Source organism: Luteimonas padinae (assembly GCF_014652935.1).
Taxonomy (GTDB): Bacteria; Pseudomonadota; Gammaproteobacteria; order Xanthomonadales; family Xanthomonadaceae; genus Luteimonas; species Luteimonas padinae.
On sequence record NZ_BMZT01000007.1, the window covers coordinates 113,115 to 168,939 of the forward strand.

Consider the following 55,825-nt stretch of genomic DNA (forward strand, 5'->3'; position numbering starts at 1 on the left):
AAGGGCGGCGCTGCGGTGCTCATCGTGGATCCCGGGCTCAGTCGCTGTCCTCGTCCGGCGCGAACACCAGCCCGCGCTCCTCGCGCACCAGGCCTTCGAGCTCGAACGCCGGCGCCGTATCGGCGCCGGGCAACGGCGGCGGCGCGGGCCTGGCCGGCGCCTCGGTCGCGCCTTCCGGCCGGAACTTCGTGATCTGCTTCCAGGAGCGCGCCAGCGCGTCGGCGAACACCAGCAGCAGGTCGCCGGGCCGGCCCATGCGCAGCGCGGCGTCGATCGCCGCCTGCTCGTCGGGGATGACCGAGATCGCCCCGTCCGGCACGCCGGCCGCGCGCAGGGCTCGGGCGATGATGTTGGGCACCTCGTCGCCGTCGCGGCCGCGCAGGCCGTCGTCGCGGCGGCAGATGTAGTGGTCGAAGCGGCCGGCCACCGCGTCGGCGATCGCGACGATGTCGTCGTCGCGGCGGTCACCCGGTCCGGCCACCACCACGATGCGGCGGCCGTCCACGTCCAGGCGCTGCGCCAGGTCGGCCATGACGCCGACCGCGTGCGCGTTGTGCGCATAGTCGAACAGCACCTTGAAGGGGTGTTCGCTGAAGACGTTCATGCGCCCCGGCGCCTGGAAGAAGGTGGTGTCGAAGGTGCGCAGGCCCTGGCGGATGTCGTCGAGCCGGATGCCCATCGCGAACGCCATCGACGCGGCGAACATCGCGTTCTGCACGTTGTGCAGCGCGCGGCCCTCGAGCGTCGCCGGCACCAGGTGGGTCCACAGCAGCGGGATCTGGGTGCCCTTGTCGTACAGCGTGATCATGTGGCCGTTGACGCCTTCCTCCAGCGCACAGGCGCGGCCGCCGGCGCGCACGTGCTCGCGCACCAGCGGGTGGCCGGGGTTCATGGTCACGTAGCAGATGGTGCGCGCGCGGGTGTAGCCGGACATGCGCAGCACGTTGGGGTCGTCGGCGTTGAGCACTGCGCATTCCGTGGCGACCTCGACCACGATGCGCTTGATTTCCGCCAGCTGCTCCAGGGTGTCGATGCCCTTGAGCCCGAGGTGGTCGGACTGGACGTTGATCACCGCGCCCACGTCGACCTTGGTCACGCCCATGCCCGCGCGCAGCAGGCCGCCGCGGGCGGTCTCGAGCACCGCGAAGTCGATCGTGGGGTCGCGCAGCACCATGCGCGCCGACACCGGGCCGGTCATGTCGCCCTCGACGGTGCGGTTGCCGTCGATGTACACGCCGTCGGTGGTGGTGAGGCCGGGCGTGTGGCCCGACATCTTGGCGATGTGGGCGAGCATGCGCGCAGTGGTGGTCTTGCCGTTGGTGCCGGTGACCGCGGCGATCGGCACGCGCTTGGGCGAGCCGGGCGGGAACAGCATGTCGATCACCGGCCCGGCGGCGTCGCGCGGCGTGCCCTCGCTGGGCGCGACGTGCATGCGGAAGCCGGGGGCGGCGTTGACCTCGCAGATCGCGCCGCCGATGGCGCGGTGGCTTTCCGAGATGTCCGGGGTGATGAAGTCCACGCCGCCGACGTCGAGGCCGATCGCGCGCACCGCGCGCACCGCCATCTCGCGGTTGTCGGGGTGGATCAGGTCGGTGACGTCGGTGGCGGTGCCGCCGGTGGACAGGTTGGCGGTGGAGCGCAGGTAGACGACCTCGCCGTCGGCGGGCACCGAGTCTCCGTCGTAGCCCGCGCGCGCCATCATCAGTCCGGCCTCGCGGTCGAGCTCGATGCGGGTGAGGACCTTCTCGTGGCCGACGCCGCGGCGCGGGTCGCGGTTCACCGCATCGACCAGCGCGGCGATGGTGCTGCGGCCGTCGCCGACAACGTGGCCGGGCGTGCGCCGCGTGGCTGCCACCAGCTGGCCGTCGACCACCAGCAGGCGGTGGTCGTCGCCGGGCTGGAAGGTCTCGACGATCACCGAGCGCGAATGCTCCTGCGCGGCCGCGAAGGCGGCGCGGATCTCGTCGTCCTCCCTGATGTCGATGGTGATGCCGCGGCCGTGGTTGCCGTTCCAGGGCTTCAGCACCACGGAGCCGCCGAGCCTGCGCGCGGCCTTGATCGCGTCGGTCTGGCTGGACACCAGCACCTGGCGCGGCACCGGCAGCCCGAGCGCGCCGAGGATCCGGTTGGTCTCCTCCTTGTCGCTGGCCAGCTCCACCGCGATGTGCGGCGTGCGCCCGGTGACCGTGGCCTGGATGCGCTGCTGGTAGCGGCCGTGGCCGAACTGCACCAGCGAGCGGTCGTTGAGCCGAAGCCACGGCACCCCGCGCTCTTCGGCCGCACGCACCAGCGACGCGGTCGATGGACCCAGCGCGCGGCGCTGGGCATAGCGGATGAAGCCGTCGCGCGCCTCGTCCCAGGCCCAGTCGGCGGGCACGCTGCCGGCCGGATGCAGCGCGTCGGGCAGCAGCGAGGCGACCAGGCGCAGCGCCAGCTCGCCGGCGGCGATGCCCTCCTCGCGCTGCACGTACTCGTAGACGACGGTGTACACGCCGGGGCGGCCATCGACGCTGCGGGTCTTGCCGAAGGTGACGTCCTCGCCGGCGATGTTCTGGAGTTCGATCGCGACGTGCTCGAGCACGTGTCCCAGCCACGTGCCGTCGTCCTCGCGCATGCGGCGCACGAAGCCGCCGGGCTGGCGGTAGGAGCAGCCGTGCTCGGCCAGGCCGGGCAGGGCGGCCACCAGGCCGTCGATGAAGCCGGCACCCAGGCGCGCGGTCGGCCACTGTTCAAGTTCGCCCAGGTCCAGCAGCAGCCGGATCACCGGGAAGTGCGCATGCAGGGACGGGCCAACGTAGACGGAGCGTTCGAGGATGCGCATGGGTGTCTGCCTTGTCAGGTCTTGCGGGTGGCGAGTCGTCCGGCGGACGCGCGCCGCGTGTGCAGGTTGAACGTGGCGCCGGCGATGAGGATGTGGACGCCCAGGCCGAGCATGCAGACCGGATCGTCCTCGTCGGCGTGCGCCATCGAGGAGAACTGCAGGTCGTGGGCGTCGACCACGGTCACCGCGCCGCTGCCCTCGACCTCGAGCGTGTCGTCGGGCGAAATGAAGGCCGCGGTGTCCTCGTCCAGGCCGATGCCGATGGCGAACGGGTTGTAGGCCAGCGCGGCGGTCAGGCGGCCGAGGCGGTCGCGCTGGCGGAAGTGCTGGTCGATGACGAAGCGGTTGGTCAGGCCGAGCCCGGGCGCCAGGCGCACGCTGCTGGCGCGCGGCGACGAGCCTTCCTTGCCGAAGGCGATCATGTGCTCGCTCAGGAAGCCCGCGCCGGCGCTGGTGCCGGCCACGGTGACCCCGCGCGCGTTGCACAGGCGCAGCGTGCGCGCGACGTCGGTGCCGCCGAGGATGGTGGACAGCCGCAGCTGGTTGCCGCCGGTCAGGAAGATGCCGCTGGCCTCGGACAGGCGCTGGATGCGGCCGGGCTCCTGGCAGTCGCGGCGGGTGTCGAAATCCATCACGTCGACGCGCTCCACGCCCATCCCGCGGAACAGCGCCTGGTAGTTCAGGCCGCTGTCCTTCAGGCGGCTCGCCGTCGGGATGACCACGATGTCGGCGTCGCCGCCGCCGCTGAGCTCGACGAAGCGCGCGAGGATGCGCGGGTTCGTGTCCTTGTCCTCCGCACCGCCGATCGGGATGATCCAGCCGCGTTGTTCCCCGTTGACGGGCTTGCTTGGCATCGATGGCTCCGCTGCTTCAGGTGTGTTGCGTTTCGAACGTACCACGGCGCACCACGGCGCCCCCGCGCACGTGCACGCGTCCCCGCGCGATCACGTCGGTGACCTCGCCGGCGTCGTCCAGCGCCACCAGGTCGGCGTCGCCGCCGACCGCGATCCGGCCCTTGCCGGGCAGGCGCAGCAGGTCGGCGACGTTGCTGGTGAACGCCGGCAGCGCGACCTCCAGCGACACCCCGCGCGCGAGCAGCTCGCGCAGGGTCTCGATGAGCACGCCCGAGTGGCCGACGTCCATGCTGCACACGCGGCCCTGGTCGTCGAAGCAGGGCAGGCAGCCGCCGGCGTCCGAGCTGACCGTCACCCGTTCGCGCGGCGCGCCGCTGGCGAAGTAGCGGACCAGGGCGTCGGCGGCGCTCCACGCGTCTTCGCCGTCGGCCACCGGGAAGGCGGTGATGTCGATGCAGCAGCCGCGGCGCGCGAGCTCGATGGCTTCGTCGAACAGGGCGCGGCGGCGGTTGACGTGGGTGGGGTTGAAGACGCGCGGCGGCAGCTCGCTCGCGTCGAGCGCGCGGCGCACCAGGTCGAGGCCGCGCGGCCCGTCGCCCAGGTGCAGGTGGACGATGCCGGCCTTGCCGGTCATCAGCCCGGCCACGTGGGTCTCGGAGGCGATGCGCAGCAGCTCGTCGAGCGTCGGCTGGCTTGAGCGGTGGTCGCTGATGGCCAGCTCGCCGACGCCGATGAGGCAGTCGATGAAGGCAAGATCCGCGCGCAGGCTGCCGGTGAGCGTGGCCGGCGGCACGTGGTAGCCGCCGGCATGGCCCCAGGCCGAGAGGCCTTCCTCACGCAGCGCGTTGATCCCGGCGACGAGCTCGCGCGTGCCGCGCGCGACGTCGTCGGTGCCGAGCAGCCCGACCACGGTGGTTACGCCGCCGCGGGTGTAGCGCGAGAGCATCGGCGCCGGCACGCGGCTGGCGAAGCCGGCCTCGCCGCCGCCGCCGGTCACGTGCACGTGGCCGTCGATGAAGCCCGGCAGCAGGCGCCGTCCTTCGAGGTCCAGGGTGGCGGCGACAAGCGCCTCCGGCAGCGCCGGCGCCTCCGCGCCCATCCACAGCACCTTGCCGCCGCCGACCAGCAGGTCGTGCCGTCCGAGCGCCGCGGGCGCATACACGTCCGCGTTGCGGACCAGCATCATCGTCATCGCCGAAGGTTGGACAGCGCCGCGCGCGACGTCAAGCGAGGGCCGCGGAAGGCGGTGGTATCGTCGGGTCCCCCTCCAAACCCGGTCGTCCACGAATGGGTACCTACGCGCTCGGATCCGTGTTCTCGCCGGCCTCGGTGGCGCTGGTGGGCGGGAGTCCGCGCGAACGGTCGCTGGGCCGGCTGGTGCTGCGCCAGATCATCGATGGCGGCTTCCGCGGCCGCATCGGCGTGGTCAACAAGCGCTATCCCGAGCTGGAAGGCGTGGCGGCCGCGCCGCGCCTGGACGCGCTCGGCTTCGCGCCGGAACTGGTGCTGGTGGCGACGCCGCCGGCCACGGTGGCGCGGGTGGCGATGCGCGCCGCCGACGCCGGCGCGCGCGCGCTGATCGTGCTGACCCGCGACATGGGCGAGGGGCCAGGCTCGCACAACGAGGCGCTGCAGGCGATCGCGCGCGAGCGCGGCCTGCGCGTGGTCGGGCCGAACTGCCTGGGCGTGATCGCGCCGCACTCGAAGTTGTTCGCGAGCTTCGCCGCGCACCGGCCGCCGGCGGGCGACCTGGCGCTGGTGTCGCAGTCGGGCGCGATCGGCGCGGCGATGATCGAATGGGCGAGCACGCGCGGGCTGGGCTTCTCCGCCGTGGTCTCGCTGGGCGACGGCATCGACGTCGACTTCGGCGACCTGCTGGACTGGTTCGCCACCGACCGCCACACCCGCGCGATCCTGCTCTACCTCGAGCGCGTGCGCGACGCGCGCAAGTTCCTGTCGGCGGCGCGCGCCGCGGCCCGCGGCAAACCGGTGGTGGTGGTGCGTCCCGGGCGCCACGCGCGGCGCCCGGGTCCGCTGTCGAGCCACGCCGCCACGCTGGCCACGCCGGACGCCGTCTACGACGCCGCCTTCCGCCGCGCCGGCCTGCTGCGCGTGCATGCGCTGGACGAGCTGTTCGCCGCGGCGGAGACCCTGTCGCACCTGGGCAGCGTGCCCGGCAAGCGCCTGGCGGTGCTGACCAACGGCGCCGGCACCGGCCTGCTCGCGCTCGACCGCCTGCAGGACCTGGGCGGCCGGCCGGCGAAGCTTGCCGACGCCACGGTGGCGCGGCTGGACGGCGAACTGGTCCGTGGCTGGTCGCGCGCCAATCCGGTCGACCTGCTCGGCGACGCCGACGGTGCACGCTATGCCGCCGGCCTGCAGGCCCTGCTCGACGATCCCGGCAACGACGCCGTGCTGGCGGTGAACGTGCCGACCGTGCTGTCCGATCCACGCGAGACCGCGGAAGCCACGGTGCGCGTGCTGCAGCAGCGTCCGCGCGGTGCGCCGAAGAAGCCGGTGCTGGCGCTGTGGCTGGGCGACGATGGCGGCGCATCGGGACTGCTCGGGGCCGCCGGCGTGCCGACCTATGCCAGCGAAGCCGAGGCCGTGCGCGGCTTCATGTACCTGGTGCGGCACCGCGAGGCGCAGGCGGCGCTGATGGAGACGCCGCCGAGCCTGCCGGAGGACTTCGCGGTGGACCGCGCGGCCGCGCAGGCGCTGGTGGCCGCGGCGCTGGCCGAAGGCCGCGAATGGCTGGACCCCGTCGCCACCGCGCGCCTGCTTGGCGCCTACGGCATCGCCATCGCCGCGCCGGTGCTGGCCGCCGACGCCGATGCCGCGGTCGAGGCGGCGCGGCCCCTGCTGGACGCCGGGCACACTGTGGCGGTCAAGGTGCTGTCGCCGGACATCGCGCACAAGAGCGACGTCGACGGCGTGCGCCTGCACCTGGCCAGCGCGGCGGCGGTGCGCGAGGCGGCCGGCGAGATCATCGCGCGCGCGCGCCGGCTGCGGCCGGACGCCCGCATCGACGGCGTCAGCGTGCATCCGATGGTGCTGCGGGCGAAGGCGCGCGAGGTCATCGCCGGCATCGCCGACGACCCGGTGTTCGGCCCGGTGGTGGTGTTCGGCCGCGGCGGCACCGCGGTCGAGGTGATCGACGACAAGGCACTGGCGCTGCCGCCGCTGGACCTGCGCCTGGCGCACGAGCTGATCGGCCGCACGCGGGTCTCGCGCATCCTGCGCGCCTACCGCGATGTGCCCGCCGCCGACGAGCGCGCGCTGGCGCTGGTGCTGGTGAAGCTGGCGCAGCTGGCCGCCGACATCCCCGAGGTGCGCGAGGTCGATATCAACCCGCTGCTGGCCGACGCCGACGGTGCCGTGGCGCTGGACGCCCGCATCGCGGTGGCGCCCTCGACGCGGCTGCACCGCGGCCGCGGCCATCCGCGCTTCGCGGTGTTCCCGTATCCGACCGAGCTGGAGCGCACGCTGCTGCTGTCCAGCGGCCGCGAGGCCTTCGTGCGCCCGGTGCGCCCGGAGGACGACGCCATGTTCCGGCGCTTCTTCGAACAGGTCAGCGCCGACGACCTGCGCCTGCGCTTCTTCCGCGCCGTGCGCGACTTCAGCCACGACTTCATCGCCCGCCTGGTGCAGCTGGACTACGCGCGCTCGATGGCGCTGGTGGCGATCGACTCGGTCAGCGGCGAGATGCTCGGCGCGGTGCGCCTGCTGGCCGACTCCGATTTCGAGCGCGGCGAATACGGAATCATGGTGCGCTCCGACCTCAAGGGCGCCGGCCTGGGCTGGCGGCTGATGCAGGAGATGATCGAAGTCGCGCGCTGGATGGGCCTGTCCACCATCGAGGGCCAGGTGCTGCGCGAGAACAGCACCATGCTCGCCATGTGCCGGCGCCTCGGCTTCCAGGTGGTTCCGGACCCGGACGACGCCACCCTGATGCTGGTCACCCTCCCCGTCGAAGCCGCCCCCCTGTAGGAGCAGCTACAGCTGCGACCCTGCGGATGTAGGAGCAGCTACAGCTGCGACCCCGGCACGCCACAAGGACGGTCGCAGCTTCAGCTGCTCCTACAGGCGGGCGTCGGGAGGCGCCGGTGGGCGTCGGTGGGCGATAATCGCGCGGCCATGCGCAAGATCCTCCACATCGACATGGACGCCTTCTACGCGTCGGTGGAGCAGCGCGACGATCCCGGCCTGCGCGGCCGCCCGGTGGTGGTGGCCTGGCGCGGCGCGCGCTCGGTGGTGTGCGCGGCGTCGTACGAGGCGCGGGTGTTCGGCGTGCGCTCGGCGATGCCGGCCGCGCGCGCCGAGCGGCTGTGCCCGGAGGCGGTGTTCGTGCCGCCGGACTTCGCGCGCTACAAGGCGGTGTCGAAGCAGGTGCGGGAGATCTTCCTGCGCCACACCGACCTGGTGCAACCGCTGTCGCTGGACGAGGCCTACCTCGACGTGACCGCGCCGAAGGTCGCCTCGCCCAGCGCCACCGAGTCCGCGCGCATGATCCGCGCCGAGATCCGCGAGGCGACCTCGCTTACCGCGTCGGCGGGCGTCGCGCCGAACAAGTTCCTCGCCAAGATCGCCTCCGACTGGAACAAGCCCGACGGGCTGTTCGTGGTGAAGCCGTCGCAGGTCGAGGCCTTCCTGACGCCACTGCCGGTGTCGAAGATCCCCGGCGTGGGCAAGGTGATGGAGAAGAAGCTGGCCGACATCGGCGTGGCCACCGTCGGCGAACTGCGCGGCTTCGCGCTGGAGGAGCTGCAGGCGCGCTTCGGCCGCTTCGGCGCCGGCCTGTACCGGCGCGCCCGCGGCATCGACGAGCGCCCGGTCGAACCCGACCAGCCGGTGCAGTCGATTTCCACCGAGGACACCTTCGCCAGCGACCTGCGCCTGGACGAGCTGGGTCCGGCGATCGAGGCGCTGGCCGCCAAGGCCTGGGCCGCGACCCGGAAGACCGAGCGCGTTGGCCGCACGGTGGTGCTGAAGCTCAAGACGTCGGACTTCCGCATCCTGACCCGCAGCTTCACGCCCGACGCGCCGCCCGCGTCGGAGGCGGAGTTCGTCGCCATCGCGCTGGCGCTGCGCGAGCGCGTGCAGCTGCCGGCCTCGACCCGCTACCGGCTGGCCGGCGTCGGCCTGGCCGGATTCCGCGACGCCGACGAAGTGCCGGTCCAGGCGCCGCTGTTCGCATCCGCCTGAGCGGGCGCGGCGCGCGTCGGGCGCAGCTCCAGCCACAGGCTGTAGGCCGCGGTGAGCGCCGGCAGCAGGTTCTGCAGCACGCCCACGGCGTCCTGCTTGTCCGAGAACAGGAAGTACGACAGCGTCATCGCGCTGCCGCAGAGGCTGATGATCCAGAAGCTGCGTGGCACCACCGCGCGCCCGGCGCGGCGCGAGGCGCCGAACTGCACCAGCCAGCGCGCGCCGAACAGCAGGGCGCCGGCCAGGCCGACCAGCTTCCACGGTGTCAGCGCGATGCCGGTCCATGCGAGTGCTTCGATGGTCCCGTTCATGACAGCAGCTCCGTGCTGCGGATGATGCGTTCGTCGGCGACTGCGCAGGGGTTGCGCCGCAGCAGCCACAGCACGCCGCGCAGGTCGCTGATGCCGACCAGTGCGCGGCCGAGGTTGTCGTACTTGCTCTGGCCGTGGCGGCGCGGGCGGTGGTTCACCGGCACGCTGAGCGTGCGCCAGCCCGCGCGCTGCATCAGCGCCGGCAGGAAGCGGTGCATGTGGTCGAAGGCGGGCAGGTCGAGGAAGGCGTCGCGCGCGAACAGTTTGATCCCGCAGCCGGTGTCCGGGGTGGCGTCGTGCAGCAGCCGGGTGCGGATCGCGTTGGCGATGCGCGAGGCCCAGCGCTTGCTGGCGGAATCCTCGCGCCGCACGCGCCAGCCGGCGAACAGGCGCACGCTGTCGTCGGCGTCCGCGCGTGCCTGCAACAGCCGCGGCAGGTCGGCGGGATCGTTCTGGCCGTCGCCGTCGAGGGTCGCGACCCAGTCCGCCCGCGCGGCCTTGACCCCGGTGCGCAGCGCGGCGCTCTGGCCGCTGCGCGCGCGGTGGCGGAGCACGCGCAGCTGCGGGCGGTTCGCGGCACAGGCGGCCAGCGCCGCGGCGGTGTCGTCGTCGGAGGCGTCGTCAACGCAGACGATCTCGTAGCGGGTGACGTGGCGCAGGGCGGCGTCGATCTCGTCGAGCAGGGCGGGCAGGTTGTCGGCTTCGTTGTAGGCGGGCACGACGACGCTGAGCGCCGGCGGCAGCGGACGCCGCGAGGAGGGGAGGTTCATGGTCATGTGCTGCATCCCGAAAAGAGATCGTCGTCACTGTGGTAGAGCGAGGTGCGTACCCCGAACAAACCAAGCACCGAGTGGAAGAGCTGGTCGTGGCTCGCCGGCGCGGTGGCGCTCGCTCGCAGGCAGGACAGGTCGGCATGGCGGGCCGCGACCAGCCCCGGCGACAGCCAGGCCACCATCGGCACCTTCTTCTGCGTCTCCGGTGCGATCGCCCAGGGCAGGCCGTGCAGGTACAGGCCGTTCTCGCCGAGCGACTCACCGTGATCGGACACGTAGAGGAGGGCGCTGTCGCGGTCCTGGCGGCGGGCAAGCAGGGTGATCACGTCGGCGAGCAGGTCGTCGGTCGCCAGTACCGCGTTGTCGTAGCTGTTCACCACCTGTTCGCGACTGCAGTGGCCGAGGTCGTCGCTGTCGCAGGTGGGACGGAAGCGTCGCAGGTGCAGCGGCGTGCGGGCGTGGTAGGCCGGACCGTGGTTCCCGAGCTGGTGCAGCACGATCACCTGGTCGCCGGGGACGCGGTCGATCGCGGCATCCAGCCCGTCGAGCAGGATCCCGTCGTAGCACCCGTGCGAGGCGCAGTGGGCACCGGCCGCGGTGGCACGCATGGTGTCGATCTCCAGGCCGGTGCAGACGCCCTTGCAGCCGGACTGGTTGTCGCGCCACAGCACGTGCACGCCGGCATGCTCGAGTACATGCAGCAGCGACTCGGAGTTGTCGAGGAGCGCCTTGTCGTATCCCGCCCGGCCATCGGGAGAGAACATGCACGGCAGCGACACTTCGGTACTGGTGCCGCAGGCGGTGACGTCGCCGAAGTTGATCACGTTGGACATGGCGAGGCGCGGCGTGGTCTGGCGTGCGTAACCGTTCAGGCCCCAGTTCTGCGCGCGCGTGGTCTCGCCGACCACCAGCACCAGCAGGCGGGGCCTGGCGTGGAGCGGGCGGGCGGCGACCACGGCATCGCGGCCGAGGACGCGGCGTGGTCCCTTCGCCGCGCGGTCTCCGTGGATGACGGTGGCGGTGGCCACCACCACGTTGCCGGGCGTGATCAGGTGGCGCAGTTCGCGGTGGTTGCGCATCAGCGCTGACAGGTCCTGGAAGCCGGCAAGCGCACTGCCGGCGGCGAGCAGGGCCAGGGCCGCCATGACGCCCAGCCGTACGACCGCCGCGCGTGCCGGTCGTCGCCGCAGCAGGCGGACGCGCGCCAGCAGCAGCAGCGGCAGGCCGGCGTATGCGACCAAGGCCGGCAGCAGGCTCCACGTCAGCAGCTCGCGGGCCTCGAAAGCGTCGGTATGAAGCACGTTGCGCACCATGTCGGTGTCGAAGTAGACGCCGTACGCAGTCATGTAGTGGTTGGCCGCGGCACCGGCCAGCAGCAGCACCCCCAGCACCGGCCGCGCCATGCGCCCATGCAGCAGGACGCAGAACAGGAAGGCCTGCAGGGCGAAGACGAGCGCAAGGAGGGACGCCGCCGCGAGCGCGCCCGAGACACCGGCGAGCGCGCCGGTTGCGAACACCGCGCGCCAGAACGGCACGTTGCCGGCGAGGACGAAATAGAGGCTGGCCCAAAGCGCCAGGGCTTCGGTGGAAAGGGTGGGCCGCCACGCGAGCATCCGCGCATTGACCTGGTGCGGATGCCACCGCGACAGTGCGACGATGCTCAAGGCGCGCGCTCCGCCGGCGCATGCCGCTGCCATCTATCGCCGATGCACGTGGCGGCCATGACCACCCCCGCCCAGACGGTCCTGCATGCCATCAGGCCGCCTTTTGCGGGGTGCATGGTGGAGATGGTGGTGGGCATCGCAGGCGTCGGCAGCGTGGGGTGGCGGAATGATCCGGGCGCCGCTGTCGGAGAGCCGTTGGAGCGATGTTGGCGCTTCGTTAATCAATGTCCCCGGCGAATGGCGGCGCCTGGCACTGCGGATCGACCGCGGTCCCGGGCACCAGCCACCAGTCCTGCCGGCTGGCATGGCCGATCATCCGCGCGCGGCCGCGGTCGACGCAGGGCCCCAGCGCGGGCTCCGGCATCCAGAGCCAGCGCCGCTCCGGCGCCGCCGCCACCCAGTCCGCGGCTTCGCGCCACTGCAGGTGCAGCGGCTGTTTGAAGCCGAACTCCTGCATCGGGCGCCCGGCCTGCAGCATGTGCTGCTCGCGCCAGGCGATCGCGCCGAGTTCGCCCTGCACGCCGATGCGCGCCGAGACGTCGCGCATCAGCGCCCGCCCCGAGCTCGAATCATCCAGCGCCGGCGCCAGCACCAGCCCGTAGCTGGCCCACAGCAGGGCCGTGAACAGCAGCAGGCCGGAGCCCACGCGCGGCCCGCGGAAGGCCGCGGCCAGCGCCCAGGCCGCGGCACCGAGTGCGCCCAGTGCCCAAAGGAAAGCGCGCATGTCGGCCGGCGCGATGCCCCGGGTTCCACCCAGCCGCGTCGCCCAGTCGGCGTCGGACAGGCCGCTGCCGGCGGCGCCCAGCAGCAGCGCGCCGCACAGCAGCAGCCAGCCCGACAGCAGCCACTGCACGCCGGCGCGCCGCAGCAGCGCCGGCAGCAGCGGCGCCGCGGCCAAGCAGAGCGCGGGCAGCGCGGGAAAGATGTAGACCTCGCGCTTGCCCGGGCTCAGCGAGAAGAACAGCAGCACCAGGGCCGCCCAGCCCAGCAGCAGCGCGTGGCGCGGATCGCCGCGGCGCAGGCGCCGCCACCAGGCCGGCAGCAGCCAGGGCAGCAGCAGGGCGCCCGGCAGCCACAGGGTCGCGATCACCTGCGCGTAGTACCAGGGCGGCTGCACGTGGTGCCAGGCGTTGACGTAGCGGGTGCCGGTCTGGCGGAACAGCAGCTCGTGCGCATAGGCCTGCAGTGCGGGGTCGGGCTGGCGCAGCAGCGCGATGCCCAGCGGTGCCAGCCAGACCGCCGCGCCCGCGGCGAAGGCGGCCAGCCCGAGGGCCGCATCGCCGGCGACGCGCGCACCGGGCCGACGTGGCCACCGCCGTCGCAGCCCCGGCCACAGCCAGGGCAGCAGCACCAGCACCGGCAGGAAGCCCACGCCCTTGGTGACGGTGCCGAGCCCGGCCGCGAACAGGCCCAGCGCCAGCCAGCGCCGCCGGTATCCGTCCAGCAGGTAGCGCAGCAGCGCGCACAGCGACAGCGTGGTCATCAGCACCAGCACCATGTCGATCTGCGCGCGCTTGGCCTGCAGGCCGAACTGCAGGCAGACGAACAGCGCCGCCGCCGCCCACGGCCCGTGCCGCGGCGACCACAGCCGCGCGCCCGTGCGCCGCACCAGCCACAGCGTCGCCAGCGCCGCCAGCAGCGACGGCAGCAGGAACGCCACCCGCCAGTCGCGGACCAGGGTCCAGGCGGCCGCCTGCATCCACATGAAGACCGGGGGCTTTTCGGCATAGAACTCGCGGCCCCGGCGTGGCAGCAGCCAGTCGCCGCTGTCGACCATGGCGCTGGCGGCCAGGACGAAGCGCGGCTCGTCCGGCGGCGAGGGATCGCGCAGGCCGATGCCGGCGGCCAGCGCGAACAGCAGCAGTGCCAGCAGGAGCCAGCGGGGCGGGAGCGGCGTGCGGGCGGGGCGCGGCGGCGGCATCGGCGTCTGCATCGGGGGACCGGGTGTCCGGGCGATGGTGTCCGGCGGCACGTGGGAGAATCGTCGGAGCGCGCCGCCTCCGACATCGTTCCGACGTCGGCGCGCGCAGCCTGTCGGCCCCACCGGAGCCTCCCATGCGCCTGCTGGTCGTGGAAGACAACCAGAGCCTGGTCGCCAATCTCTTCGATTACTTCGAAGCGCGCGGGCACGTGCTCGATGCCGCCCCGGACGGCCCCACCGGCTACCACCTCGCCTCGACCCAGGCCTACGACGCCCTGGTGCTGGACTGGATGCTCCCGCGGCTGGACGGCCGCGAGGTACTGCGGCGGCTGCGCGAGGCCGGCCACGACATGCCGGTGCTGATGCTGACCGCGCGCGACGAGCTTCCCGACAAGATCGCAGGCTTCCGCGCCGGGGCCGACGACTACCTGACCAAGCCCTTCCAGCTGCCGGAGCTCGAGGTCCGCATCGAAGCCCTGGTGGCCCGGGCCAGCGGCCGGGGGCGCGGTCGCGTGCTCGAGGTGGCCGACCTGCGCTACGACCTCACCACCCTCGACGTCACCCGCGCCGGCCGCAGCCTGCACCTGTATCCGGCCTGCCGGAAGCTGCTGGAAGTGCTGATGCGCGCCAGTCCGGCGGCGGTCACGCGCGAACGGCTGGAGCAGGCGCTGTGGGGTGATGACCCGCCGGACGGCGACATGCTGCGCTCGCACGTCTACGAACTCAGGCGCAGCATCGACGGTCCGTGGCCGGTCAAGCTGCTGCACACGCTGCCGCGGATCGGCTACCGCCTGGGCGAACCGGCCAGCGGGGACGACGATGCCGGCTAGGAGCAGTCTGCGGCGGCGGATGGTGCAGGGGCTGCTGGCCTACGCGCTGCTGGTTTCGGTGGCGGTGTACGGCTACGGCTTCCTGGTCAACGAGCGCGCCGAGCAGCTGGTGTGGACGGCGCTGCTGGAGGCCGAGTTCGACCACATCGAAGACCGGCGCGCGCTCTCGCCCGACGAGCGCTGGAGCGATACCGAGACCCTGTTCCTGTACGGCGACGAGGCCGCCAGCCCGCTGCCGGACGCACTGCGCGGCCTGGCGCCCGGGCTGCATGACGAGGTGGTGTTCGGCGGCAAGGAATGGGTGGTGCTGGTGCGCGAGGTGGACGGCCGCCTGTGGGCGCTGGCGCTGGACATCGGCGATTTCGAGCGGCGGGAAATCTTCGTCGCCGCCAGCGTGCTGGCCGCGATGCTGGTGATGGTGGCGCTGCTGGGCCTGGCGATCGGCTGGGGCGTCGACCGGCTGATGCGGCCGATGCGCGAGTTCGCGCAGGACATCGCGGGCCTGAGCCCGGACCGGGCCGGCCAGCGCATCGCGCTGCCCGCGGACGCCAGCACCGAGCTGGCGGTGATCGCCGATGCGCTCAACGACTTCATCGTGCGCAACGAGCAGTACGTCGAGCGCGAGCGGGCCTTCATCGACAGCATGAGCCACGAGCTGCGCACGCCGGTGTCGGTGATCGCCGGCGCGGCCGAGCTGGCGGCCGCGCAGCCCGGCGTCCCGGACGCGGCACGCCAGCAGATCGCGCGCATCCGCCGCACCGGGCACGAAGTCGAGCGGCTGATCGCGCTGCTGCTGGTGCTGGCCAAGGATCCCGGGCGGCTGGCGCGGTCCAGCGACTGGATCGATCTGGCCGAGCTGCTGCCCGAGATCATCGACGACCACCTGCCGATGGCGCGCGAGAAGGGCCTGGCGGTGGTGCTGGCCGCGCCGGCGCGCTGCGACATCCTGGCGCCGCTGCCGGTGGTCCAGGCCGCGATCGGCAACCTGTTGCGCAACGCCATCGAGAACAGCGACAGCGGCACGATCGACATCCGCGTCGACGGTGGCGCCGTGGTCATCGACGATCCCGGCCACGGCATGACGCCCGAAGAGATCAGCGCAATCTATGCGCGCATGGCGCGCGGGGGCGGCGGTCGCGAGCGCGGCGGCATCGGCCTGGACCTGATCTCGCGCCTGTGCGGGCATCTCGGCTGGACCTTGGACATCGCATCGCGGCCGGGGCAGGGCACGACCACGCGCCTGGACCTGTCGGCGGCGCGCGGCACCCGCGGATAGCCCCGCGCCCGCGCCCGGGGCGACAATGGGCGTCCCCGAAGCCGAGGAGGCGCCGCGTGTCCTTTCCGTATGCCCTGGTGCTGTTCGACCTCGACGGCACCCTGGTCGACAGCGCTGCCGACATCGCCGAGGCGGTGAACCGCACCCTCGACGAACTTGGCCACGCCCGCGAGGACGAGGCCACCGTGCGCTCGTGGATCGGCCTGGGCACGCGAGTGCTGCTCGACAGCGCCCTGCGCCATGCCGGCAGCACCGCCGACGTGGATGCGGTGATGCCGCGGCTGATGGTCCACTACGAGGACTGCCTGCTGCTGCACGCGCGCCTCTATCCCGGCACCGTCGAAGCGCTCGAAGCGCTGGCAGACGCCGGCGTGGCGATGTCGATGGCGACCAACAAGCCCGAACGCATGGCGCGGGTGCTGGCCCACGCCATGGGCATCGACCGTTATTTCACGCATGTCGTCGGCGGCGACACGCTTGCCGAACGCAAGCCGCACGCGATGCCGCTGCTGCATCTGGCGGCGCTGCACGGCGTGGCTGCCGCGGACACGCTGATGGTCGGCGATTCCGAGGCCGACGCCGGCGCGGCGAAGGCCGCCGGCATGGACCTGGTGCTGCTGCGCCACGGCTATCCGCGCGACTTCGACCTGGAAAGCGCGGGTGCGGTGGCGGTGCTCGACGACCTGTCGACCCTGCCGTCCCTCAGCTCACCGCCCGACACCGCCCCGTCCGACACCGCCCTGTAGGAGCAGCTACAGCTGCGACTCCGAGGTCACATTCCATGTGACCTTTGGTGATCCGTCGCGAGGTCGGGGTCGCAGCTGTAGCTGCTCCTACAGGGGCGTGGGGCGGCGCCTTGCGGTGCGGGGCAGCGCACCGCGGGGCAGCCCGCGCTTCCGAGGCTCAGTTGGCGGGGGCGTAGCGCAGCGTCAGGCCGTATTCGCGGCCGGGCTGGTTGTACCAGGCGATGGTCTCGTACTCGCGGTCGAACACGTTCGAGGCCCGCGCCTGCAGCGTCCAGTCGGCGTTGATCGCGTACTCCACGCGCAGGTCGAGCGTGCCGTATCCGCCCAGGCGCACCAGGTTGGCGGCGTCGTCATAGCGCTCGCCGCTGCCGAAGCCGGTCACGCCCACGCGGAAGGCGCCGAAGGCGCGGTCCACGTCCACGCGCGCGGTATTGCGCGAACGCCGCGGCAGCCAGTGGTCGTGGTTGGCGCCGGCGCTGCGGTTGCGCGGGTCGATGTGGCTGAGCTCGGCGTTGATGTCCCAGCCGGCCAGCGACACGAAGCCGGTCAGCTCGGCGCCGCGGATGCGCGCCTCTTCGACGTTGAGCAGGGCGAAGTTCGTGTCGTAGCCGATCAGCTCGTCGATGTCGGTCTGGAACACGTTGAAGGTCCAGTTCCAGCCCTGGCCGAACTGCGCGATGCCCAGGTTCAGCGTCGTCGACTCCTCCGGCTCCAGGTCCGGATTGCCGTAGACCGGGTAGTACAGGTCGTTGAAGGTCGGGACCTTGAAGCCGGTGCCGGCGCTGGCGGTGAAGCGGAAGCCGTCGCCGAACTTCAGGCCGTAGCCGAGGCTGCCGGTGGAGTGCCCGCCGAACTGCTCGTTGTCGTCGTGGCGCACGCTGGCGTCCAGGCTGTGCGCGCCGAAGCTGCCCTGGTACGCCAGGAACAGGCCGGTGTTGTCGCGGTCCTTGACGGTGAAGTCGGTGCTGCTGGTGACCTTGTCGCGCAGCCAGTCGACGCCGGCGCTGAGCAGCTGGTCTTCGCCGACGCTGAAGTCGCCCTGCACGGAGGCGGTGTCGCGGCGGGTCTCGAAGTTGCTGGCGAAGGTCCGCGTGCCGGTGGCGTGGTCGTAAAAGTGGTTGTTCGACTTGTCGTCGGCGCGGCCGATGCGGACGTTGACGTCGGTGCCCTGGTTCGGGCGCCAGCCGAGGCGGCCACCGAAGACCTGCTGCCGGGTGTCGGCCTCGTTGCCGCCGAAGATGCTGCCGTCGTATTCGTTGAAGGCGTCGGCCACCAGCGCATGGCCCTCCAGCTCCACGGTGTCGCCGAGCTTGCCGCCGCCGCGCACGCTCACCGAGGTGTTGCGGTAGCCGTCGCGGTCGGGTTCGTCGGCGAAGCAGCCCGCGCCCCAGCCCTCGGCGGTGCCGCGGCAGGAGTCGATGCCGTCGGTGCGCTGCCAGGCGCCCTGGGCCTGGAACCAGCCGCGCTCGCCGGAGCTGCCGATGCCCGCGGCGGCCTGGCGCAGGCTGTTGCTGCCAAGCCCCAGACTGAAGTTGGAGCGCAGGCCTTCGCCGGCCGCGGCGCGGCGGGTGAAGATCTGGATCACGCCGCCGATGGCTTCGGAGCCGTACAGGCTCGAACGCGGGCCGCGCACGATCTCGATGCGCTCGATCTGGTCCAGCGGCAGGTCCTGGAACATCACCATGCCCGAGGTCGCCGAGCCGATGCGCACGCCGTCCACCAGCACCAGCACGTGGTCGGATTCGGTGCCGCGCAGGAACACCGAGGTGAGCTTGCCCGGGCCGCCCTGGTTGGCGAGGTTGATGCCGGCGCGGCCGCGCAGCAGCTCGGGCAGCGAGGTCGCCTGGCTGCGCTCGATCACCGCGCGGTCGATCACCTGCACCGGGACGTTGGCGTCCTCGGCGTTGATCGCGGTGCGGGTGGCGGTGACCACGACGGTGTCGAGGTCGGTGGCCTGGATCGCGCCGGAGGCCATCGCGGCCGGGGAAAGCGCCAGCGCGATGGCGATGGAAAGGAGCGGGAACTGCGGCTTCATCGGTGTCTCCATGCGTCGCGCGCGCCCGCGCGACGGGTCACAGGGCGGCTGCGAGCAGGGGGAGGCGACGGAAGGAGACGTGCGGGGAAGGCCACGGCGCGCTGCCGCCGCGATGCCCTCCGCATCGCAACCAGTCATTACTCCGGGCCGGTCTCCGGGCTTGCGGGAAGGGCGCTGCGATCGGTGGTCCGAGCGCCGCGTCCGGCCCCGGCGCCTTCCCGTGCGATGCACAGTGGCGGTTTGCCGGGGTTGTTCCACGCTTACCGTTGCGGGGGCAGCGCCGGAATGCTTCCGCCGGCCATGGTGGCGGGCGGGAGGTCACCGGCTTCCCGTTTCAACCCTTGGGGGAATCCCCGCAGGTCACCAGAAGTGGCGCGCAGTCTAAGCCATCGCCAGCGGCGACGCCAAAGCCCTCGCACCCTCGTCGCAGGGGGCGACGTGGCGGCAGGCGCCTGGCGGCAGGGATCGCGCGGGAGCGGCGGTTGATTCAGTCGTCGGCGGGTTCGTTGACCGGGCGTGGCTCGGCCATGCCGTCCCCGGCCTGCATCACCGTGGTCCTCACCGGTCCGGCTGGCGGCCGGTTGCGCGGCGGCGGCAGCTCGGCGATCGCCTCCTCGGCCGCGGCCACGAGTTCCGCGCGGCGGTCTTCCGGCACGTCCTGCCAGTGGCAGTCGCGCAGCGCGCCTTCGAGCGAGTACAGCAGGTTCAGGCTGGGCTTGAAGCCGGCGCGCTTGATGCGCATGAAGGCTTCCAGGGGGCCGGCCTCGACCAGGTCCTCGGGCGTCCTCAGGCCCACCTGGCGCAGCCAGGCGGCTGATTTCGGCCCGATGTTGCGCATCTTGAGCGGCGGTGCGCTCATGTCCCCAGCGATTCCAGATACACGCGCGCGATCTCCTCGAGTCCCCGCTGGTCATCAACGTCGAACCGGCCCGGAACCGGACTGTCGAGGTCGAACACGCCGACCAGCGCGCCGTCGCGGAACAGCGGAACCACCAGTTCCGAGCGCGAGGCGGCGTCGCAGGCGATGTGGCCCGGGAAGGCTTCGACATCCTCGACGCGCTGGGTTTCGCCGCTGCTGGCCGCGGCCCCGCAGACGCCGCGGTCGAGCGGGATGCGCACGCAGGCGGGCTGGCCCTGGAAGGGGCCGACCACCAGCTCGGTGCCGTCGAAGAAGTAGAAGCCGACCCAGTTGAGGTCGGGCAGCGCGTGGTAGACCAGCGCCGACAGGTTGGCGGCGTTGGCGATGCGGTCGCGTTCGCCGGCGAGCAGGGCGCGCGCCTGGGCGGCGAGCCCGGCGTACTGTTGCGGCTTGTCGCCGCTTAGACTTTGCGTGGTGAACATGCAGACGAGTCTAACGCGCGGGATCCTGGTCACCGGGACCGACACCGGCGTCGGCAAGAGCCTGGCCAGTGCAGCCCTGCTGCACGCGCTTCGGGCCCGCGGCCTGCGCGCGGTGGGAATGAAGCCGGTCGCGGCCGGCTGCGATGCGACGCCGGCGGGATGGCGCAACGAGGATGCGCTGGCGCTGCAGGCGGCCAGCGATCCGGTGCCGGCCTACGACGACGTCAATCCCTGGGCGCTGCCCGAGCCGACCGCGCCGCAGCTGGCCGCGCGCGCGGCGGAGGTGGAGGTCACGCTGGCGCCCATCCTGGCGGCGCATGCCCGCCTGGCGGCGGCCGCCGACGTGGTGGTGGTCGAAGGGGCGGGGGGCTGGCTGTCGCCGCTGGCCGACGGCATCGAGCACGCCGACCTCGCGCATGCGCTTGAGCTGCCGGTGGTGCTGGTGGTGGGGCTGCGCCTGGGCTGCCTGAGCCACGCCCGGCTGTCGGCGCGCGCCATCCAGGCCGACGGCTGCCGGCTGGCCGGCTGGATCGCCAGCGCAGTGGATCCGGACTTCGGGCGCGGCCACGACTATCTCGCGCTGCTGCGCGACGCGCTGCCCGTCCCCTGCCTGGGCGTCCTGCCCTGGGCGCCGGCGCCGGCCGACCCGGCCGCGCTGGCGTCGACCCTGTCGTCCGCGGCCTGCGCCATCGCCGAAGACGGGTGGACGCGCTCCGCGCAGGCCTAGGAGGGGCGGGCCCTCGTCCCGCCTCGACATCGCCGCACATGCGTCCGTGCCAGCATGGGCGCATGTGCGCGGCCCTGACTTCCTGCACGTTACCGGCCGCGCGCCGATGCTATACTTCCCGGTTCAGAATCTCCCCCGAGGACCCCTCATGCGCCGCATCGCCCTGATCCCGATCCTGCTCGCGGCCCTGGCGGCCTGCGGCGGGGAGGACGCGCCACAGGCGCCGCCGCCGCCCGAGCTGGGCGTGGTGGCGGCGCAGTCCACCGACGCGCCGCTGCGCCTCGATCTCGTCGGCCGGCTGGCCCCCTACCGCAGCGCCGACGTGCGCGCGCGCGTGCCGGGCGTGGTCCAGCGCCGCGTCTATCAGGAGGGCAGCGACGTCAAGGAAGGCCAGGTGCTGTTCGAGATCGATCCGGCGCCGCTGCGTGCCGCCGCCGGCGAGGCCCGGGCGGCGCTGGCCCAGGCCACGGCCAACCAGGCCAACGCCCGCGCCGCCGCGGCGCGCGCGCGCAGCCTGGCGCCGCAGAAGTACATCTCGCAGTCCGACCTCGACAACGCGCTGGCCGCCGAGCGCAGCGCCAACGCCGCGGTGCAGGCCGCGCAGTCGGCGGTGGAGAGCGCGAACATCAACCTCGGCTACGCCACCGTGCGCGCGCCGATCGCCGGCCGCGCCGGCAAGCAGCAGGTGACCGAGGGCGCGCTGGTCGGCCAGGGCACGGCGACGCTGCTGACCACGGTCGACCAGATCGACCCGCTGTACGTGAACTTCAGCATGGCCGCCGGCGACCTCGACCGGATCCGCGGCATGCAGCTGGACCGCGACGGGCCGGTGGCGGTGCAGGTGCTGCTGCCCGACGGCAGCACCTACGCGCATCCCGGCGAAATGGATTTTTCCGGCGACATCGTCGATCCCGACACCGGCGCGGTGTCGCTGCGCGCGACCCTGCCCAACCCCGACCGGCGCCTGCTGCCCGGCACCTACGTGACCCTGGTGGCGACGCTGGGCGTGCAGCACGGCGTGTTCCGGGTGCCGCAGGCCGCGGTGCAGCGCGACGCCACCGGTGCCTACGTGCTGGTGGTCGGCGCCGACGGCAACGTGGCCCGCAAGGACGTCGCCACCGCGCGTGCCGACGGCGGCGACTGGATCGTGACCAGCGGCCTGGCCGCCGGCGACCAGGTGGTGGTGTCGGGCCTGCAGCGCGCGCGCGTGGGAGAGCCGGCGACGGCGGCGCCGTGGCAGCCGACGGCCGCAGCGGCAGCAGGCGCGCAGGGCGCGGCAGGTGCCGCTGGCGCGACGCCGGATGCGGACGAGGGCGCAGCCGATCCGGATGCGGCGGATCCGGCCGCCAGTGCGGCTGACGCCGCCGATGCAGCGCCGGCCGACGGTGCCGCCAGCGGTCGCCGGGACTGACGCCGATGCCTCGCTTCTTCATCGACCATCCGGTCTTCGCCTGGGTCATCTCGATCCTGATCGCGCTCTCGGGCGTGATCGCCCTGCTCAACATGGGCGTCGAGTCGTATCCCAACGTCGCGCCGCCGCAGGTCACCGTGGGCGCGAGCTATCCCGGCGCCGACGCGGCCACCACCGAGCGCGCGGTCACCCAGGTCATCGAGCAGCAGCTCACCGGCATCGACAACCTGCTGTACTTCAGCTCGAGCTCCAGCTCGTCCGGCCGCGCCAGCATCACCCTGACCTTCCAGACCGGCACCGACCCCGACATCGCCCAGGTGCAGGTGCAGAACAAGGTCGCGCTGGCCACCCCGCGACTGCCCAGCGAGGTCACCCAGCAGGGCGTGGTGGTGGCCAAGGCCAACGCCGGCTTCCTGATGGTGGTGGCGCTGCGCTCGTCGAACCCGGCGATCGACCGCAACGCGCTCAACAACCTGATCGGCGCCAGCGTGCTCGAGCAGATCTCGCGCGTGCCCGGCGTCGGCAGCACCCAGCAGTTCGGCTCCGAGTACGCCATGAACATCTGGCTCAACCCGGACCGGATGCAGGGCTACGGCCTGTCCGCCACCCAGGTGCTGGCGGCGGTGCGTGGCCAGAACGTGCAGTTCGCCGCCGGCTCGATCGGCGCCGACCCCGCGCCCGAGGGCCAGGGCTTCACCGCCACGGTCTCGGCCGAGGGCCGCTTCGCGACGCCGGAGCAGTTCGGCGACATCATCCTGCGCGCCGATGCCGACGGCAGCACAGTGCGGCTGAAGGACGTCGCCCGGATCGAGATCGGGGCGTCCGGCTACGGCTTCGACACCCGGTTCAACGGCGTGCCCACGGGCGCCTTCGCGGTGCAGCTGCTGCCCGGTGCCAACGCGCTCACCGTGGCCGAGGGCGTGAGCTCGCGCATGGACGAGCTGCAGGGCAGCTTCCCGCATGGCGTGGAGTGGTTCTCGCCCTTCGACAGCACCACCTTCGTGACCATCTCCATCAAGGAAGTCGTCAAGACCCTGATGGAGGCGATGGTGCTGGTGTTCCTGGTGATGCTGGTGTTCCTGCAGAACCTGCGCGCCACCATCATCCCGACCCTGGTGATCCCGATCGCGCTGCTGGGCACCTTCCTGGGCCTGAGCATCATCGGCTTCACCGTCAACCAGCTGACCCTGTTCGCGATGGTGCTGGCGATCGGCATCGTGGTCGACGACGCGATCGTGGTGATCGAGAACGTCGAGCGCATCATGACCGAGGAGGGCCTGCCGCCGCGCGAGGCCACGATCAAGGCGATGGACCAGATCACCGGCGCGGTGGTCGCGATCACCCTGGTGCTGGCGGCAGTGTTCATCCCCAGCGCGCTGCAGGGTGGCGCCTCGGGCGAGATCTACAAGCAGTTCGCGATCACCATCGCGGTGGCGATGGCGTTCTCGGCGTTCCTGGCGCTGGGCTTCACCCCGGCGCTGTGCGCGAGCTTCCTCAAGGCTTCCGACGTGCACCATGGCGACGGCGAGGGCGGCGGCAAGCGCCAGAACGTGGTCTACCGCACCTTCAACCGGTACTACGACCGGGTGGCGGCGGTCTACGTGCGCCACATCGGCAGCGCGATCGGCCACGCGCCGCGCTGGATGCTGGTGTTCGCGGTACTGGTGGTGGCCACCGGCCTGCTGTTCACGCGCCTGCCGGGCAGCTTCCTGCCCGAGGAGGACCAGGGCTACGCCATGGCGATCGTGCAGCTGCCGCCGGGCTCCACCCTGCAGCGCACCCAGGCCGTGTTCGAGGACGTGCGCGCGACGCTGGAGCAGGTCGACGGCTACGAAAGCATGATGCAGGTGGCCGGCTTCAGCTTCATCGGCCAGGGCGAGAACGTCGGCATGGCCTTCATCAAGCTCAAGGACTGGGGCGAGCGCGAGGGCACGGTGCAGGACTTCCTGCAGGCCGCCAACGGCGCGCTGTACGGCATCCGCGATGCGCAGATCTTCGTCGTGAACCTGCCGACGGTGCAGGGCCTGGGCCAGTTCGGCGGCTTCGACATGTACCTGCAGGACCGTGCCGGCCTCGGCCGCGAGGCGCTCACCTCCGCGCGCAACCAGCTGCTGGGCGCGGCGGCGCAGGATGCGGCGCTGACCGCGGTGCGCCCGAACACGCTCGAGGACGCGCCGCAGCTCAAGCTCACCGTCGACCGCGTGCAGGCGCAGGCGATGGGGCTGTCGGTCAGCGACATCTACAACGCGATCCAGCTGATGCTGGCGCCGGTGTACGTCAACGACTACTTCGCCGATGGCCGCGTGAAGCGCGTCAACATGCGCGCCGACGCGCCCTACCGCACCGATCCCGGCTCGCTGGCGCGCTACTACACGCCCGGCCCGATCGGCGCCGAAGGCGAGCGGAGCATGATCCCGCTGTCCAACGTGGTCGATGCGCAGTGGACCATGAGCACGCCGTCGCTGACCCGCTACAACGGCTACTCGGCGGTGAACATCGTCGGCTCGCAGGCGCCGGGGCACAGTTCGGGCGAGGCCATGGCCGCGATGGAGCGCATCGTCGACGAAGAGCTGCCCGCGGGTTTCGGCTACGACTGGGCCGGCATGTCCTACCAGGAGATCATCGCCGGCAACACCGCAACGCTGCTGCTGGTGCTGTCGGTGGTGGTGGTGTTCCTGTGCCTGGCCGCGCTGTACGAGAGCTGGTCGATCCCGGTGGCGGTGCTGCTGATCGTGCCGCTGGGCATCCTGGGCGCGGTGGTGTTCACCATGCTGCGTCCGGGGCTGTCGAACGACATCTTCTTCAAGATCGGCATGGTCACGGTGATCGGCCTGGCGGCGAAGAACGCGATCCTGATCATCGAGTTCGCGGTGCTGGAGCGCGCCAACGGCAAGCCGCTGCGCGAGGCGGTGGTCGAGGCCGCGCGCATGCGCTTCCGCCCGATCCTGATGACGTCGTTCGCCTTCATCATGGGCGTGCTGCCGATGGCGCTGTCTACCGGCGCCGGCGCCAACGCGCGCCATGCGCTGGGCACGGGCGTGATCGGCGGCATGCTGTTCGCGACCTTCCTCGGCCTGCTGCTGATCCCGGTGTTCTTCGTCAGCGTGCGTCGCGTGCTGGGCGAGCGGCTGGATGATGCCGCGCCGGCCAAGGCGCTGGCGAAGGACTGAGGCACGAAAAAACCCGGCAGCCTTCGCTGCCGGGTCCGGTGTGTGGGGCGACGCGCGGGGAGAGGAGCGCGCGTGCCCCGGTTCCGTTGCCGGAACCCTTGACGCCGTTGCTTACTTGCGGCCCTTGCCGGTGGCCGCCTTGGTGGCGGTCTGCACGGCTTCCTCGGCCTTGGCCTGGGCGGCCTCGACCTGGCCCTTCGCGATCTGCGCGATGGCCTCGTTGGTGGCCACGGCCTGGCCGAAGACTTCCTGGCCGGCGCTGACCGAGCGCTCGAGGCTCTCGCGGGCGGTCTGGACGCCCTTCGGCCACACGGCCTTCAGGCCGTCGAAGTCGCGGACCTCGGCCAGCTCGCCCCAGAAGGCGAAGGCGGCGTTGGTGTTCTGCTCGAGGGTCGACAGCTGCAGGCCGAAGGCCTTCTCGGCACCGGCCAGGGCCAGGCGGTTGACCTGGGCGGCGGTGTCGGCGAACTGGCGCGCGGTGCTGGCGAACTGCTCGTTGATGTTCTGGTACATGGCGGGCTCCTGCTGGTGTCCGGCAGGGATTGCCGGTTTGTGCGGTGCAGCATAACCCGCCCGATGTTGCGGTGCAACAACCGTTCCTCGGTGCGTTCAGCCGGCGCTGCGCCGCGTGTCCGGGCGCCGTGCGCCGTGCGCCCGAATGCCGCGCGCCTGTAGGAGCGGCTACAGCCGCGACCCGGGATTGCGGTCGAGTCGGAGGTCGCGCTCGGGTCGCGGCTGCAGCCGTTCCTACTGGGGGGTGTTTGGCGTCGGGCAGGGCGGCGTTATGGCGTCGGGCCGCGATAGCGGCAGCCCGAAGTGCAGGTCTCATGCACCACCACCTCGGACAGCTGCGGCAACGCCGGCCGCAGCCGCTCCCAGATCCACGCCGCCAGCCGCTCGCTGGTCGGGTTCTCCAGCCCCGGAATGTCGTTGAGGTACTGGTGGTCAAGCTGCTCGTACAGCGGCTTGAACGCGGCCTTGATGTCGGCGAAGTCCATCACCCAGCCGGTGTCGGCGCCGGGCTCGCCGGAGACGTGCAGCTCGATCCGGAACGAATGCCCGTGCAGGCGCGAGCACTTGTGGCCCTTCGGCACGTTCGGCAGCCGGTGCGCGGACTCGATGGTGAAGACCTTGAAGATGTCCATGGCACTCACTCCATCGTTCCGGCGGGCACGCGCACCGCGCCTTCCATCAGCACGCGCGCGCTGCGGCTCATGATCGCCTTGGTGGCGGTCCAGCGGCCGTCGACTTCGGCGGCCTCGGCGCCCACTCGCAGCGTGCCGGACGGGTGCCCGAAGCGCACGGCGTCGCGGGCGCCGCCGCCGGCCGCCAGGTTCACCAGCGTCCCGGGAATCGCCGCCGCGGTGCCGATGGCCACCGCGCAGGTGCCCATCATCGCGTGGTGCAGTTTGCCCATCGACAGCGCGCGCACGTTGAGGTCGATGTCGGCGGCGGCGACGGCCTTGCCGCTGGAGGCGACGTAGCCCTTGGGCGGCGCCACGAACGCGACCTTGGGCGTGTGCTGGCGGGTGGCAGCTTCTTCCGGCGCCTGGATCAGGCCCATGCGCAGCGCGCCGGCAACGCGGATCGCCTCCAGCGTGGCGAGCGCCGCGCGGTCCTCGTTGATCGCCGGCTGCAGCTCGGTGCCGTCGTAGCCGATGTCGGACGCATTGACGAAGACGGTGGGGATGCCGGCGCTGATCATGGTGGCCGGCAGCGTGCCGAGGCCCGGCACGTCGAGTTCGTCGACGAGCTGGCCGGTGGGGAACATCGCGCCGCCGTCGCCATCGTCGTCGGACGGATCCATGAACTCGAGCACGATCTCGGCCGCCGGGAAGGTCACGCCGTCCAGCTCGAAGTCGCCGGTTTCCTGCACCTCGCCGTTCGCCAGCGGCACGTGCACCACGATGGTCTTGCCGATGTTGGCCTGCCACACGCGCACGGCGAAGGTGCCGTCCTGCGGCAGGCGCGCGGGGTCGATGAAACCGTTGGCGATCGCGAACGGACCGACCGCGGTGCTGAGATTGCCGCAGTTGCCCGACCAGTCGACGAACGCGGTGTCGATCGAGACCTGGCCGTAGAGGTAGTCGACGTCGTGGCCGGGCCGCGTGGAGCTGGAGATGATCACGCACTTGCTGGTCGACGAGGTCGCGCCGCCCATGCCGTCGGTGTGCTTGCCGTAGGGGTCGGGCGAGCCGATCACGCGCATCAGCAGGGCATCTCGCGCCGGGCCGGGCACGCGCGCGGCCTCGGGCAGGTCGTCCAGGCGGAAGAACACGCCCTTGGAGGTGCCGCCGCGCATGTAAGTGGCGGGGACGCGCAGTTGGGGAGCGGGGAGGTGGGGATTGGGCTGACGGGACATTGCGCAAACACCGGAGAGTTCAGGCAGGCATTGTTCCATGGAACCGGGCAGCCCCCGGGAGGACGCTGGCGGGCAAGTCTTCGAACGCTATGTTAAAAGTGCAATCATTGCACTATTATCAATGCCAACACTCGCCCGCCTGTCCGGCTGCACCCTCACCATGTACGCAGCAGACCACCAGCCGCCGCATTTCCAGGTCCGCCTGCGCGACGGCCGCGAGGCGCTGGTCGAAATCACTTCGCTTCGGCCGCTGTCCAGCGCGATCGCGCCGCGCGGACTCGCAGCAGCCATCGAGTGGGCGGCAGCCAACAGACCGGTGCTCGAGGCCACCTGGCGGGAGCTGAATCCATGAACCAGCCGCAGTTCCTTATCAGGCGGGTTGCGGTCACCGGCGCCACGCGGTTGAAGCTCGACTTTGCCGACGGTCAGGCGCTCGATGTCGATCTCGCCGGGACGATCGCCCGCCATCCGGTGCTTGCTCCACTGGCCGATCCGTCGGTGTTCACGCGGGTCGCGCTGGACGAGTGGCGTCGCGGGGTCATCTTTGCCGACGACGACAGATTGGCCCTGGCCAGCGACAACCTCCGCGCACTCGGGGTGGAGCAGGCCGGTGGATTCTCTCACCAGCAACTGCTGGTCTGGATGGCGCACCACGGTTTGACGCTCGATGCTGCAGCCGAGGCGTTGGATGTGAGCAGGCGGATGCTCGCGTACTACCGTAGCGGCGCCAGGCCGATTCCACGCACCGTCGGCCTGGCCATGCTCGGCTGGGAGGTCGTGCACGGGCGCGCAGCGGACCCCGCCTTCGAGTACGGAGAGGCTGCCTGAGGCGCGGCGTCGCGCTGTACCCGGCTCAGGCGCCGTCCGTGATCTCCGGTTCCACCAGCTTCGCCAGCAGTTCAAGCGACTCCTGCCAGCCCTGGTAGCAGGCGTCCACCGGGATCGCTTGTTCTCGACCAGCTCGATGTGGCTGCCGCCGGAGACTCCACCTGCGCCAGCAAGCGTTCCGCCAATGGCAGGCCTCCCTGTTGCGCGTACCAGTACGCTGTTTCCGCCACGTCGAGACGGGCCCGGGGCCGCCACTCCACCGGCTTCACGGACCAGGCGCTCCCCCAGTTCCTTGCGCATCCGGGCGAAGGTTTCCTTCGACACCGGCTCCGCCGGCCCGGACGCCAGCCCTCCGGCGATGAGTTGGCGCAGGAATTCCGCCGCCTTTTCACGCTGGCGCTGGCGGATCATGTCGCGCATGCCGTCCGACGTGCTGGCGAAGCCCCCTTCGCGGACTTCCTGCTCGACGAATTCCCTGAGCTGGTCGGGGAGGGAGACGTTCATCGTGGCGATGGCGGGCTCCAATGGCAGAAATTGCCATTGGAGTGTGGCTTTGCGGGACTGTCGGGGAAATGCGGGGGGGGAAGAAGTGGCGTTACGCCGCGTTCGCCGCCAGGAAATCCTGCGCGAAGCGCTGCAGCACGCCGCCGGCCTCGTAGATCAGCACTTCCTCGTCGGAGTCCAGGCGGCAGGTCACCGGCACGCCGGTGCTGCTGCCGTCGGTGCGATGGATGACGAGCGTCAGCCTGGCGCCCGGCGCACGGATGCCGGTGACGTCGAATGTCTCGGTGCCGTCGATGCCGAGGGTTTCGCGGGTGGTGCCGGGCTCGAACTCCAGCGGCAGCACGCCCATGCCGATCAGGTTGGTGCGGTGGATGCGCTCGAAGCCTTCCGCCACGATCGCCTCGACACCGGCCAGGCGCACGCCCTTGGCGGCCCAGTCGCGCGAGCTGCCTTGGCCGTAGTCGGCGCCGGCGATGATGATCAGCGGCTGGCGGCGCTCCATGTAGGTTTCGATCGCCTCCCACATGCGGGTGACGGTGCCTTCCGGCTCGATCCGCGCCAGCGAGCCCTGGCGCACGCTGCCGTCCTCGTTGCGCACCATTTCGTTGAGCAGCTTCGGGTTGGCGAAGGTCGCGCGCTGCGCGGTCAGGTGGTCGCCGCGGTGGGTGGCGTAGGAATTGAAGTCCTCTTCGGGCAGGCCCATCTTCGCCAGGTATTCGCCGGCGGCGCTCGAGGCCATGATCGCGTTGGACGGCGAGAGGTGGTCGGTGGTGATGTTGTCGCCGAGCACCGCCAGCGGGCGCATGCCCTTGAGCGTGCGCTCGCCGGCCAGCGCGCCCTCCCAGTACGGCGGGCGGCGGATGTAGGTCGACATCGGTCGCCAGTCGTACAGCGGCTCCACGCGCGTGCCGTCGTCCACCGCGATGCGGAACATCGGCTCGTACACGCGGCGGAACTGCTCGGGCTTCACGCTGGCCTTGACCACGGCGTCGATCTCTTCGTCCGTCGGCCAGATGTCCTTCAGCGTGACCGGATGGCCGTCGGCATCGACGCCCAGCACGTCCTTCTCGATGTCGAAGCGCACGGTGCCGGCGATCGCATAGGCGATCACCAGCGGCGGCGAGGCGAGGAAGGCCTGCTTGGCATACGGGTGGATGCGGCCGTCGAAGTTGCGGTTGCCCGAGAGCACCGCCACCGCGTACAGGTCGCGGTCGACCACTTCCTGCTGGATCACGGGATCCAGCGCGCCGGACATGCCGTTGCAGGTGGTGCAGGCGAAGCCGACGATGCCGAAGCCCAGCTGCTCCAGCTCGGGCAGGAGCTTCGCTTCCTCGAGGTAGAGCTGCACCGCGCGCGAGCCCGGCGCCAGCGAGGTCTTCACCCACGGCTTGCGCACGAGCCCGCGCGCGTTGGCGTTGCGCGCCAGCAGCGCCGCGGCGATGACGTTGCGCGGATTGGAGGTGTTGGTGCAGCTGGTGATGGCGGCGATGATCACCGCGCCGTCGGGCAGCAGGCCCTCGGCTTCCTGCGCGCGCGCGGCGTCGAGGTTGCCGGCGATGCCGCGCTCCTCCAGCGCCGTGGTCGGCAGGCGGCGATGCGGATTCGACGGCCCGGCCATGTTGCGCACCACGCTCGACAGGTCGAAGTGCAGGGTGCGCTCGTATTCCGCCTTGGCGAGGTCCGACGCCCACAGGCCCGCGGCCTTCGCATAGGTCTCGACCAGCGCCACCTGCTCGTCGCTGCGGCCGGTCAGGCGCAGGTAGTCGAGCGTGTTTTCGTCGATGAAGAACATCGCCGCGGTCGCGCCGTATTCCGGCGCCATGTTGGAAATCGTCGCGCGGTCGCCGATGGTCAGCGCGGCGGCGCCTTCGCCGCGGAATTCGAGGTACGCGCCCACCACCTTCTGCTGGCGCAGGAACTCGGTCAGCGCCAGCACCACGTCGGTGGCGGTGATGCCGGGCTGCGGCTTTCCGGACAGCTCCACGCCGATCATCTCGGGCGTGCGCATCCACGACGCACGGCCCAGCATCACGCTTTCGGCTTCCAGGCCGCCGACGCCGATCGCGATCACGCCCAGCGCGTCGACGTGCGGGGTATGGCTGTCGGTGCCGACGCAGGTATCCGGGAACGCGACGTCATCCTGCGTGTAGATGACCGGCGACATCTTCTCCAGATTGATCTGGTGCATGATCCCGTTGCCCGGGGGAATCACGTCGACGTTGCGGAAGGCCTTCTTCGTCCAGTCGATGAAGTCGAAGCGGTCGGCGTTGCGACGGTCCTCGATCTCGCGGTTGCGGGTGAAAGCCTCCGGGTCGAAGCCGCCGCATTCCACCGCCAGCGAGTGGTCGACGATCAGCTGCACCGGGACCACGGGATTGACCTGGGCCGGGTCGCCGCCGGCGTCGGCGATCGCGTCGCGCAGGCCCGCCAGGTCCACCAGCGCGGTCTGGCCGAGGATGTCGTGGCAGACCACGCGTGCCGGGAACCAGGGGAAATCGAGGTCGCGGCGGCGCTCGACCAGCTGCAGCAGGTAATCGTCGATCCGCTCGGGCTCGGCGCGGCGCACGATGTTCTCGGCATGCACGCGGGCGGTGTAGGGCAGGCCGTCCCAGGCGCCGGGGCGCAGCGCCTCCACCGCCTCACGGGCGTCGAACCAGTCGAGCGAGGTTCCGGGAAGGGGCTTGCGATGCTTGCTGTTGGTCATGGCTGGCACGGGCGTGGGCGGGAAACGCCCATTGTATCGCCGCGCCGGATTCCATGACCTTCGCGGCGGCGATCTGGATAATCCTGGACAAGGTTTCCTGATTGACGATGTTTATCTTTTAGTTGGACGGGCGTTGTATTCGAACATAAGCTGCGTCATTCCCCCGGATAAACACGGAGTGACGACTGGTGGCAAATCTCGCAAGCGTCCTTAAGGCAGAAATCGCCCGCCTGGCCCGCAAGGAAACCAAGGCCCAGCTCGACCCCCTGCGCAAGGCCAATGCCGGCTACCGGCGCGACATCGCCGCGCTCAAGCGCGAGGTGGCGGATCTGTCGCGTCGGCTGAAGGCGACCTCGAAGGCGACTGCAAAGCCGGCGAAAAGTGCAGCGGACGCGCCGGAGAACGGCCGCAAGCTCCGCTTCCAGGCCAAGGGCCTGAAGTCGCACCGCGAGAAGCTGGGCCTGTCGGCCGCCGAATACGGCGCCCTGGCCGGCGTCAGCGCGCAGTCGATCTACAACTGGGAAGCCGGCAAGTCGACCCCGCGCCAGACGCAGGTGGCCGCACTGGCGGAACTGCGCGGCATGGGCAAGCGCGAGGCTGCGAAGCGGCTGGAAGGCGCGGCGGCGGAATAATCCGCAAGGCAAGGCGCGGCCGCCATGCCGGATGCGCGGGCGCTCAGCGCGCCAGCAGGCCGATCACCAGCGCGTTGACCAGGTCGATCACGAAGCCGCAGACCAGCGGCACCACGAGGAAGGCCCGCGGTGCCGCGCCGTATTCGCGCGCCACCGCCGTCATGTTCGCCACTGCGGTGGCGGTGGAGCCGAGCGCGATGCCGCCGAAGCCGGAGCAGATCACCGCCGCCTCGTAGTCGCGGCCCATCGCCCGGAACACCACGAACACGGTGAAGGCGACCACCATCGCGACCTGCAGCGCCATCGCCACCGCGATGAAGCCCAGCATCGGCTGCAGCACCCACAGCTGCAGCCCCATCAGGGCCATGGTCAGGAACAGGCCCAGGCACATGTCCGAGATCAGCGCGATCCCGGGCTGCATCTCGTCGAAGCGCCACATCCGGCCGCCCTTGGGCGCGACCAGGTCGCCCACCGCACGCAGCGCGATGCCGCCGAGCAGGCAGCCGACGAAGGCCGGCAGGGTGATCCCGGCGCCTGCGATCAGGCCGCCGATGGCATGGCCGAGCATCAGCGCCACGTTGAGCCAGAACAGCGCCAGCAGCACGGCGTGGTAGTCGAGCGTGGTACGCGATTCATCGCCGTACAGCAGGCCGACCTCGAGCTCCGCGTCGGCCGACGGCATCACCGGGCGCTGCCGGATCAGCCAGCCGGCGATCGGGCCGCCGATCACGCAGGCGGAGATCAGCCCGATCATGTTCGCGGCCAGGCCCAGCTCGGCCGCGTCCTCGAAGCCGAGCACATCGGTGAAGTGCGGCGCCCAGGCCAGGGTGGTGCCCACGCCGCCGGTCAGCGAGATCGAGCCCACCATCAGTCCCGCGCGCGGATCCATGCCGAACAGGCCGGCCAAGGCCATGCCCAGCCCGTTCTGCATCACGATGAAGACCGTTGCCAGCAGCGCCAGCACCACCAGCAGGCGACCACCGGAGGCCAGTTCGCGCACGTTCGAGTTCAGGCCCAGCGCGGCGAAGAAGTACAGCAGCAGGAGGTCGCGCATGCCCAGGTCGAATTCCACCCCCAGGCCCGCGCCGTAGTACAGCGCGCAGGCCACCGCCGCGCACAGCACGCCTCCGACCACGGGCTCGGGGATGCCGTAGCGGCGCAGCACGCCGACGCGCGCGGCAAGTCCCTTGCCGACGAACAGCAGGAGGATGGCGAGCGTGATGCTGACGAAGGCGTCGAACGGGAGCGTGCCGTCGACGATGGCGTGGGGCATGGCGGGATCCGGCCGGGCAGGGAGGGCCCCGGCGACACCCGGGCCATTGTGCCGGACGACCGCGCGCGGCGAGCGGATTGACGCCTGTCATTGTCCCGTGCGCCCGCAGCCGCGACACTGCCCGGGTCGCGCCACCCGCGCGGCCAAGCCCGCCCACCGCCCAAGGGACACCGATGACCGCAGACGCCCCGGCGCTCGACACCCTCCGCAACCGCACCTTCGACGAGATCGCCGTCGGCGACAGCGCCAGCATCGCGCGCACGCTGACCCGCGAAGACCTGCGCATGTTCGCCTTGCTCGCGGGCAAGGCCGTCGAGGATCCGGCCAACGGCGGCGGCGCGCCCACCGCGCAGGACACCGTGGCCCTGGGCATGTGGGCCGGCGCCTGGCTGGCGGCGCTGCTGGGCACGCGGCTTCCGGGCCCGGGCACGGTCTACCGGCGCCAGGCGCTGCGCTACAGCGGCCCGCTGTCGGCCGGCGACACGCTCACGCTGCGCATCGAGGTGAGCTCGAAGGACGAAGCCAGCCGCGCCGTGGTGCTGGACTGCCGCGGCAGCAACCAGGACGGCGAGACCGTGGTCGAGGGCGAGGTCGAAGTGCTGGCGCAGGACGAGCGCATCGAGCGCGGCCGCCTGGCGCTTCCCGACATCAACACCAGCGACGCCAACGGCAACGATGGCCTCGCCCGCCTGCTGGCGCACGTCGCCGGTCTGGAGCCGGTGCGCGCGGCCATCGTGCATCCCTGCGATGCGCTCAGCCTGTCCGCCGCGCTGGACGTGCGCGACGCGGGCATGGTCGAACCTGTGCTGGTCGCACCGCGCGCGCGCCTCGAAGCCGCGGCGAAAGAAGCGGGCCTCGACATCTCCGGCCTCGCCATCGAAGACGTCGCCCACAGCCACGCCGCCGCCGTCCGCGCCGCCGAACTCGCGCGCAGCGGCGACGTCGAAATCCTGATCAAGGGGAGCCTGCACACCGACGAGCTGATGTCGGCGGTGGTGTCCTCGGCCGGCGGCCTGCGCACCAAGCGCCGCGTCAGCCACTGCTTCGTGATGCAGACGCCGCACTACCCGCGGCCGTTCATCGTCACCGACGCCGCGATAAACCTCGCGCCCGACCTGCTGCAGAAGGCCGACATCGTCCAGAACGCGATCTACCTGTCGCACGTGATCGGCGTGGCGAAGCCGAAGGTGGCGATCCTGGCGGCGGTGGAAACGGTGAACCCCTCGATGCCGGCCACGCTGGACGCCGCCGCGCTGTGCAAGATGGCCGACCGCGGCCAGATCACCGGCGGCGTGCTCGACGGCCCGCTGGCCTTCGACAACGCGGTATCGATGGCGGCCGCGCAGACCAAGGGCATCGAATCGCCGGTGGCCGGCCAGGCCGACATCCTGGTGGTGCCGGATCTGGAAAGCGGCAACATGCTGGCCAAGCAGCTGATGTACATGGGCCAGGCCGCGAGCGCCGGCATCGTGCTGGGCGCGAAGGTGCCGGTGGTGCTGACCAGCCGCGCCGACGCGCGCGACTCGCGCATGGCGTCGTGCGCCATCGCCCTGATGCTGGCCCACCACAACCGCCAGAGCCCGCCGTGAGCGCGCATCCCGCGGCACCGGCGGTGGAATCTTCCGGCGCCGACCTGGTGGTGGTGCTCAACTGCGGCTCGTCGAGCATCAAGTTCGCGGTCTACGACGGCGGCGTCGATCCGCTGCCGCGCAGGGCGCTGTGGAACGGCAAGGTGCAGGGCATCGGCGGTCCCTCGCCCGACTTCGGCGAAAGCGGCGTCGAGCCCTTCGCGATCGAACTCGACGGCGGCACGCCCTACCGCAGCGCGCTGGCGCTGATCCGCGACCGCATCCTCGCGCGCCTGGCCGGTCGGCGCGTGGGCGCGGTCGCGCACCGGGTGGTGCATGGCGGCAGCAAGTACTTCGAACCCGTGCGGGTGGATGCCGGCGTGCTGGAGGACCTGCGCAGCTTCATCCCGCTGGCCCCGCTGCACCAGCCTTTCGCGCTGGAAGCCATCGCCATCCTGCTGCGCGAATACCCGCGCCTGCCGCAGGTGGCCTGCTTCGATACCGGCTTCCACCACACCATCCCGAAGGTCGAGCAGATCCTGCCGCTGCCTTACGATGCCTGGGAGCGCGGCGTGCGCCGCTACGGCTTCCACGGCCTGTCCTACGCCTACATGGCCACGGCGCTGCCCGAGCGCCACGGCGACGCCGCGCGCGGCCGCACCATCGTCGCCCACCTCGGCAGCGGCGCCAGCCTGTGCGCGATGCAGGACCTGGAGAGCGTGGCCACCACGATGGGCTTCTCCGCGCTCGACGGCCTGATGATGGGCACGCGCACCGGAGCGCTCGATCCGGGCGCGGTGATCTACATGATGGAGATAGAGAAGCTGGGCCTGGAGGAGGTGGGGCGGATGCTGTACCACCGCTCCGGCCTGCTGGGCGTGTCGGGCATCTCGCCGGAGCCGCGGGTGATCGTGCGCCACGAAGGCGACGAGGGCGAAGCCGGCGAGCGTGCACGGATCGCACTGGCGCTCTACGTGCGCCGCATCGTGCGCGAGATCGGCGCGATGGCCGCGGTGCTCGGCGGCCTCGACATGCTGGTGTTCACCGCCGGCGTGGGCGAGCACAACGCCTTCATCCGCGAGCGCGTGTGCCGCGACCTGACTTTCCTCGGCGTGGCCCTGGACGATGCCGCGAACGAGGCCCACGCCGCCACCATCTCCGCGCCGGACAGCCGCGTGCGGGTGGCCGTGGAGCCGACCAACGAAGAATGGATCGCGGCCCGGCAGGCGCTGGAATGCCTGTCGTGAGCGCCTTCAGGCCCGCGCCGCCCGGACCGGCGATAATGGTGCCATGAGCACGAAGATCGATCGCATCCAGGCCGCCCTGCAGGCGCTGTCCCCCAGCCACCTCGACGTGCTGGACGAAAGCCACATGCACAGCCGCGGCCTGGAAACGCACTACAAGGCGGTGATCGCCAGCGAGGCGTTCGAAGGCAAGTCGCAGGTGCGCCGCCACCAGGCCGTGTACGCGGCGATGGGCGCGCTGATGGGCGAGATCCACGCGCTGGCGCTGCACACCTACACCGCCGCGGAGTGGGCCCGCCAGGGCGCGGCGCCGGACTCGCCGCGCTGCATGGGCGGGAGCAGGCACGATGCGCCTGCAGCTGGCCCCGCCGCACCACCGCTGCGCGAAGGCTGATTGCCATCCCGCGGGAGCCGCTCCCGCCTGCGTGATTCCGTGATGCACTGCCGCTCGCCGGCGGTGCGTGCCGTTGCGCCGCACAATGCATGCCCCTGCAATCGGTGCCACAGTGGGTGCCATGCGGGCCAGCCCTGTCCTGACCATGCCCGTGCCGGGAGCAGTCGAATGAACGCGACACGTCTGTGGTCACCTGTCCGCTGGCTCGGAATCCTTGTGCTGCTGCTGATGGCGGTGGCCGTGGCCTACGCCGGCTACACGGCGATTTCCTATTGGCCTTCGATCGCTGTCTGAGGAAGGACCCATGAACAAGCGGCAGTCCCGGATCTTCGCCATCGTCGCAACCGGCATCGCCGCCGTTGCGTTCCTCGGCCTGACCTTCTACAGCCACACGCGCTTCGACGACCTGACCAACGCGGCGGACATCACGCCCGAGATCACCCACGGCAAGGATGTCTGGCACAAGTACAACTGCATCAACTGCCACACCCTGTTCGGCGAGGGCGCCTACTACGCCCCCGACCTGACCAAGATCGCCCAGCACCGCGGCGAGGCCTACCTCAAGGCCTACATGCGCGATCCCTCGCAGTTCTACGACGAGCAGCGCCATCGCCGGCTGATGCCGACGCAGGACCTCAGCGAGGTCGAGATCGAGAACCTGGTGAAGTTCCTCGACTGGGTGTCGAAGGTCGACAACCAGGGCTGGCCGCCGCGCCCGATCCTGGTGGCCGGCGGCTCGCTGGTCGTGGCCTCGCAGGGCACGGAGAGCGGCGCGGCGGAGGCGCGGGAAGTCAGGCCGGTGCGCCCGGACAGCGATCCGCGCGCGATCGGCGAGAACCTGTTCGGGACCGCGGTGCCGGTGTGCACGGCCTGCCACTCGCTGCAGCCGGGCGTGCAGCTCGCGGGCCCGTCGATGGCCGGCATGGCCGAGCGCGCGGCGCAGACCATCGCGTCGCCGGACTACACCGGCAGCGCCACCGACGTCGAGGGCTACATCCGCGAGTCGATCGTGACGCCCAGTGCGCACCTGGTGCCCGGGGCCATGTTCTCGGCGGAAGGGACGTCGTTCATGCCCAACACGTACGCCGAAAGCCTGACCGAAGAGCAGGTCGACCAGCTCGTGGCCTTCCTTGGATCGATGAAATAAGACGGGCGGGCGTCCTGCGCCGGCACGGGGAGATTCCTATGCGTTACAAGTCACAATCGGTGGCGTACTGGTACTTCGCCGTGGCCATGGTGCTGTTCGGGCTGCAGATCGTGTTCGGGCTGCTGTCGGCCGCGAAGTACCTCGGCCCCGACCCGCTGCTCTACATCCTGCCCTTCGACGTCACCAAGACGATCCATACCAACCTGCTGATCGTGTGGGTGCTGACCGGCTTCATGGGCGCCACCTACTGGATGGTGCCCGACGAGTCGCGCACCGAACTCCACAGCACGAAGCTGGCCTACTGGCAGCTGGGCCTGTGGACGCTGATGGGCGTGACCGCGGTGATCGGCTACCTGTTCCGCTACGGCACCGGCAACAAGCTGCTGGAGCAGCCGCTGCCGCACAAGATCGTGATCGTCATCTGCATGCTGATGTTCCTCTACAACATCGGCATGACCATCCGGAAGTCGGGGCGCTTCACCACCACCGAGGGCGTGCTGCTGGGCGGCCTGGCGCTGTCGGCGATCCTCTACGTCCCGGCGCTGCTGCACTACGAGAACTACACCGTCTCGATCTTCTACCGCTGGTGGACCATCCACCTGTGGGTGGAGGGCGTGTGGATGATGATCATGGCCGGCTTCCTGGCCTACCTGCTGATCCGCCTGTCCGGCATCGACCGCGAGGTGATGGAGAAGTGGCTGTACGTGATCGTGGGCCTGGTGTTCTTCGCCGGCATCCTCGGCACCGCGCACCACTACTACTGGGTGGGCGTGCCGCAGATCTGGCTGCCGATCGGCGGATTCTTCAGCGCGCTGGAACCGCTGGCGCTGGCCGCGATGGCGATCTACGCCTACGCCGCGATGCGCCGCGGCGGCGTCACGCATCCCAACAGCCTGGCCCTGCACTGGACCATCGGCAGCGCGATCTTCGCCCTGTTCGGCGCCGGCCTGCTCGGCCTGGCCCACACCTGGCCCAGCGTCAACAAGTGGACCCACGGCACCCTGGTCACCGCGATGCACGCGCACTCGGCGTTCTACGGCGCCTACGCGATGATCGTGCTGGCGATGATCACCTACGCCATGCCCGGCCTGACCAACCGTCCGCCGGGCAAGCACTCGCCGCTGGGCTACTGGGCGTTCTGGCTGCAGGTGACCGGCATGTTCGGCATGACCCTGTCCTTCGGTACCGCCGGCATCGCCCAGGTCTACCTGGAGCGGATCATGGGCATGGGCTATCTCGATGCCCAGCTGAAGATCCAGGTGCACTTCCTGATGCTGGTCCTGACCGCGACGATCTTCGCCACGGGCGTTGCGATGTTCATCTTCGACTTCTTCAGGCACCGCCCGCAGTTCGACGTGGTCGCGGACGAGGCCGCGGACGGCGGGCTGCAAGGGCGTGCCGGGCACTGAGGCGTGGATGAGCGGATGACGCCGGCGGAGGCCGGTCCCTACTACCTGCCCACGGGCAACGAGGTCGGCATCGCCGAGCAGTGCCACGCCGGCGGGCTGGCGATGATGCTCAAGGGCCCCACCGGCTGCGGCAAGACCCGCTTCGTCGAGCACATGGCCTGGCGGCTGGGGCGCCCGCTGATCACGGTCTCCTGCCACGACGACCTGACCGCCAGCGACCTGGTCGGGCGCTTCCTGATCCGGCACGACGACACCGTCTGGCAGGACGGCCCGCTGACCCGCGCCGTGCGCGAGGGCGCGATCTGCTACCTCGACGAAGTGGTGGAGGCGCGCCAGGACACCATCGTGGTGCTGCATCCGCTCACCGACTACCGCCGCATCCTGCCGATCGACCGCACCGGCGAAACCCTGGAGGCCGCGCCGGGGTTCCAGCTGGTGATCTCCTACAACCCCGGCTACCAGCGCATGCTCAAGGACCTGAAGCCGAGCACGCGGCAGCGCTTCGTCGCGATCGAGCTCGGGTTTCCCGGGCCGCCGGCCGAGGCCGCGATCGTGGCCGCCGAAAGCGGCGTGGACCGCGGCACCGCGGTGGCGCTGGTGGAGCTGGCGGGGCGCCTGCGCTCGCTGCGCGACCGCGGCCTGGCGGAAGTGCCGAGCACGCGCCTGCTGATCGCCGCCGGGCGCCTGGTGGCGAGCGGCATCGGCGTGCGCGACGCCTGCAACGTCGCAGTGGTGTCGCCGCTGAGCGACGACCCGACCCTGCTCGGCGCGATGCGCGAACTCGTCGACGCGATGTTTCCCTAGGCGGCCGCCGCCGTGGCCGAGGCCGAAGACGTTGTCGTCGACGTGGCGCGCCATGCCACGGTGTTCATCCGCGACACCTGGCGACGGCACTACGCGCGCGAGCCCGACGCGCCTGTCGCTCTCGCATCATTGGCGCGGCGGCTGGACCTGCTGGTGTCGGCCGCCTGCGGCACCAGCCTGCCGATCCGCGTGGCGCTGCCGCCGGCGCGGCCGACGGTGCTGCACCGCCTGTTCCACCGCGCCGCGTATCCGCGCCACCGTCAGGCGCTGCCCGCGACCAGCGGCGACGCGATCTGGCTGCCGGCCCACCTGGAGACCTGCGACCCCGTCGAAGCGTCCGAGCTCTATCGCGCGATGGCGCTGCAGCAGGCGTACCGGGCGACGCGCGGGCACGTCCGGGCGATCGCGGAGACCCGCAGCCCACTGCTGCGCGACACCGCCCTGGTGCTGGAGGCGCGGGCCGCCGAGCTCGCCGTCGCGCGCGGCTTTCCCGGACTGCTGCCGGCCCTGCGCCGCCTGCGCGGGCTGGCCCTGGCCGGGCGCCCGCCGCTGGCCGGCTTCGCCGCCGCGCGGCAGCCGCTGGAGCGGCTGGTCCGCGACATCCTCGGGCACGACCTGGAGGCCGCGCCGGACCAGGTCGCCGACGCCGACGCCGGCCCCGGCCCCGGCCCCGGCTGCGGCTCCGCCCCGACCGACGACCCGCTGGCGCAGGCGGGACAGCTGGTCCGCGGCTGGGGCCTCGATGACGCCGCCGTCCGCCGCCTCGGCCCCATGCCGCTGTACCGCGACTGGTGGACCGGCGAGCTGCGCGCGGCCGGCCCCGCGGCACGCATGGCCGAAGGCGGGCCTTCCGGACGCGATGCCGACGACGACTGCCCGGTCCGCAGCGCACGCATGGAGCGGCGTCCCGACGAACGCGAGGCCACCGAGGACGAGGACCGCGACAGCGAGCCCGGCGTCTGGATGATCCAGCAGGACGCCCCGCACGAAGTCGCCGAGGACCCCTTCGGCCTGCAGCGCCCGGTGGACCGCGACGACGAGACCAGCCCCGACGAGTACGGCGACATGCTCTCCGAGCTGGCCTCGACCCGCATGGTGGCGGCCCCCGAGCCGCCCCGCGAGGTGCTGCTGTCCGACGATCCCCCGGCCAGCCGCGCGAAGATCGAATTCGAGGATCCCGAGGCCGGCGGCACCCGCTTCCGCTACCCCGAATGGGACCACGCGGCGGCGTCCTACCTCGAGCACGGCACCACCGTGCGGATGCTGCCCCCGCCGGCCGGCGACCCCGCCTGGATCGACGCGACCCTGGCCCGCCACCGTGCCCACCTCGACGGCATCCGCCGCCAGTTCGAGGCCCTCCGCCCCGAGCGCGTGCGCCTGCGCCGCCAGAACGACGGCGATGACATCGACGTCGACGCCTGCGTGGAAGGCCGCGCCGACCTGCGCGCCGGCGGTGTCCTGCGCGAAGGCCTGTACGAGTCGCGGCGCCCGGGCCGGCGCAGCATCGCGGTCTCCCTGTTGGTCGACGCGAGCGGCTCCACCGACGGCTTCATCGGCGGCGGCCGGCGCGTGATCGACGTCGAGCGCGAGGCCCTGCTGCTGGTCTGCATGGCGCTGGAGGGCCTGCGCGAACCCTTCTCGGTGATGGCGTTCTCGGGCGAAGGCCCGCACGGCGTCTCGGTGCGCATGCTCAAGGACTTCGACGAAGGCTACGGGCAGGACGTCGCCCTGCGCATCGCCGGCCTCGAGCCCGAGAACTACACCCGCGCCGGCGCCGCCATCCGGCATGCGACCGCGCTGCTGATGCGCCAGCCCGCCGGGCACCGCCTGCTGCTCATGCTGTCGGACGGCAAGCCCAACGACGCCGACCGCTACGACGGCCTGTTCGGCGTCGAGGACATGCGCCAGTCGGTGACGGAGGCGCGGCTGCAGGGCATCTTCCCGTTCTGCCTGACCGTGGACCTGCAGGCCCCGGCCTACCTCCCCGGGGTATTCGGGCCGGACAACTACGCGGTGCTGCCGACGCCGGAGCGGCTGCCGATGGTACTGCTGGAGTGGACGAGGCGGCTGCTGGCGCGCTGAGGGGCGCGCGGAACGTCGGCTGGATGAAAAGCAGAAAGCCCGCGTCGATGGCGGGCTTTCCTCGTGCAACATGCCGGTCTGTTGCGGAATCTGGTGGCTATGGGTGGAATCGAACCACCGACCTCGGGATTATGAGTCTCGCGCTCTAACCGTCTGAGCTACATAGCCATGGCGCTCTAGCGCATCGCGCTTCGAGCCCGCAATTGTCCACCCGTCGGGCCCCGGCGTCAAACCCCCGGGCGCGGCTTGTCCCTCCCGGCGCCGCGTGGCAGAGTCGATCGCAGTGACGCCGCAGGCGTCGAAAGACTCAGGAGTCCGCATCGTGATCGATCCGGACGGCTATCGCCCCAACGTGGGCATCGTGTTGATGCACCCCGACGGCCGGGTGTTCTGGGCGCGGCGGGTGCGCCGTGACGGCTGGCAGTTCCCGCAGGGCGGGATGAACTCCGACGAGACCCCGCTCGAGGCCATGTACCGGGAGCTCCGCGAGGAAACCGGGCTGACGTCCGCCCACGTCGACGTGCTGGGGGTCACGCCGGGCTGGCTGCGCTATCGGCTGCCGCCCCGGGCCATCCGCCGCAACGACCGCCTGGTCTGCATCGGCCAGAAGCAGGTCTGGTACCTGCTGCGCTTCACCGGCGCCGACGCCGACCTGCGCCTGGACCTGACCGACAAGCCCGAATTCGACCATTGGCGCTGGGTCGACTTCTGGTACCCGCTGGAGCATGTGGTCACGTTCAAGCGCGGCGTCTACATGCGCGCGCTGCAGCATCTTGCTCCGTTCGCACGCCAGGTGGCGGGCGCGGTCGCCGTGCCGACCATCAGCCTGGAAACCCAGCGCAGCCGTGGCCGCGGGGGCGGCGGGGGGGCGGGCGAACGCGTCCGAAGCGCGCCGCGCCGGCCGGCAGGCACCCGGCGCTCGTCGGGCGATCTCTCCTGAATGCGGACGATCCTCATTCAGCATTGACAATCATTCTCATGTGCGTGGACAATGCACGCGTCCCAGGTTCCGCGAGCCATGCCGTGTACGTCTGTGTCTGCAACGGGGTCACCGACCACCAGATCCGCCAGGCGGCGGCTGCCGGCTGCGGCAGCATGGCCGAACTGACCATGCGCACCGGCTGCGGCGCCAGCTGCGGCAGCTGCGTGGACACTGCGGCGGCGCTGCTGGAAGCGGAAGCCGCCACGCGCCGGGTCCTGCACGAGCTGCCCCTGGCCCACGCGGCCTGATCCCCGCGCCACGCGCGCAACGCACGTCCGGCCAGCGGCCGGATGCGGTTGCGGATGATCACGATTCCCGTTCCGGCAGGGTGCCATCGCAGGCGCTAGAGTCCCCGGCATCCCCATCCCAGCCGGAGGCATGCCATGAAGGGCGATCCCAAGGTCATCGAGTTCCTCAACAAGGCGCTCTACAACGAGCTCACCGCGATCAACCAGTACTTCCTGCACGCCAAGATGCTGAAGAACTGGGGCATCGAGGAGCTCGCCAAGCACGAGTACGAGGAATCGATCGACGAGATGAAGCACGCCGACCGGTTGGCGGACCGCATCCTGTTCCTCGAGGGCCTGCCGAACTTCCAGGCGCTGGGCAAGCTGCGCGTCGGCGAGACGCCGCGCGAGATCCTGGAATGCGACCTGTCGCTGGAGCTGGACGGCCTGCCGCTGCTGCGCGAGGCCATCGAGTACTGCGACAGCGTCAAGGACTTCACCAGCGGCCGCCTGTTCAAGGACATCCTCGACTCCGAGGAAGAGCACGTCGACTGGATCGAGACCCAGCTCGACCTGATCAACCGCATCGGCGAGCAGAACTACCTGCAGTCGAAGATGGGCGGCTGAGGCCGCGCCATCCGCCTCCTCGCGCGCAGGCCGCTCAGGCCTGCGTCTGGCTCGCTGCCCGCAGCGCCGCGCGGGCCCGGCTGAACTCGTTGGCCACCAGCGCCACCGCCACCGCGGGGCGCTCGAGCAGGCGCTCGCGGGCGCCGAGCTCCACGCGCTTGGCCGCGGCCGACAGCGACATCGCGCCGAGGTTCGCGCTGGACGATTTCAGCGTGTGCGCGGCGTCGCGCAGGGCGTCGTAATCCGGGCCGGTGGCGGCCTGCTCCAGCGCCGCGACCAGGCGCGGCGTGTCGGACAGGAAGACGTCGACCAGATGGTCGAGGTCGCCGCCAAGCATGGCGCGCAACTCCTCCAGGATCTCGTGGTCGAGCACCGGCGGCAGCGGCTGCAGCGGGGCGACGGGGGCCGCACGCGCCACCGCTGGCGACGGCGCTGGAGCCCGCACCGCGGGCGCCGATGACGGCGCGGCCGGAATGGGGGCCGGCTCCGGCATTGCGGGCGGCACGGCCGCGGCGGCCGGCTCGGGCTGCCACGCGGGCTCCTGCATCGAGGCCGCCATCGACATCGGCTCCGGCGCTGGCTCCGGCTCCTGCACGGGTGGGATTCCGTCCACCACTTCGACCGGAAGGCCCTGCGTGATCGCGCGATCGAGCATGTCGCCGGTCTCGGGATCCACGTCGTAGGACTCGCGCTGCGCGGCCGCCGCGGCGGTCTCGGCGTTCCACCAGCGCGCCAGCGTGCGCTCGAGTTCGCTGCGGGTCACCGGCTTGGCGAGGTAGTCGTCCATGCCCGCGCCCAGGCATTTCTGGCGGTCGCCGGCCATGGCGTTCGCGGTCATGGCGATGATCGGCACGTGGCGGCCATCGTTCGTCGCGGCTTCCAGCTCGCGCCAGCGGCGGGTGGCGGTATAGCCGTCCATCACCGGCATCTGGCAGTCCATCAGCACGATGTCGTAGCGCGAGGCTTCCATGCGCAGCAGCGCGGCCTCGCCGTTGCTGGCGGTGTCGCAGGTGATGCCGAGCACCGACAGCAGGCGCTGGCCCACCATCAGGTTCACGGGGTTGTCCTCGACCAGCAGCACGCGCGCGGCGCGCACGGGCGCCGCGGGCGAGGAAGGCATGTGGGTATGGGCCATGGCGGTGGTGTCCCTGGGATCCGGTGTCGTCGCGAAGCTCCCTCCGAGGAGGGCGGCGCGGAGATCGGCATCGGGGGCCTGCCGGCTGAGGAGCGTGACGCTGCGTTGCAGTTCGTCGGGGACCGGGTCGTCCCCGTACAGGCAGACCAGCTTGAGGTCGCCGTAGACGGCCTGGCGGCCGAGGTTGCGGTGCAGGGCCACCGCGGTGCTGCGCATGCCGGCAAGGTCCGCCAGCACGAGGGAGTAGGCCCAGGGCGCGCCCTGGTTGGCGGCCGCGCGCAGGCGGTCGAGCGCTTCCTGGGTGGTCTCAACCGAGCTCACGCGCAGGCCCCAGTTGGGCAGCAGCATGGACAGGCGCAGGCGCAGCCGCGGATCGGCGCTGAGCAGGAGCAGGCGGCCGCGCGAGGCGGTGCTGTCGTCGGGCGTGGTCGGCATGTCGCCGGCGGCCTTCAGCAGAGGGACCTCGAACCAGAAGGTGGCGCCGTGGCCGGGCTCGGATTCGACGCCGATGCGCCCGCCCATGAGGTCGACGATGCGCTTGGAGATCGCCAGGCCCAGGCCGGTGCCGCCGTAGAGGCGGGTGGTGGAGGCGTCGGCCTGGCTGAAGGCCTGGAACAGGCGCGGCTGCGAACCGGCGGGGATGCCGATGCCGGTGTCGCGGACTTCGAAGCGCAGCTGGTGCTGGGCGGGGGTCTCGCCGATGCGGCGCACGGACACCGACACCGAGCCGCGCTCGGTGAACTTCACCGCGTTCGACACCAGGTTGCCCAGCACCTGGCGCAGGCGCACCGGATCGCCGCGCACCGCCAGGCGCACCGCCGGGTCGACGGTGAGGATCATCCGCAGCCCCTTGCCCTGGGCCGGGCGTTCCATCAGCTGGAGCACGCCGTCGAGCAGCTCGCGCAGGTTGAAGCCGGTGGTTTCCAGCTCGAGCCGGTCGGCTTCGAGCTTGGAGTAGTCGAGGATGTCGTCGACGATGCGCAGCATCTGCTGCGACGAGGTGTAGGCGGTGCGCACCAGTTCGGCGTGGTCGGGCGCCAGGCGCGCGTGCATCAGCAGGTCGAGCATCGGCACGATGCCGTTGAGCGGGGTGCGGATCTCGTGGCTCATGGTGGCCAGGAACTCGCCCTTGGCCATCACCGCCGATTCCGCCGCCTGCTTGGCCTGGCGCAGCTGCGCCTCCAGCTGGGTGTGCTGATCGATCTGCGCCTGCAGCTGCTCCATCACCGCCTCGTCGCGGCGCGCGCGCTCGTCGGCCTCCTCGATCTGGTGGTCGCGCTGGCGCAGCCCGACGTGCAGCGCGATCACCGCGAACAGGGCCAGCAGCACCAGCACCAGCGCGGCGTGCTGCCATGGCCCCTCGAATCCGGTCACGTCCAGCACCAGCGTCAGCGCGGCGCCGGCCGCGGCGCCGAGTGCGAGCCAGCGCATCATGAGGGCCGTGGGGCGTCCGCGTGTCAGCATGTCAGAGCACCGAGTGGTGGAAGTCGAAGTCCATTTCGCCCGCGACGTGCTGCACCAGGTTGCCCTGGATGAAGTCGACGCCGCTCATCCACAGCGTGGCGGCGGCCTGCGGGTCCTCCACCTGCTGGCCGATCACGCACAGGCCCAGGCGGTGCGCGCGCTCGATGGCCTGGCGCATCTCGTCGCGCACGGCCGGGTCGTCGAGCCTCTGCGAGTAGCGCGGCGACAGGCGCACGAAGCCCAACGGCAGCTGTCCCAGCAGGGCGTCGGCCTCGCGCCCCGACTGGTACTGGCCCAGGCAGAGCTGCACGCCGGCGGGCACCATCGCGTCGCAGAACTCGCGCAGCGCCAGCGCGTGGATCAGCGCCTCGTCCTGGCGCACGTCGATCACGATGCGGCTGCCCTGCACGCCATAGGCGGACAGCATCCCGAGCACGTGTTCGGCGTGGCCCTCGCGGGCCAGGCTGCGCGCTGACTGCGAGACGAACAGCCGCACCGGCCTGCCCGCCTCCGCGCGTTCGTGCAGCACGGTGACGGCCAGCTCGAGCACGCGCAGGTCGATGTCGTGCATCAGGTCGGCGGCGTCGGCGGCGGCCAGGAAGTCACCGGCGGCCAACAGGCTGCCGTCGGCCTGGCGCATCCGCAGCAGGGTCTGGAACTGGGCCTCGTCGCCGCCGGCCACCGCCACCACGGGCTGGAAGCTGAGCTGGAAGCGGTTCTCGGCCAGCGCCTGGCGCACGGCCTCGGCCATGGCCTGGTCGTGGTCGCGCTGGCGCGGCGGCTGGTATCCGGCGACGGCGGACGGCTGGGTGCGCGCCTCGCGCAGCGCCCGCTCGGCCGCGCCCAGCGCGCTGCTGGCGTCGCCGTAGCCGTGGGACAGCGAGGTGTAGCCGACGAAGGCGCGCAGGCGCACGGCCTCGTCGCCGATGCTGAAACCTTCGCGGCCGAGGGCGTCGCGCAGCGCGCGTGCGCTTTCCGGCAGCCGGTCGGACTCGAGCCCGGCGGCATGGACCAGGTAGATGCTGTCGCTCAGTCGCGACACCGCGTGGCCGACGGCGGCTTCGCCGACGCGGGCCGCGGCCTCGGTGAGCAGCTGTTCCAGGCCGGTGTAACCGTAGCGGTCGCGCAGGGCGCCGATGCCGGCGACCTCGACCATGAACAGCGCGCCGCTGCCGTCGCCCGGGATCATCGCGTTCAGGCGCTTGAGCATGTGCGAGCGCGTGAACAGCCCGGTGACCGGGTGCAGGCCGCCACCGCTGCGCTCACGGGCGAGCACGCGGGCGCGGCGCACGCGGCTCTGCACCGCGGCGATCAGGTGGCGCGGGCGCACCGGCTTGGTCAGGAAGTCGTCGGCGCCGGTCTCCAGCGCCTCGAACTGGCGCTCCGGGTCCGGGTCGCCGGTGAGGAACACGATCGGCACGTGGCCGTGCGTCGCATGGGCGCGGATCAGGTGGGTCAGCTCGACGCCGTCCATGCCCGGCATGTGCAGGTCCATAAGCACCAGGTCGGGACGGAAGGCTTCCAGCGACCCCATGACCTCGCTGGCCACGGACACGACCGCGGCCTCCATGCCGGCACCGCACAGCACGCTTTCGGCGAACAGGGCCTGGCTCAGGTCGTCCTCGACCACCAGCACGCGGTAGGCGGCCTCGGTGGAACCGTCGGCGGCGACCGGCGGGGTGACCGGGGGCGGGGCCGGCTCGGCCACGGCGGCATCCTGGCGCACGGGCTCGGCGGGGCCGGCGTCCGCGCTCCAGCGCCGCCAGTAGTGGGCGGGCGGGAACTCGGCGCGCGCGGGGCGGCCCGGCGACGGCGTTGCCGGGCCCATGTCCGCTGCGGTCCGTGTTCCGGGGGCTGCGCTCACTGCGGGACTTCTCCGTCGGGCCAATACGGAAGCCCGGCACTCCGCCGTCCCCCGAACGGACAAGCCTACAAGAAACCGCGGGGGTATCGCGCGATGCCGTCGGCAGCCTGCTCAGCGCGCCGGAACGGCCGGCCGCTGCCGCCTGAACAGCCGCCGCCACACCCACCACAGCGCCAGGGCCAGGAGCAGGCTCAGGCCCAGTGCGATCCCCAGCGCGAGCAGCGGGTTGGCCAGCGCCAGCGCCAGCAGTCCGACGGTCGCCACGTCCTCGGTGGCCGACGCCCCCCAGTTGCTCAGCGGTTCGGGCGAGGCATTGATCAGCACCCGGCTGGCCGCCTTGAGCGCGTGGCTGCCCAGCGCCACGCCGGCGCCGGTCGCCAGCATCCCAGCCGACAGGTCGCCGTCGGGCGACAGCGCGGCTGCGGCGAGGAAGGCGCCCGCCGGCACCCGCGCAAGTGTCTGCAGCAGGTCCCAGCCGGAATCGACGCCGGGGATCTTGTCGGTGAAGAACTCGACCAGGGCCAGTACGCCCGAAATGCCGATCACCCACGGCGACGCGGTGACCTCGAGCGCCGCCGGCAGTTCCAGCCAGCCCAGGGCGCCGGCCAGGCCGACGCCGAAGACGGTGAGGTAGACGCGGATGCCCGCCAGCCAGGCCAGCAGCACGCCCGCGGCGAAGAGGTGGGCTTCCGACATGGCCACGCTCCGGGGACTGGACTGGCGCGGAGTATAGGCACGCGCGCGTTGTCCCGGCGCTCAGGCTCCGGGGTTAACATGCCGGGATGCCCGATTCGCCGCCTCCCGAACATCCCCATCCGCGCGCGCACCTGGTGCTGATGGCGGTGCTGGCGGGCTGCCTGCTGTTCGGCATCTGGGGTGCCTGGACGGTCGCCAGCGGTGCCGGCGGCGATGGCGACGGGCCGCTCCGCGAGGAGGTCGACGGCCTGCGCCAGGACGTCGCCACGCTGACGCGTTCCGACCAGGTCAGCCGTGAAGCCAACCGCGACCTGCAGCTCATGCTGGCCGAGCGCGACGAGGAGATTTCCGCGCTGCGCGCCGACGTCGCCTTCTACGAACGCCTGGTCGGCAGCACCAGCCAGCGCCGCGGCCTGACCGTGCACGGCCTGCGCCTGCAGTCGCAGGGCGAAGGCGCGTGGCACTTCACCGCCACGCTCACTCAGACCCTGAACCGGGCCGCGGTGAGCAGCGGCACGCTGACCATCGAGGTCGAGGGCTCGCGCAACGGCAGCCTGGAGCGCCTGGCCTGGGCCGACCTGAGGCAAAGCGGCGACGCGCCCGGCGTCGAATACTCGTTCAAGTACTTCCAGCAGGTCGAAGGCGACCTGATCCTGCCCGAAGGCTTCAAGCCGCTGCGCGTGATCGTGACGCTGGCGCCGCCGCGCGGGCAGGCGGTGGAGGAGTCGTTCACCTGGGCCGAGGCCACGGCGGCGACGCCCCGTTCCGCCCCCGACGCTTGAAGCGCGCGCCGGCACCCTCCATCCTTGCCGGCATGAGCACGACCATCGATCTGTCCGCGCCGGGCTACCAGAGCCTGGATCGTCCGCTGGAGTTCACCACCGCGGCGGCCGCCAAGGTGCGCGAACTGATCGCCGACGAGGGCAACGACGCCCTCAAGTTGCGCGTCTACATCCAGGGCGGCGGCTGCTCCGGCTTCCAGTACGGCTTCGAGTTCGACGAGGAGCAGGGCGAGGACGACCTCGCGGTCGCGACCGACGGCGTCACGCTGCTGGTCGATCCGCTCAGCCTGCAGTACCTGATGGGCGCCTCGGTCGACTACGTCGAAAGCCTGCACGGCGCGCAGTTCACCATCCGCAACCCGAACGCGAAGTCGACCTGCGGCTGCGGCAGCAGCTTCACCACATGAGTCCGCGGCGCGCGGCGCCGTACGCCTTTGTCGAAGCGGCGCTGGACCGCGCCGAGAACCTGCGCGACGACGCCGCGGCGCTCGAGCGGCTGTGGGCCGGCGGGCGCGTGCTGGTGCTCGATGCCGAGGGCCGTGCCTGGGCCACGGCCGACGGAGATCTGCTGGCGCCGGCTGCGGCGGAGCTGGGCGATCGGCCGGACGATGCCCTGTTCCTGGGCCTGCGCGGGGAGGAGGGCTGGTTCGCGGTGCGCGAGGAGGCGATCGCCGCGGACTCCGGGCGCGGGTCGGTGACCGGCGCCGATGAAGCCGCGGTGATGGCCGGGACCGACGACGACACCGGCGACGACGTTGCCCTGGCGCCGCCGCGCATCGATCTGCGCAGCGCCGCCGCCACCTGGCCAGACTTCGAGGCCACCGCGTTCGCCCAGGCGCGCGCGGTGCTGCACTGGCGCTCGCGGCACCGGTACTGCGGCGCCTGCGGCGGCCCGCTGGCCTACCGCCGCGCGGGCTGGCTGGGCTGGTGCGAGGCCTGCAGGCTGGAGCACTACCCGCGCACCGACCCGGCCGTGATCGTGGCGGTCAGCGACGGCGAGCGCCTCCTGCTGGGGCGCAGCGCGGGCTGGCCGCCGCGGCGCTATTCGGTGCTGGCGGGCTTCGTCGAGCCGGGCGAATCGCTGGAGCAGACCGTGGTGCGCGAGGTTTTCGAGGAGTCCTCGGTGCGCGTGCGTGCCTGCCGCTACCTGGGATCCCAGCCCTGGCCGTTCCCGTCCTCGCTGATGCTCGGTTTCGAGGCCGATGCCGACGCCGACGTGCCGCACTGCCCCAGCGACGAGCTCGAGGACGCGCGCTGGTTCGGTCGCGACGAGGTCGGGGCGGCGCTTCGCGGCGAGAGCGGTCCCGACGGCCTGCTGCTGTCGCCGTCGATCTCGATCTCGCGCTGGCTGATCGAGCGCTGGCACGCCGGCGGCTGAGCGCAGCCGTGGCCGCTGCCCGCCGGCGCTAGAATCGCCCCATGTTCTCGACCCTGTTCGCGGTGGTGGTGGCCCTGGTGCTGGGGCACGTAGCGCCCGCGCTGGCGGCCGGCCTGCGCGACTACGGCTGGTTCGCGGCGCTGCTCGGCTGGCTCGGCCGGCGCTTTCCCGACGACGGCTTCCGGCGCGGCCGTTGGGGTCTGGCGCTGGCGCTGGTGCCGGTGGTGCTGGCGGTCGGCCTGGTGCAGTGGCTGCTGGACGGCATCGCCTTCGGGCTGCCGGCGCTGGCCTTCGGCGTGGTCGCGGTGTTCTATGCCTGGGGTCCGCGCGACCTCGATCTCGACGTGCAGGCGGTGATCGATGCGCCGGACGCCGCCGCCCGCGGCGAAGCCCTGGCGCGGCTGCGCCCGGCGGCCGCGGCCGGTGCCGGCCAGGCCCGCGACGAGGTCGGCCGTGTCTTCGTCGCCGCGCTGCGGCGCTGGTTCGGCGTGCTGTTCTGGTTCGTGGTGCTGGGCGCGGTCGGCGCCCTGCTGTACCGCCTGGTGGCGTTCGCGGCTGAAGACGAACCGGCGCTGCACCTGCCCGAGGGCACGCTCGAGGGCGGGCGCCGGCTGCTGGCGGTGCTGGACTGGCCGGTGGCGCGGCTGATGGCGTTGTCGCTGGCGCTGGTGGGCAACTTCGACGTGGTGGTGTCGGCCTGGAAGGGCGCCGGTGGCGCCGCGCTGCGGTCCGGCGCCGACATGCTGGCCGCGGTCGGGCGCGCGAGCGTGCGCTGGGAGCTGGACGAGGAGGCCGGGGATTTCGGCGCCCATGCCGCCGAGGCCACAGATGCCGCCGACGCCGCGCAGCCGGCGGGCGCCGTGGGCGACGCCGCCGCTGCCGCGGCGATGGCTGGCTTCGGCAGCGTGTCCGGGGATGCCGGCGCGGTGCCGGCGGGCGCCGGACCGGCCACCGAGGCCCTCGGCGCGCCGCTGGTGCAGGCCATGCGCGACGCCATGTCGCTGGTCTGGCGCGTGCTGCTGGCGTGGCTGGCGGTGCTGGCGCTGTTCGTGGTGGCCGGCTGGGTCAACTGAGTCGGCTTCCAGGCCGCCATCCGCTCATGTAGGAGCAGCTAAAGCTGCGACGCGCGCTGCATCACACCCTCGTGGTCGCAGCTGTAGCTGCTCCCACAGAGGCAGACGGGCGCGGACGGACGCGGCAGTGCGCGGTGCTCAGGCGTGCTCGCCGCGCAGGGCACGGACGCGGGCTTCCAGCATCGCGGCGGTGGCGTCGCGGCCCGGCACGGGTGCCTCGGCCATCACCGCCACCGGCGCGCGGAAGCGGCGCGGCACGCGCATCCGCGCCAGGCGCCCGCCCGGGGCCGCGGTGCCTCGGCGGCTCCACATGCTGCTCCACATGTTGCGCAGGGCCATCGGCACCACCGGCACCGGGCGGCGCTCGACGATGCGCTCCACGCCCGACCTGAAGGCCTGGATGTCGCCGTCGGGCGTGAGCCGGCCCTCGGGGAAGATCAGCACCAGCTCGCCGTCGGCCAGGGCCGCATCGATGCTGTCGAAGGCGCGCTGCATCATCGCCGCGTCCTCTTTCGGGCTGGCGATCGGGATCGCGCCGGCGGCGCGGAAGATCCAGCTCATCACCGGGATCTGGAAGATCCGGTAGTACATGACGAAGCGGATCGGCCGCGGCACGCTGGCCGCCAGCACCAGCGCGTCCATGTAACTGACGTGGTTGCAGACCAGCAGCGCCGGGCCCTCGTCGGGCACATGGCGCTCGATGCCGTGCAGCTCCAGCCGATACAGCGTGCGCACCAGCAGCCAGCTGACGAAGCGCATCGCGAACTCGGGCACGATGGTGAAGATCCAGGTCGTGACCAGCAGGTTGGCGATCGCCAGCCCCAGGAAGACCTGCGGGATGCTCCAGCCGAACACCTGCTGCAGCGCCAGCCCGGTCACCGCCGCGGCGACGATGAAGGCCGAGTTCTGGATGTTGAGGCCGGCGAACACGCGCGCCATCTCCTGCTTCGGCGTGCGGCTCTGGATCAGCGCGAACAGCGGCACGATGAACAGCCCGCAGGAGAAACCGATGCCGGTGAGGTCGATGGCGATGCGCCAGCCATGCTCGCCTGCGAGGAAGCCGGCGATGTCCAGCCCGGTCTGCGGTGCCAGCCCGCTGCGTGCGAAGTACAGGTCGAGCATGAAGGCGCTGATGCCGAGCGCGCCCAGCGGCACCAGGCCGATCTCGACCGTGCGCGCGGACAGCTTCTCGCACAGCAGCGAGCCCACGCCGACCCCGACCGAGAACAGCGCCAGCCCGAAGATGTAGAGGCTGGTCGAGCGCTCCGCCGCGCCCAGGTGCAGCTCCGCGTAGTTCGGCAGCTGCGCGGTCAGCACCGTGCCCACGAACCAGAACCAGGACACGCCCAGGATCGCATTGCGCACCGCCGGCGTGCGCCGGGTGAGCTTCCAGATGCGGATCGACTCCGGCACCGGGTTCCAGTTGACCTCCAGCTCCGGCGCGCCGGCGTCGACGCGCGGGATCATGCGCGCGACCAGATTGCCGGCGACCGCCAGCGCCACCACCGAGGCCGCCGCGGCCTCCGGACCCCAGGTGCCGGCGACCTGGAACACCAGCCCGCCATAGATCATTCCGGCCAGGATCGAGAGCGACGTGCCCATCTCCACCAGGCCGTTGCCGCCGGTGAGTTCCTCCGGCTTGAGCACCGCCGGCAGGATCGAATATTTCACCGGCCCGAACAGCGTCGACTGCATGCCGGTCGCGAACAGCGCCACCAGCAGCAGCGGCATGCTCGCGGTGAGGAAGCCGATCGCTGCCAGCGTCATGATCCCGATCTCCATCGTCGTGGTGATCACGATCAGGCGCTGCTTCTCCAGCTTCTCCGCGAACTGCCCCGCGATCGCCGAGAACAGGAAGTAGGGCAGGATGAACAGCGCCGGCGCGAGGTTCGTATAGAGCGTGCGCTGTCCGCTGTCGACGCCCAGGTAGAACAGCAGCCCGATGATGGCCTGGCGGTAGACGTTGTCGTTGAAGGCGCCCAGCGCCTGCACGGCGAAGTAGGGCAGGAAACGCCGCTCGCGCAGCAGCTGGAACTGTGAGTACGCCATGCCGGTCCCCGTGGATGGGTGGGGAGCCTAGCAGACGACCGTGGCCAGGCCCGCGCATGCCCGGCTGCCTTCATTGCGTCTTGCGGCGGCCGGTGCTGGAATGCGCCCTTCCACCCGCCGGAGCCCTTCATGCGCACCCTCATCCTGCTCGTGCTGGCCGCGATGCTCAGCGGCTGCGGCTACAACCAGATCCAGCAGAAGGACGAAGCCGTCAACGCCGGCTGGGCGGAAGTGCTCAACCAGTACAAGCGCCGCGCCGACCTGGTTCCCAACCTCGTCAACACGGTCAAGGGCTACGCGGCGCACGAGCAGCAGGTGCTGACCGCGGTGACCGAGGCCCGCGCGAAGGTCGGCTCGATGGAAGTCGATGCCGGCGATCCCGCCTCGCTCGCGCAGTTCCAGCAGGCGCAGGGCGAGCTGTCGAGCGCGCTGTCGCGGCTGATGGTGGTGGTCGAGAACTACCCCGACCTCAAGGCCGATCGCGCGTTCCTCGACCTGCAGACCCAGCTCGAGGGCACCGAGAACCGGATCGCCGTCGCGCGCGGCCGCTACATCCAGCTGGTGCAGGACTACAACACCTACGTCCGCTCGTTCCCGCAGAACCTGGTGGCAAAGATGTTCGGCTACGGGCCGCGGCCGAACTTCACCGTCGAGAACGAGCGCGCCATCCAGGAGGCGCCGGCGGTCGACTTCGGCGCGCAGGGGGCCGCCGGCACGCAGCCGCCGCAGCCGCAGCCGCAGCCGCAGCCGGCAGGCTGACGACCGGCGGTGATGCTTGCCCGCGTCAGCCTCCGGGGCCGCCGATGGCGGGCGCTTCTGCTCGCGGCCGCCTTCGCCTGCCTGGCCTGCGCCCATGCGTGGGCGCAGCAGCCGCTGGCCGCGATTCCCGCGCTGGATTCGCCGGTGGTCGATACCACCGGCACCCTCGAACCCACGCAGCGCGCGCAGCTCGAACGGCAGGCGCTGGACCTGCAGCGCCGGAAGGGCAGCCAGCTGCAGGTGCTGATCGTCGCCAGCACGCAGCCGGAATCCATCGAGCAGTACGCGCAGCGCGTCTTCGACGCCTGGCGGATCGGACGCGAGGGGGTCGATGACGCGGTCCTCGTGCTGGTCGCCCGCGACGACCGGCGCGTGCGCATCCAGCCCGGCTACGGGCTCGAGGGTGCGATCCCCGACATCACCGCCGGGCGCATCATCCAGGAATACATGGCGCCGAAGTTCCGTGCCGGCGACTACGGCGGCGGCCTGGTGGATGCCACGGCTGTGCTGGTGCGCCTGATCGACGGCGAGCCCCTGCCCGAGCCGATCGCCAGCCATCGCGCCGCCGAGCCGGCCGGCGGCCGTGGTGACTGGCTGGGCGCCCTGTTCGCCGCCTTCGTGGTCGCCACCATCGTGCGCGGGATGTTCGGGCGTGCACCGGGCGCGCTGCGAGGCCTCCCACCGGGGGTGCCGCGGGCGGAGCCGCGTGGCTGGTCTCGGCTGCGCTCGGTCTGGGTGGTGTCGCCGCGGTGC

At 71.6% G+C, this 55,825-nt stretch carries 45 protein-coding genes, 1 tRNA gene, 4 pseudogenes and 1 riboswitch (2 of these 51 only partly in view); of the genes and pseudogenes, 28 read left to right on the top strand and 22 right to left on the bottom strand.

Annotated elements, in window-relative coordinates; all coding sequences use genetic code 11:
• The 4 genes in view from IE168_RS09540 to iadA are tightly spaced (at most 16 nt apart) and all read right to left on the bottom strand, a layout consistent with a single transcriptional unit that may run on beyond the window.
• Nucleotides 1-23 carry the 5' portion of a Mur ligase family protein gene (locus tag IE168_RS09540; protein ID WP_189497643.1) on the bottom strand. The gene continues 1,774 nt to the left of window position 1, outside the view, so 23 of the gene's 1,797 nt are visible here — the first part of the coding sequence; the start codon lies at nt 21-23; its stop codon lies beyond the left edge, outside the window.
• Nucleotides 24-37: 14 nt separating this feature from the next.
• Nucleotides 38-2,821, bottom strand: coding sequence for a cyanophycin synthetase (gene cphA, locus IE168_RS09545; protein ID WP_189497645.1), 2,784 nt, complete (start codon nt 2,819-2,821; stop codon nt 38-40).
• A 14-nt stretch (nt 2,822-2,835) separates the two neighbouring features.
• Complete coding sequence (locus tag IE168_RS09550; protein WP_189497647.1) at nt 2,836-3,675, bottom strand: cyanophycinase; 840 nt, start codon at nt 3,673-3,675, stop codon at nt 2,836-2,838.
• A 16-nt stretch (nt 3,676-3,691) separates the two neighbouring features.
• Nucleotides 3,692-4,867: a beta-aspartyl-peptidase gene (gene iadA / locus IE168_RS09555; protein ID WP_229823354.1), complete on the bottom strand. Its 1,176-nt coding sequence runs from the start codon at nt 4,865-4,867 to the stop codon at nt 3,692-3,694.
• Between the two features lie 95 nt (nt 4,868-4,962).
• Between iadA and IE168_RS09560 the strand changes: the two genes are divergently transcribed.
• Together IE168_RS09560 and dinB are read left to right on the top strand one after the other, a co-directional pair.
• Nucleotides 4,963-7,665 carry a bifunctional acetate--CoA ligase family protein/GNAT family N-acetyltransferase gene (locus IE168_RS09560; protein WP_189497649.1) on the top strand — a complete coding sequence of 901 codons (2,703 nt, stop codon included), beginning with the start codon at nt 4,963-4,965 and terminating at the stop codon, nt 7,663-7,665.
• Between the two features lie 147 nt (nt 7,666-7,812).
• A complete protein-coding gene (dinB, locus tag IE168_RS09565) occupies nt 7,813-8,880 on the top strand; it encodes a DNA polymerase IV (protein ID WP_189497651.1) in 1,068 nt (355 codons plus the stop codon).
• 20 nt (nt 8,881-8,900) lie between these two features.
• Here dinB and IE168_RS09570 read toward each other — a convergent pair.
• From IE168_RS09570 to IE168_RS09585, 4 genes and pseudogenes are all read right to left on the bottom strand, one after another.
• A pseudogene (locus IE168_RS09570) lies at nt 8,901-9,191 on the bottom strand (lipid-A-disaccharide synthase N-terminal domain-containing protein); the annotation flags it as partial.
• Nucleotides 9,188-9,961, bottom strand: a complete 774-nt coding sequence (locus tag IE168_RS09575; RefSeq protein ID WP_189497834.1) for a glycosyltransferase — start codon at nt 9,959-9,961, stop codon at nt 9,188-9,190. The pseudogene IE168_RS09570 and the gene IE168_RS09575, both read right to left, overlap by 4 nt.
• A 2-nt stretch (nt 9,962-9,963) precedes the next feature.
• Entirely contained in the window at nt 9,964-11,577 is a 1,614-nt protein-coding gene (locus IE168_RS09580; protein ID WP_229823387.1) for a phosphoethanolamine transferase, read from the bottom strand.
• Nucleotides 11,578-11,845: 268 nt separating this feature from the next.
• Complete coding sequence (locus IE168_RS09585; RefSeq protein WP_425490151.1) at nt 11,846-13,561, bottom strand: ArnT family glycosyltransferase; 1,716 nt, start codon at nt 13,559-13,561, stop codon at nt 11,846-11,848.
• A 122-nt stretch (nt 13,562-13,683) separates the two neighbouring features.
• Between IE168_RS09585 and IE168_RS09590 the strand changes: the two genes are divergently transcribed.
• From IE168_RS09590 to gph, 3 genes are read left to right on the top strand one after another with little or no spacing between them, the layout of a single operon-like run.
• Nucleotides 13,684-14,379, top strand: a complete 696-nt coding sequence (locus IE168_RS09590; RefSeq protein WP_189497656.1) for a response regulator transcription factor — start codon at nt 13,684-13,686, stop codon at nt 14,377-14,379.
• The gene (locus IE168_RS09595) at nt 14,369-15,655 is read left to right on the top strand and encodes a sensor histidine kinase (protein WP_189497658.1); all 1,287 of its coding nucleotides are present in this window, start codon (nt 14,369-14,371) and stop codon (nt 15,653-15,655) included. The genes IE168_RS09590 and IE168_RS09595 overlap by 11 nt, the downstream gene beginning before the upstream one ends.
• Before the next feature lie 56 nt (nt 15,656-15,711).
• Nucleotides 15,712-16,401: a phosphoglycolate phosphatase gene (gene gph / locus IE168_RS09600; protein ID WP_189497660.1), complete on the top strand. Its 690-nt coding sequence runs from the start codon at nt 15,712-15,714 to the stop codon at nt 16,399-16,401.
• A 157-nt stretch (nt 16,402-16,558) separates the two neighbouring features.
• Here gph and btuB read toward each other — a convergent pair whose 3' ends face one another.
• From btuB to IE168_RS09615, 3 genes are all read right to left on the bottom strand, one after another.
• On the bottom strand, nt 16,559-18,436 hold the full coding sequence (btuB, locus tag IE168_RS09605; protein ID WP_189497662.1) for a TonB-dependent vitamin B12 receptor: 1,878 nt from the start codon (nt 18,434-18,436) through the stop codon (nt 16,559-16,561).
• 128 nt (nt 18,437-18,564) lie between these two features.
• Nucleotides 18,565-18,819: riboswitch (cobalamin riboswitch) on the bottom strand.
• A 104-nt stretch (nt 18,820-18,923) separates the two neighbouring features.
• On the bottom strand, nt 18,924-19,295 hold the full coding sequence (locus IE168_RS09610; protein WP_189497664.1) for a TfoX/Sxy family protein: 372 nt from the start codon (nt 19,293-19,295) through the stop codon (nt 18,924-18,926).
• A complete protein-coding gene (locus IE168_RS09615) occupies nt 19,292-19,777 on the bottom strand; it encodes a GAF domain-containing protein (protein ID WP_189497666.1) in 486 nt (161 codons plus the stop codon). The genes IE168_RS09610 and IE168_RS09615 overlap by 4 nt, the downstream gene beginning before the upstream one ends.
• On the opposite strand from IE168_RS09615, the gene bioD reads away from it, so the two are divergent.
• The 3 genes from bioD to IE168_RS09630 all read left to right on the top strand — a co-directional run bounded on the left by bioD (nt 19,776) and on the right by IE168_RS09630 (nt 25,085).
• Complete coding sequence (gene bioD / locus IE168_RS09620; RefSeq protein ID WP_189497838.1) at nt 19,776-20,504, top strand: dethiobiotin synthase; 729 nt, start codon at nt 19,776-19,778, stop codon at nt 20,502-20,504. The genes IE168_RS09615 and bioD overlap by 2 nt on opposite strands.
• A gap of 148 nt (nt 20,505-20,652) precedes the next feature.
• Nucleotides 20,653-21,915, top strand: coding sequence for an efflux RND transporter periplasmic adaptor subunit (locus IE168_RS09625; protein WP_189497668.1), 1,263 nt, complete (start codon nt 20,653-20,655; stop codon nt 21,913-21,915).
• 5 nt (nt 21,916-21,920) lie between these two features.
• On the top strand, nt 21,921-25,085 hold the full coding sequence (locus IE168_RS09630; RefSeq protein ID WP_189497670.1) for a multidrug efflux RND transporter permease subunit: 3,165 nt from the start codon (nt 21,921-21,923) through the stop codon (nt 25,083-25,085).
• Between the two features lie 111 nt (nt 25,086-25,196).
• On the opposite strand, the gene IE168_RS09635 is transcribed toward IE168_RS09630, so the two are convergent.
• From IE168_RS09635 to prpF, 3 genes are all read right to left on the bottom strand, one after another.
• Nucleotides 25,197-25,598: a phasin family protein gene (locus IE168_RS09635; RefSeq protein ID WP_189497672.1), complete on the bottom strand. Its 402-nt coding sequence runs from the start codon at nt 25,596-25,598 to the stop codon at nt 25,197-25,199.
• 269 nt (nt 25,599-25,867) lie between these two features.
• Nucleotides 25,868-26,230, bottom strand: coding sequence for a 6-carboxytetrahydropterin synthase QueD (gene queD, locus IE168_RS09640; RefSeq protein ID WP_189497675.1), 363 nt, complete (start codon nt 26,228-26,230; stop codon nt 25,868-25,870).
• 5 nt (nt 26,231-26,235) lie between these two features.
• Complete coding sequence (gene prpF / locus IE168_RS09645) at nt 26,236-27,447, bottom strand: 2-methylaconitate cis-trans isomerase PrpF (RefSeq protein WP_189497677.1); 1,212 nt, start codon at nt 27,445-27,447, stop codon at nt 26,236-26,238.
• A gap of 121 nt (nt 27,448-27,568) precedes the next feature.
• Between prpF and IE168_RS09650 the strand changes: the two genes are divergently transcribed.
• Nucleotides 27,569-27,799 (top strand): DUF4160 domain-containing protein, encoded by a 231-nt coding sequence (locus IE168_RS09650; protein ID WP_229823356.1) that lies wholly within the window; start codon nt 27,569-27,571, stop codon nt 27,797-27,799.
• Complete coding sequence (locus IE168_RS09655) at nt 27,796-28,275, top strand: DUF2442 domain-containing protein (RefSeq protein ID WP_189497679.1); 480 nt, start codon at nt 27,796-27,798, stop codon at nt 28,273-28,275. Before IE168_RS09650 ends, IE168_RS09655 begins: the two co-directional genes overlap by 4 nt.
• Nucleotides 28,276-28,593: 318 nt before the next feature.
• On the opposite strand, the pseudogene IE168_RS14540 reads toward IE168_RS09655, so the two are convergent.
• A pseudogene (locus tag IE168_RS14540) lies at nt 28,594-28,779 on the bottom strand (type II toxin-antitoxin system ParD family antitoxin); the annotation flags it as partial.
• 91 nt (nt 28,780-28,870) lie between these two features.
• The gene (acnD, locus tag IE168_RS09665) at nt 28,871-31,483 is read right to left on the bottom strand and encodes a Fe/S-dependent 2-methylisocitrate dehydratase AcnD (protein ID WP_189497681.1); all 2,613 of its coding nucleotides are present in this window, start codon (nt 31,481-31,483) and stop codon (nt 28,871-28,873) included.
• 188 nt (nt 31,484-31,671) lie between these two features.
• On the opposite strand from acnD, the gene IE168_RS09670 reads away from it, so the two are divergent.
• Nucleotides 31,672-32,115 (top strand): helix-turn-helix domain-containing protein, encoded by a 444-nt coding sequence (locus IE168_RS09670; protein ID WP_189497683.1) that lies wholly within the window; start codon nt 31,672-31,674, stop codon nt 32,113-32,115.
• A gap of 43 nt (nt 32,116-32,158) precedes the next feature.
• Here IE168_RS09670 and gltS read toward each other — a convergent pair whose 3' ends face one another.
• Nucleotides 32,159-33,388 (bottom strand): sodium/glutamate symporter, encoded by a 1,230-nt coding sequence (gltS, locus tag IE168_RS09675; protein ID WP_189497685.1) that lies wholly within the window; start codon nt 33,386-33,388, stop codon nt 32,159-32,161.
• Between the two features lie 173 nt (nt 33,389-33,561).
• Between gltS and IE168_RS09680 the strand changes: the two genes are divergently transcribed.
• The 8 genes from IE168_RS09680 (at nt 33,562) to IE168_RS09710 (ending at nt 42,036) form a co-directional block, all read left to right on the top strand.
• On the top strand, nt 33,562-34,977 hold the full coding sequence (locus tag IE168_RS09680) for a bifunctional enoyl-CoA hydratase/phosphate acetyltransferase (protein WP_189497687.1): 1,416 nt from the start codon (nt 33,562-33,564) through the stop codon (nt 34,975-34,977).
• On the top strand, nt 34,974-36,203 hold the full coding sequence (locus tag IE168_RS09685; RefSeq protein WP_229823358.1) for an acetate/propionate family kinase: 1,230 nt from the start codon (nt 34,974-34,976) through the stop codon (nt 36,201-36,203). The genes IE168_RS09680 and IE168_RS09685 overlap by 4 nt, the downstream gene beginning before the upstream one ends.
• A gap of 43 nt (nt 36,204-36,246) precedes the next feature.
• On the top strand, nt 36,247-36,594 hold the full coding sequence (locus IE168_RS09690) for a BolA family protein (protein ID WP_189497689.1): 348 nt from the start codon (nt 36,247-36,249) through the stop codon (nt 36,592-36,594).
• 168 nt (nt 36,595-36,762) lie between these two features.
• Entirely contained in the window at nt 36,763-36,888 is a 126-nt protein-coding gene (locus IE168_RS14700) for a hypothetical protein (RefSeq protein WP_268245210.1), read from the top strand.
• A gap of 10 nt (nt 36,889-36,898) precedes the next feature.
• A complete protein-coding gene (locus IE168_RS09695) occupies nt 36,899-37,741 on the top strand; it encodes a c-type cytochrome (protein ID WP_189497691.1) in 843 nt (280 codons plus the stop codon).
• Nucleotides 37,742-37,779: 38 nt separating this feature from the next.
• Nucleotides 37,780-39,150: a cbb3-type cytochrome c oxidase subunit I gene (locus IE168_RS09700; protein ID WP_189497693.1), complete on the top strand. Its 1,371-nt coding sequence runs from the start codon at nt 37,780-37,782 to the stop codon at nt 39,148-39,150.
• Nucleotides 39,151-39,165: 15 nt separating this feature from the next.
• On the top strand, nt 39,166-39,954 hold the full coding sequence (locus IE168_RS09705; RefSeq protein ID WP_189497695.1) for a CbbQ/NirQ/NorQ/GpvN family protein: 789 nt from the start codon (nt 39,166-39,168) through the stop codon (nt 39,952-39,954).
• Nucleotides 39,955-39,966: 12 nt separating this feature from the next.
• Nucleotides 39,967-42,036, top strand: a complete 2,070-nt coding sequence (locus tag IE168_RS09710; protein ID WP_189497697.1) for a nitric oxide reductase activation protein NorD — start codon at nt 39,967-39,969, stop codon at nt 42,034-42,036.
• 91 nt (nt 42,037-42,127) lie between these two features.
• Here IE168_RS09710 and IE168_RS09715 read toward each other — a convergent pair.
• Nucleotides 42,128-42,204 (bottom strand) — tRNA-Met (locus IE168_RS09715).
• A gap of 154 nt (nt 42,205-42,358) precedes the next feature.
• On the opposite strand from IE168_RS09715, the pseudogene IE168_RS09720 reads away from it, so the two are divergent.
• The 3 genes and pseudogenes from IE168_RS09720 to bfr form a co-directional block, all read left to right on the top strand.
• Nucleotides 42,359-42,839, top strand: a pseudogene (locus tag IE168_RS09720) (RNA pyrophosphohydrolase); the annotation flags it as partial.
• A gap of 220 nt (nt 42,840-43,059) precedes the next feature.
• On the top strand, nt 43,060-43,266 hold the full coding sequence (locus IE168_RS09725; protein WP_189497701.1) for a (2Fe-2S)-binding protein: 207 nt from the start codon (nt 43,060-43,062) through the stop codon (nt 43,264-43,266).
• Nucleotides 43,267-43,401: 135 nt separating this feature from the next.
• Complete coding sequence (gene bfr / locus IE168_RS09730) at nt 43,402-43,872, top strand: bacterioferritin (RefSeq protein ID WP_189497703.1); 471 nt, start codon at nt 43,402-43,404, stop codon at nt 43,870-43,872.
• A gap of 34 nt (nt 43,873-43,906) precedes the next feature.
• On the opposite strand, the gene IE168_RS09740 is transcribed toward bfr, so the two are convergent.
• From IE168_RS09740 to IE168_RS09750, 3 genes are all read right to left on the bottom strand, one after another.
• Nucleotides 43,907-46,471, bottom strand: coding sequence for a hybrid sensor histidine kinase/response regulator (locus IE168_RS09740; protein ID WP_229823361.1), 2,565 nt, complete (start codon nt 46,469-46,471; stop codon nt 43,907-43,909).
• A 1-nt stretch (nt 46,472) separates the two neighbouring features.
• Nucleotides 46,473-48,299: an EAL domain-containing protein gene (locus IE168_RS09745; RefSeq protein WP_189497705.1), complete on the bottom strand. Its 1,827-nt coding sequence runs from the start codon at nt 48,297-48,299 to the stop codon at nt 46,473-46,475.
• Between the two features lie 147 nt (nt 48,300-48,446).
• Nucleotides 48,447-49,031: a DUF4126 domain-containing protein gene (locus tag IE168_RS09750; RefSeq protein WP_189497707.1), complete on the bottom strand. Its 585-nt coding sequence runs from the start codon at nt 49,029-49,031 to the stop codon at nt 48,447-48,449.
• An 86-nt stretch (nt 49,032-49,117) separates the two neighbouring features.
• On the opposite strand from IE168_RS09750, the gene IE168_RS09755 reads away from it, so the two are divergent.
• From IE168_RS09755 to IE168_RS09770, 4 genes are read left to right on the top strand one after another with little or no spacing between them, the layout of a single operon-like run.
• Nucleotides 49,118-49,813 (top strand): DUF6776 family protein, encoded by a 696-nt coding sequence (locus IE168_RS09755; RefSeq protein ID WP_189497709.1) that lies wholly within the window; start codon nt 49,118-49,120, stop codon nt 49,811-49,813.
• 32 nt (nt 49,814-49,845) lie between these two features.
• The gene (gene erpA, locus IE168_RS09760; protein ID WP_189497711.1) at nt 49,846-50,220 is read left to right on the top strand and encodes an iron-sulfur cluster insertion protein ErpA; all 375 of its coding nucleotides are present in this window, start codon (nt 49,846-49,848) and stop codon (nt 50,218-50,220) included.
• A complete protein-coding gene (nudC, locus tag IE168_RS09765; RefSeq protein ID WP_189497713.1) occupies nt 50,217-51,191 on the top strand; it encodes an NAD(+) diphosphatase in 975 nt (324 codons plus the stop codon). The genes erpA and nudC overlap by 4 nt, the downstream gene beginning before the upstream one ends.
• Before the next feature lie 41 nt (nt 51,192-51,232).
• Nucleotides 51,233-52,264, top strand: a complete 1,032-nt coding sequence (locus tag IE168_RS09770; protein WP_189497851.1) for a hypothetical protein — start codon at nt 51,233-51,235, stop codon at nt 52,262-52,264.
• Nucleotides 52,265-52,402: 138 nt separating this feature from the next.
• Here the strand turns inward: IE168_RS09770 and IE168_RS09775 are convergent, their stop codons facing one another.
• Nucleotides 52,403-54,313, bottom strand: a complete 1,911-nt coding sequence (locus tag IE168_RS09775; RefSeq protein ID WP_189497715.1) for an MFS transporter — start codon at nt 54,311-54,313, stop codon at nt 52,403-52,405.
• 129 nt (nt 54,314-54,442) lie between these two features.
• Here IE168_RS09775 and IE168_RS09780 point away from each other — a divergent pair, with 129 nt between their 5' ends.
• Both IE168_RS09780 and IE168_RS09785 read left to right on the top strand, forming a co-directional pair.
• Nucleotides 54,443-55,072: a LemA family protein gene (locus tag IE168_RS09780; RefSeq protein ID WP_189497717.1), complete on the top strand. Its 630-nt coding sequence runs from the start codon at nt 54,443-54,445 to the stop codon at nt 55,070-55,072.
• 12 nt (nt 55,073-55,084) lie between these two features.
• A pseudogene (locus IE168_RS09785) lies at nt 55,085-55,825 on the top strand (TPM domain-containing protein) (it continues 188 nt past the right edge of the window).

What these genes read in the sequence shown, in the direction of transcription:
- cphA (WP_189497645.1), bottom strand. Translation starts at nt 2,821, where the DNA reads ATGCGCATCCTCGAACGCTCCGTCTACGTTGGCCCGTCCCTGCATGCG.
- IE168_RS09550 (WP_189497647.1), bottom strand. Translation starts at nt 3,675, where the DNA reads ATGCCAAGCAAGCCCGTCAACGGGGAACAACGCGGCTGGATCATCCCG.
- iadA (WP_229823354.1), bottom strand. Translation starts at nt 4,867, where the DNA reads ATGACGATGATGCTGGTCCGCAACGCGGACGTGTATGCGCCCGCGGCG.
- IE168_RS09560 (WP_189497649.1), top strand. Translation starts at nt 4,963, where the DNA reads ATGGGTACCTACGCGCTCGGATCCGTGTTCTCGCCGGCCTCGGTGGCG.
- dinB (WP_189497651.1), top strand. Translation starts at nt 7,813, where the DNA reads ATGCGCAAGATCCTCCACATCGACATGGACGCCTTCTACGCGTCGGTG.
- IE168_RS09575 (WP_189497834.1), bottom strand. Translation starts at nt 9,961, where the DNA reads ATGAACCTCCCCTCCTCGCGGCGTCCGCTGCCGCCGGCGCTCAGCGTC.
- IE168_RS09580 (WP_229823387.1), bottom strand. Translation starts at nt 11,577, where the DNA reads ATGCTCGCGTGGCGGCCCACCCTTTCCACCGAAGCCCTGGCGCTTTGG.
- IE168_RS09585 (WP_425490151.1), bottom strand. Translation starts at nt 13,561, where the DNA reads ATGCAGACGCCGATGCCGCCGCCGCGCCCCGCCCGCACGCCGCTCCCG.
- IE168_RS09590 (WP_189497656.1), top strand. Translation starts at nt 13,684, where the DNA reads ATGCGCCTGCTGGTCGTGGAAGACAACCAGAGCCTGGTCGCCAATCTC.
- IE168_RS09595 (WP_189497658.1), top strand. Translation starts at nt 14,369, where the DNA reads ATGCCGGCTAGGAGCAGTCTGCGGCGGCGGATGGTGCAGGGGCTGCTG.
- btuB (WP_189497662.1), bottom strand. Translation starts at nt 18,436, where the DNA reads ATGAAGCCGCAGTTCCCGCTCCTTTCCATCGCCATCGCGCTGGCGCTT.
- IE168_RS09610 (WP_189497664.1), bottom strand. Translation starts at nt 19,295, where the DNA reads ATGAGCGCACCGCCGCTCAAGATGCGCAACATCGGGCCGAAATCAGCC.
- bioD (WP_189497838.1), top strand. Translation starts at nt 19,776, where the DNA reads ATGCAGACGAGTCTAACGCGCGGGATCCTGGTCACCGGGACCGACACC.
- IE168_RS09615 (WP_189497666.1), bottom strand. Translation starts at nt 19,777, where the DNA reads ATGTTCACCACGCAAAGTCTAAGCGGCGACAAGCCGCAACAGTACGCC.
- IE168_RS09625 (WP_189497668.1), top strand. Translation starts at nt 20,653, where the DNA reads ATGCGCCGCATCGCCCTGATCCCGATCCTGCTCGCGGCCCTGGCGGCC.
- IE168_RS09630 (WP_189497670.1), top strand. Translation starts at nt 21,921, where the DNA reads ATGCCTCGCTTCTTCATCGACCATCCGGTCTTCGCCTGGGTCATCTCG.
- IE168_RS09635 (WP_189497672.1), bottom strand. Translation starts at nt 25,598, where the DNA reads ATGTACCAGAACATCAACGAGCAGTTCGCCAGCACCGCGCGCCAGTTC.
- queD (WP_189497675.1), bottom strand. Translation starts at nt 26,230, where the DNA reads ATGGACATCTTCAAGGTCTTCACCATCGAGTCCGCGCACCGGCTGCCG.
- prpF (WP_189497677.1), bottom strand. Translation starts at nt 27,447, where the DNA reads ATGTCCCGTCAGCCCAATCCCCACCTCCCCGCTCCCCAACTGCGCGTC.
- IE168_RS09650 (WP_229823356.1), top strand. Translation starts at nt 27,569, where the DNA reads ATGCCAACACTCGCCCGCCTGTCCGGCTGCACCCTCACCATGTACGCA.
- IE168_RS09655 (WP_189497679.1), top strand. Translation starts at nt 27,796, where the DNA reads ATGAACCAGCCGCAGTTCCTTATCAGGCGGGTTGCGGTCACCGGCGCC.
- acnD (WP_189497681.1), bottom strand. Translation starts at nt 31,483, where the DNA reads ATGACCAACAGCAAGCATCGCAAGCCCCTTCCCGGAACCTCGCTCGAC.
- gltS (WP_189497685.1), bottom strand. Translation starts at nt 33,388, where the DNA reads ATGCCCCACGCCATCGTCGACGGCACGCTCCCGTTCGACGCCTTCGTC.
- IE168_RS09680 (WP_189497687.1), top strand. Translation starts at nt 33,562, where the DNA reads ATGACCGCAGACGCCCCGGCGCTCGACACCCTCCGCAACCGCACCTTC.
- IE168_RS09690 (WP_189497689.1), top strand. Translation starts at nt 36,247, where the DNA reads ATGAGCACGAAGATCGATCGCATCCAGGCCGCCCTGCAGGCGCTGTCC.
- IE168_RS14700 (WP_268245210.1), top strand. Translation starts at nt 36,763, where the DNA reads ATGAACGCGACACGTCTGTGGTCACCTGTCCGCTGGCTCGGAATCCTT.
- IE168_RS09695 (WP_189497691.1), top strand. Translation starts at nt 36,899, where the DNA reads ATGAACAAGCGGCAGTCCCGGATCTTCGCCATCGTCGCAACCGGCATC.
- IE168_RS09700 (WP_189497693.1), top strand. Translation starts at nt 37,780, where the DNA reads ATGCGTTACAAGTCACAATCGGTGGCGTACTGGTACTTCGCCGTGGCC.
- IE168_RS09705 (WP_189497695.1), top strand. Translation starts at nt 39,166, where the DNA reads ATGACGCCGGCGGAGGCCGGTCCCTACTACCTGCCCACGGGCAACGAG.
- bfr (WP_189497703.1), top strand. Translation starts at nt 43,402, where the DNA reads ATGAAGGGCGATCCCAAGGTCATCGAGTTCCTCAACAAGGCGCTCTAC.
- IE168_RS09740 (WP_229823361.1), bottom strand. Translation starts at nt 46,471, where the DNA reads ATGCTGACACGCGGACGCCCCACGGCCCTCATGATGCGCTGGCTCGCA.
- IE168_RS09745 (WP_189497705.1), bottom strand. Translation starts at nt 48,299, where the DNA reads ATGGGCCCGGCAACGCCGTCGCCGGGCCGCCCCGCGCGCGCCGAGTTC.
- IE168_RS09750 (WP_189497707.1), bottom strand. Translation starts at nt 49,031, where the DNA reads ATGTCGGAAGCCCACCTCTTCGCCGCGGGCGTGCTGCTGGCCTGGCTG.
- IE168_RS09755 (WP_189497709.1), top strand. Translation starts at nt 49,118, where the DNA reads ATGCCCGATTCGCCGCCTCCCGAACATCCCCATCCGCGCGCGCACCTG.
- erpA (WP_189497711.1), top strand. Translation starts at nt 49,846, where the DNA reads ATGAGCACGACCATCGATCTGTCCGCGCCGGGCTACCAGAGCCTGGAT.
- nudC (WP_189497713.1), top strand. Translation starts at nt 50,217, where the DNA reads ATGAGTCCGCGGCGCGCGGCGCCGTACGCCTTTGTCGAAGCGGCGCTG.
- IE168_RS09770 (WP_189497851.1), top strand. Translation starts at nt 51,233, where the DNA reads ATGTTCTCGACCCTGTTCGCGGTGGTGGTGGCCCTGGTGCTGGGGCAC.
- IE168_RS09775 (WP_189497715.1), bottom strand. Translation starts at nt 54,313, where the DNA reads ATGGCGTACTCACAGTTCCAGCTGCTGCGCGAGCGGCGTTTCCTGCCC.
- IE168_RS09780 (WP_189497717.1), top strand. Translation starts at nt 54,443, where the DNA reads ATGCGCACCCTCATCCTGCTCGTGCTGGCCGCGATGCTCAGCGGCTGC.